We start from the raw sequence: 57671 nt of genomic DNA, 5'->3' as shown, positions 1-57671 counted from the left end.
GCACCACAAGTCTATCTCCTTTGTTCACCTTCATTCCCGGCATCACTGCTACTTCACGTACATATCCTCCTAGGGGAAAGGTAATTTCTGTTGTATTATTTGGGGGTACTGTTACCGTACCGTAGAGCTGTATGGTACTGCTCAATTCTCTCTCCTGTGGATATCCGGTTTTTATACCGGCATTTTCTATCTGTTCCGCACTTAGAGAGATCAAGGAGTCGTTTTCTTTTTCCTCTCCCACTGTGGTTGTTTTTACTTCTCCATTCCCGCAGGCTGTCAAAAAAACCAGAGCTATTCCTGCTGCTGTTCTGTATATTGTGTTCATTGCTATTGATTGTTTAGTTTGAGTAAAGTGATAACGGCACGGTTGTATTGATATGCCGTATCGAGGTATTCATTTCGTATTGTTATGGCTTGGTTGACCAATAACACCCATTTCAGATAGTCTATTTCCCCAGCCTGTAATCTTCTGTTGGCAGCCTCGAGTATATCAGTTGCATTGGCCAGTCCGTTTTCCTTGTAGTAGGTAAGGCTTTCTTCATATTTGCGAAGCTCCCGATAAGCGTTGTCCATCTCCACTTCCATCTCAATCTTCGCATCTTCTGCTCTGGCACTATAGGCTTCCCACTCTGCCTTTGCAGCCTTGGTCTTGGCTCGTTGACTTCCAAAAAATAGCGGAATACTGAGCCCTGCATTGATATAATCAAACCGATGACTTCTATCGTAAAACACTTCTTCTCCACCGGATTGGGTATACATTCCCATAATACTCAGGTTGTTGTACCCTATTGTAATATCAGGCAATAAGCGGGCTCGTTCAGTTTTCCACCTCCATCGCGCAGCCTTTGCTTCATTTACCGAAAGCTGCACCTCAGCAATACTGTCTGCCCCTGTCCGCTCTGGAACAAAATGACTTACGACTGCATCTTCTGTACGGGGAACGTATTTTATACTGTCTTGTATAAGTCCGTTGAACCTACTGATTACCCCTTCCATATCACGACGCACCATATTCAACTGATTGGTATAATATTGTCTGGACGATTCCGCTGCGCTCTTTTCCATGATATCGGTTTCACCGAGCTCAAACCTCAGCCGCGATTTCTCTTCCATTTCGCGATATATACTATCGGCATAGTGCAGGAGACCTTCTTTGCCTTTCAACCACTGCCAATTGTAATAGAGGGTACGCACTGCGGCTCTGATCTCTGCCTCGGCGAGTTTTGTACGTATCCCTGCCAACAGATATTCCTGTTTGTACACTTTTTTCTGACGTACATATACCGTGGGAAAAGCGAAGGTCTGACTGATGCCAAAACGGGTGTCTTTATAATCACTGTTAAACTGCCCGTAGTCCATATCTATCTCCGTTCGCGGAACGGTATATCCCGAACCGGTTTTAAATTCTGCCGCGTTTTCTTCGTGTCTTACAGCCAAAACTCCTCTGTTGTTAGACAAAGCGAGTTGCTCAGCTTCTTCAAGTGACAATATAGTTTGCTGAGAAAATATTTCTGTTACAGGAATCAATAAGAGAAGTAAAAGCAAAAGTAGTCTACTCGAATTCTTATTTATTTTCTTAATTCCTTTCACGTGATATGTCATAAGATATACTATTGGAAGCACAAACAACGTAAGCAAGGTCGCCGATACAAGTCCACCTATAACTACTGTTGCAAGAGGTCGTTGAACCTCAGCTCCCGCTCCATTACTCAAAGCCATTGGTAAAAATCCAAGCGAAGCTACTGCTGCCGTCATAAGCACTGGTCTCAGTCGGGTTTTCGTTCCCATACAGACGAGCTGTATCGGAGAAGTTATATCGCCTCGTTTACGAATACGATTAAATTCAGAAATCAGTACAATTCCGTTGAGTACCGCCACTCCAAACAGGGCGATAAATCCCACTCCGGCTGAAATACTAAAAGGCATATCGCGCAGAGCAAGGGCAAATACACCGCCTATGGCAGAAAGGGGAATGGCGGTAAAAATGATAATCCCTTCTTTTATGGCTCCGAAGGCAAAGTACAACAGTCCAAATATCATGAGGAGAGCAACGGGGACAGCGAGTCCCAGCCTACTTTTTGCTGCTTTCAGATTTTCAAAAGCTCCTCCATAGGTCACATAATATCCAGGATCGAGATTCATTTCGCTGTTAACCTTTTGTTGTAATTCATTGACCAAGCTTTCCACATCTCGTCCTCTTACGTTAAAACCGACGATTATCCTTCGTCTTGCGTTTTCCCTTTGTATCTGATTTGGTCCCTCTACTTCAGATACCAAAGCTACCTGATATAGTGGTATCGGCATTCCTGAAGCTGTAGGGATCAACAGATTTCTCACGTCTTCTATATCTCGTCGATTTTCATCTTTCAGTCGTACTACTAGGTCAAAACTCTTTTCTCCCTCGTAAATAGTTCCCGCAACAGCCCCTGCAAAAGCAGCATTCACGGTGCGGTTGATGTCCTGTACAAAAAGTCCGTATTTTGCCATTTCAGCCCAGTTGTAATCTATCACGATCTGAGGCATGCCTGTAACTTTTTCTACGTAGAGGTCTGCTGTTCCGTCTACAGTACGACTTATCTCTCCCAACTTCTCAGCATAAGCCGCAAGTTTGTCGAGATCTTCGCCGTATACTTTACACACTACATCTTGTTTAGCACCGGTCATCAATTCGTTAAAACGCATCTGTACCGGATACTGAAAACCGGTTGTTACTCCCGGAGCAATTTCCTGAGCTGTCGCAGCCATTTTTTCAGCTAGCTCTTCAAAAGAAGATGCGCTGGTCCATTCCGATTTATCTTTTAATACCACAATCATATCCCCTCCTTCTATAGGCATGGGATCGGTGGGTATCTCAGCTGTACCAATACGAGATACTACCTGTTCTACTTCCGGGTATTTTTGACGCAACTTCATCGATATTTTCTGTATGGTCTCTGTAGTCGTTGTGAGGTTAGTTCCCAACAATAATCGAGTTTCTACGGCAAAATCTCCCTCCTCCAGCTGAGGGATAAACTCTCCTCCCATTCTGCTGAACACAAAAAATGCCACTCCAAAAAGCAATAAAGCTACAAGGATAATTCCCCTTCTCACTTTCAGAGCTCTCAACAAGCACTTTTCGTAAAAAACTTCTATACGCCCCATCACCCTGTCGGAGAGGTTGAGGGTATTCTTTATCTTTCGGCTTATAAACAGCGAACTGACCATAGGCACATAGGTCAGGGATAGAATAAAGGCTCCGAGAATGGCAAAAGCTACGGTTTGCGCCATGGGTTTAAACATCTTTCCCTCTATGCCCTGAAGAGAGAGTATGGGCAGATAAACAATCAGAATAATAATTTGTCCGAATACGGCGGCATTCATCATTCTGGAAGCCGCGCCCGAAACTTCTTTGTCCATCTCTCTAGAAGAGATTGTGGTTTTGTATTTGGAAGAATTGTGCAGGTGATGCAGTATGGCTTCTACTATAATGACGGCCCCGTCTACAATCAGTCCGAAATCCAATGCCCCAAGACTCATGAGGTTACCGCTCACTCCAAAAATATTCATCATACTAATTGCAAAGAGCATGGAGAGCGGAATCACCGAAGCCACAATGAGTCCGGCTCTGAGATTACCGAGAAAAAGCACCAGAACCAATACCACTATAAGCGCCCCTTCGAGCAAATTTTTCTCTACTGTCCCAATGGCATTGTCTACCATTTTAGTGCGGTCGAGAAAGGGAACAATTTTCAATCCTTCGGGCAGCATCTCTTCTATGGTCTTTACCCTATCCTTCACTTGAGCGATGACTTCATTGGCATTCTCTCCCTTGAGCATCATAACGATCCCTCCTACAGTTTCACCAGCATCGTCGGTAGTAAGAGCCCCATATCTAATAGCCGACGACTGCCTTACCTCGGCCACCTGTTTTACCAGTACGGGAACACCTGTCGAGGTATTTTTAATTACAATATTACCGATGTCTTCCACGGAAGCTGCGAGTCCTTTACTTCTGATATACAATACAGAGGGTCCTTTTTCTATGTACGCTCCCCCCGTGTTCTCATTGCTCTTTTCGAGTGCAGAAAACAGCTCGCTCATCGCGAGATTATGAGCCTGTAGTCTTGAAGGGTCGACAGCTACCTCATATTGCTTTAGTTTACCTCCAAAAGTAGACACTTCGGCTACTCCCGGGGTTCCTTGTAACTGTCGTTTAACGGTCCAGTCTTGTATGGTTCGCAATTCGGTAAGTGAAAAAGAGTCTTCATAGCCAGGTTCAGGTTTTAGCACGTACTGGTAAATCTCTCCAAGTCCGGTAGTTACTGGTGTCATTTCCGGCGTACTGGCATTTTCTGCAATTTCAACATTCTGTAAGCGCTCCGCCACTTGCTGTCGTGCCCAGTATACGTCGGCTTCTTCTTCAAATACCACGGTGACTACAGATAAACCAAAACGAGAAATACTACGGCTTTCTTGAAGCCCGGGTATATTGCTCAAGGCCTGTTCTATAGGAAAAGTAATAAGGCGTTCCACATCTTCACCTCCAAGGGAGGGAGCTGTGGTAATTACCTGCACCTGATTGTTTGTAATATCGGGTACCGCATCTATGGGAAGGCGGGTCACCTGATATGTACCATAAGCAATCCAAAGTAGGATAAACAATCCTATGGCAAGTTTGTTTTTTACGGAAAACTGAATAATTCTGTCAAGCATAACAGCATAATTTTTCTAAAAATTTAAATATCGACTTGGTCAATAATCCGGCTAGGTTCCCTGGAGCTTGCAAAAACAGCTATACACTGTCTAATTACAGCTGGGATAACGCAGATATCGACATTCGCACAGTACTGAAAACCATGCGTATTGCCACAAAAAATCTAATAGAAAAGTTATACCATCGGAGGTCTGAAGAGCTCTCCCTGATTGGGATTGGAATACAGAACTGTCCTGAAATCGCTGTGCTCGAAGCATACATCCGGAACAAAACAGTTCATTGCAAATAAGTTAGTGGGAATAAATACGGTGTGTATAGCTCCGCAATCTACCTGCTTGAACGGCAGCTGCATATCGCGGTCGTCATCGTCGTCTTCGATGTCCTGCCCCCAGTAGTGCATATCTAGATATTCGGCAAAACTCAAAGGTGAACCCTGCTGATGTTCAGAATAGTGCTGAAATAGTACAGGAAGCTTAAACAATTGCTGAAAAAAACAATTGTTTATATTCAATACGAGGACGAGTATGTAAACGCTGAAATTAGACACCTCACAAAAGTAATTATTCAAGCGATATCAGCAAAATTTCGGATTTTGGTTTTTGATTAGGATTATACAAGACAAGGGAAAAAATGAGATTAAGGCATTCCAATTAAAATATGGTATGGAGCCAATACTCCATACCATATTTTAATACTATATCACAATCTGTTGTAAACTTATAGTGCTCCCCACTCTTTCAAACTATCCGTATTGAGTTTTATATAGTCGGGATTACCGGCTTTTTTTGCTGCTTCCAAAGAGGCTTTTGCCGCTTCTATTGCTCCCTTCTTATCTCCTACTTTTGCGTAGATAAGTGATTTTTGTCGCAACATCCAATAAGGGGCATCTTCTTGCATAGATACTGCCTTGTCTATCCACTCTTTTGCCTTGTTCATGTCTTTTCCGGCTTCCATATAATACACCGCTGCCGACATATAGTCGCGGGAAGAAGGGCCTTCTAACACACTCTCTATACTGGCCATAGTCTTCTCTTCGGTAGGCACTTCTACAGTTACACCTACATAGGTTTTCTCCCACATGATACCGAGTTCTGCCGAGTCGTTGGTAATATCGCTTAATAGAATAGTGAAAGAGGTAATATCGAAAGGAAGTGTAACCGGACTTACCGTAGTTTTTAAAGCAATCTTACTTTCGTCCCATTCCTGCGGGTTGCCCCAATTGTCACTATCGGAGTAGAAAATAACATCCCAAGAGGTTTTTCCCGGAATGGTGTACAGGGAATAGGTTCCTTTTTTGAGAGACTTTCCTCCTATAGTCACATCGTCGCTAAAACTAATTTTCGTGTTTACGTTCGCCCCGGTACGCCATACTTTTCCGTAAGGAACGAGATTGCCAAAAATAGTTCTCCCTCTCATAGCCGGACGGGAGTACGACACGCTGATATCGGTGAGGCCCACTTGTTGTTCTATAGTTGCCGAAGGACTGGCAGCCGGGGTTTGTACTTGTGCCCCTACAGTAAAACAAGCCATTGCAAATCCAAAAAGAGAAATAATCTGTTTTTTCATGAATGCATTTTTTTTAGAGTTAATAGATATTGTCAAAAAATCGAACTAAAGATAGCGAAGAATTACCATTCCCTAGCCCCGAACACCGGATTGAATCCCGAATTTATCACCTAGTTTATTCTGTAGGTTACTAAAACCTATAGCTGTATTTCCCCTATCTTTGTACAGTGATAAGGAGCGACTACTATGGACAAAGAAAATACCAAAAAGATCATACTGTTCGACGGGCTGTGTAATCTGTGCAACAATGCCGTCCGCTTTGTTATAAAAAGGGATAGAAAGGATGTTTTCCGTTTTGCTTCCCTACAAAGTGAGATCGGACAAAAAATGCTCTCCGATCGGGGGATAGATCCTCGTGATACAGATTCTATCGTACTGGTAGAGCCAGGCCAGGCTTATTACACTCGTTCGCAAGCTGCGATAGAAATCGCATCCAATTTGGGTGGATTGTGGCCTTCCATACGCGTATTCCAATACCTACTCCCCTCCGGACTACGGGATCGTTTATACAACTTTGTGGCCAAAAACAGATACAAATGGTACGGCAAAAAAGAACAGTGTATGATTCCCACACCAGAGCTCAAAGCAAAATTTATCGAATAGCCTGAGTGGCTCCAATTTGCCGTATATCCAACAGCTTATTTACTGTCAAACTCAAACCAAGACTTCACCAAATCTCCCGTGCCTGTAGTGTTATGAGACTTGTGAATAAATTCGTTTCTGGATTTGTCGTAGGCGTAATCTTCCGCCCATTCCCGATGGTGTTCTGCCAAGGCCTGAATACTCTCGCATACGTATCTTATCTCATCGCAACTCAGCGTCGGATGGATAGACATTCTGATCCAACCCGGCTTCCGGATAAGGTCGCCAAGACTGATTTCCTCCACCAATTTGTGAGAAGTCTCCTGGTCTACGTGCAGCAAGTAATGCCCATAAGTACCCGCACAACTACAGCCTCCCCTAGTTTGTATTCCGAAGCGATCGTTGAGGATTTTGACTCCGAGATTGTAATGCAAATCGTCTATAAAGAACGACAGTACCCCTAGTCTGTTCTTGTGTTGTGGTGCCAGTATCTTTACATTGGGAATATCGGAAAGAAAATTGAACACCTGTTCCATAATTTCGTGCTCTCGATCCAGTATATTTTTTACTCCCATCTGCTCCTTGAGCTTGATAGACAGTGCTGTTTTTATGGCCTGCAAAAAGCCCGGGGTTCCACCGTCTTCCCTTTCTTCTATATTGTCGATGTACTTGTGTTCGCCCCAGGGGTTGGTCCAACTCACCGTACCCCCGCCGGGAGAATCGGGAATCATATTTTTGTAAAGTTTTTTGTTGAACAGCAAAACACCAGAAGTTCCGGGGCCTCCGAGAAACTTATGAGGCGATAAGAAAACAGCATCGAGTGCAGCCTCTTCGTCTTCAGGATGCATATTGATATCTACATAAGGTGCAGAACATGCAAAATCTACAAAACACACTCCGCCGTGTCGGTGCATCACTTTGGCAATATCGTGGTAGGGAGTTTGTATACCCGTAACATTACTGCAAGCGGTAACCGAAGCTATTTTTAAAGGTCGATCGCGGTGTTTATCCAACAGCTCCAAAAAGTTTTCCATACAAAACAAGCCCTCATCGTCTGAGGGAATAACTTCTACAATGGCTATAGTTTCCAGCCAGGAGGTCTGATTGGAATGGTGTTCCATATGAGTAACAAAGACTACCGGACGCATATCGTCGGGAACTTCAGTATGCTTTCTGAGGTTTTCTGGAACCTTGAGTCCCAAAATACGTTGAAACTTGTTGATTACTCCTGTCATTCCACTACCGGAGGTAATCAATATATCGTCTTCTCTTCCGTTGAGGTGTTCTTTGATAATATTTCTAGCCTCGTGATAGGCCAGGGTCATCGCTGTTCCAGATACTGTGGTCTCGGTATGCGTATTGGCTACATAAGGTCCGAAATCTCGCAGTAGTTTTTCTTCTATAGGACGATACAAGCGTCCGCTTGCAGTCCAATCGGTATACACTATGCGCTTTGTTCCGTAAGGCGATTCGAACTCCTGATCTATACCAACAATATTGTCGCGAAAGGGTTTGAAATACGCTTCCAACTCTGTTCTGAATATCTTAGATCCTTCTGCTGTTGTTACCATAATAGCTGCTTTAACTAATACATTTTACTAAATAACCCAATAACTTATTAACCAATAACCTATTAACCTATTACCCCCTTTATCTCCTCCATAATCCTATCTGCGAGCCCATCGGCTTCTTGCTGACTTTTAGCTTCGGTATAGACACGGATTATAGGTTCGGTGTTCGATTTTCGAAGATGTACCCAATTTTCAGGAAAATCGATCTTTACTCCATCTACGGTAGAGATTTCTTCATCTTTATACCGCTCTTCCATAGTTTTCAATACAGCATCTACATCGATTTGAGGCGTAAGTGCTATTTTCTTTTTGCTCATAAAGTACGAAGGGTAGCCAGCCCTCAATTCGCTTACTTTTATTTTTTTCTCTGCCAATAGCGAAAGGAAAAGTGCCACACCAACCAGGGCGTCTCGCCCGTAGTGGAGTTCGGGATAAATAATCCCACCATTGCCTTCTCCTCCTATAACGGCATTGGTCTCTTTCATCAAACTCACCACATTGACCTCTCCTACTGCGCTGGCTTGATAACTTCCTCCGTGTTTTTGGGTAATATCTTTTAATGCTCTGGTAGACGACATGTTGGAAACTGTATTTCCGGGAGTCTTACTCAGTACGTAATCGGCACAGGCTACCAGAGTGTATTCTTCTCCAAACATTTCGCCGTCTTCGCTTATAAATGCTAAGCGATCAACGTCGGGATCTACCACGATACCGAGATCGGCTTTCTCCTCAACCACCAAGTCCGAAATATCGGTAAGGTGTTCTTTAAGAGGTTCCGGATTATGAGGAAAATGCCCGTTGGGTTCACAGTAAAGTTTTATCGCTTCTACCCCCAGTCTTTCCAGCAGACGAGGAATAGCAATTCCTCCGGTAGAATTTACTCCGTCTACCACTACCCTAAAACGAGCCTCCTTTATGGCTCGGGCATCGACTAAGGGCAATTTCAATACCTCATCGATATGGGTGTCTATATAAGCTTCGTTAAGGCTCAACTTTCCGAGTTGGTCTATATCGGCAAATACAAATTCGTCCCCTTCTGCCAATTCGAGTATTTTGTTCCCCTGAACTGCATCTATAAATTCTCCCTTGTGATTCAACAACTTTAATGCATTCCACTGTTTGGGATTGTGACTTGCAGTCAGTATAATTCCTCCATCGGCACCTTCGAGAGGTACCGCTACTTCTACCGTGGGAGTGGTAGACAAATCGAGTTTTACCACATCTATCCCCAAGCCGATAAGCGTGTGAATTACCAGCTCCTGTATCATTTCACCCGATATGCGAGCATCTCTGCCTATTACCATTCTGAGTTTTTCTTTTCCTGGGTTCTCTTCTTTTAGCCACATTCCATAGGCAGCGGCAAATTTTACCGCATCTATAGGGGTGAGATTGTCGCCGGGAACTCCACCTATAGTGCCTCGTATCCCGGATATGGATTTGATTAATGTCATTTTTAAGTTCTGTTTTTTATTGTTCTAACTACCTCAAGGTTGTATTGAAACGAAACAAATATACAATTATATGTGCAGGTGTCGGCACACTGCTATAATCCGTTTTTTATCTTTTTTTAGCTATCGGCTATTCCTTTGTGAAAAATATGTAGTCTTCACAAAGAGCAAAAGCTTTTTTCGTATATTCGGAAAATGAATTTTCTCGCACATATATATCTTTCCGGAGATGATGAACTAATTCGCATTGGCAATTTTATCGCCGACGGTATCAAGGGAAAAAAATACCGGGATTTTCCTGCGGGAGTACAAAAAGGCATACTCCTTCATCGCCAGATTGACACCTTCACCGATCAGCATCCCATAGTACGCCAAAGCACAAAACGACTGCACTCGGGATACAGTCACTACAGCGGGGTGATTGTAGACATGTTTTACGATCACTTTCTGTCGGTCAAATGGAAAAATTATTCCGATATTCCACTTGAAGATTATGTGAGAGATTTTTACAATTCGCTACAAGACCACTACGATATTCTTCCAGAACGCACTAAAAATATGATGCCAATGATGATACGGGAAAACTGGCTTTGCAGCTATGCTTCAACCGAAGGACTCGAATACATTCTGGAACAGATGAATCGCAGGACAAAAAACCGCTCACAGATGCAGTTCGCCATTCGCGACCTGAAAGAGTATTATGCATTGTTTGAAGAAGAGTTTACACGGTTTTTCAATGAGCTCATAAAATTCGCCAAAACTCAAATAGCCGAAATTGAACAACAGTTTTAGTAAGGCTTTTGAAGCTTGCACTATGCTTTAAGAACTTACTTCCCAAATACAGGTGTTCTTTTCAGAAGGTAATGCAAGGTGACGCGATATGCATCTACTTCAGGCCAAAACGAGTTGTGCTCCTGCCCGAAAAGATGCTGACCGTTGTGGTCATATATATTCATATTAACTGTTGTATCGTAATTTTTCGTTGAAACAGTAGTGTTGGTTGTAGTGTTCAGTATCTTCCCGATAACATTCTTTTTATCACTGTCTTTTACCACAGACTTACTAGCCCCAGAGCTAGAGATGTATTCACCCGTTTCGTTGGTAGTTATCATCCCCTGGATAACATATTCTACATTTAAAATATGGCATATTTCGCCCATGGTGTACCCTTGAATATTGCCGTTGTCAACGCCTGCCTTAGCCAAAAGAGCATTTGTTGTTTGCACGTCTTGTAGTTGTAATTTATCCGCTTTGCTACTGAGTATATTAAAACATTCTTGCTGGATTTTAAGAGACATCTCCCTTCCGCCTTCCTTTCCATCTGCGATGTATGCAAAGGGCAAAACGGCAAGCTTATTGTAAAAATCCGAAGTTTGATCGTTATCACCCCCATCTGCATTAAAATATTCTATACGACCACTGCCAAAGGTAATCTTTCGTATATCCGCTTTTTTAATAGTGTAAACTAACGATTCATTGGCGTAAGTAAACTTTATATCACTATCGGAAATTTCGGTTACGTTTCCCGTTCGCTGTTCTCCATTAATCATCAGAGCAGATCGTATTTACCCGATTCCTGAGCGTTGATTGCAAATCCGATAAAGAGTAAAAAACAAAAAGTAATAGTTCACATAAACACAATTGATTTAGGGCTAATTTCAAATTTTATTAGAATTAGACTGGTTGTAACAAGTTATTTTCCTAATTGCAATTTAAGAAAAATATTCGAATCGCATTTTTTAGTAAAAGATATACATCACGCGCACTGAACCATCTTAATTGATATAGACAAAACCATTCTCCACACGTTTATGTAACCAATATTCTGGTTTAAGTCAAAAAATAATGTTAAAATCGCACCCTCTTTTAAACCTGATAAACAACACGGAGTCTAAACAGAACCAACCGATACATTAATATGCTGTTAAACTATATTAATATTATGATAAGAAAATAGGAATCCTTTAAAAATACGACTAATATAGCCTATTACAATCACATAAATCACATCACCGTAATAATGCATCCGAAAATACTTTTACTGTCCCTCGTCTTTTTAGCATCTTATGCTTCCGCACAGTCTCAGAACATCGTGGAAATTAAGGGTAAAATTACAGACACCTCCGACAATACGGAGTTGGAGTCCGCAACAGTTTATCTACAGTCTGCGCAAGACTCTACAGTTATCGATTATACCACCAGTAACCGGGAGGGCAATTTTAATCTCGAAGTCAGGAAAACGGATCTTCCCACGGTTTTAAAGATTTCCTTTATAGGTTATCGCATGTATTCCAAACCATTCGACAAAATAGATGCTGCGGTAGACCTCGGTACAATAAAACTACGCCCAAATGCCGACCAATTAGACGAAGTGGTCGTACAAGGCGAAGCTCCACCCATCAGGATAAAACAAGACACTTTGGAGTTTAATGCCTCTTCTTTTAAGGTACGTCCCGACTCCAATGTCGAAACCCTTTTAAAGGAACTACCTGGTATAGAGATAGATATCGATGGTAAAATGACCGTAAACGGTAAAGAAGTAGATAAGGTATTGGTAAATGGAAAGGCCTTTTTTGGAGAAGATGGCAAGATAGCCACCAAAAACTTGCCTTCTGACATCATCGAAAAAGTACAGGTTTCAGATACCAAAACCAAAGAAGAAGAGCTTTCGGGTGAGATGGCCAGTTCGGAAAATAAAACGATAAACCTCACTGTAAAAGAAGGTAAAAACAAAGGATACTTCGGTCGTGCATCGGCAGGTTATGGTACCGACGACAGATACGAAGGAAATCTGTTCTTCAATTATTTCAACGACGATCAGCGTATCAGCGTTCTAGGAAGCTCCAATAATATAAACAGTATCGGTTTTTCGATGGACGAAATTTTTGACGCTATGGGAGGCGGACGAAATGTATGGTCAGGCGGCGGAAGAGGTGGGGGAATAAATATAGGTGGGGTTTCTTTCGGATCTACCGGATCGGGAATCACCACCTCGAATATGGCCGGAATTACCTTTGCAGACAATTTTTTTAAAGATAAACTAGAAGCCGACGGCAGTTATTTTTACAGCCAGACCAATCGCGAAAACGACAATCGCACAGAGCAGATCAACCTGACTCCCCAAGGCGAGTTTATCACTAATTCGGAAAGCCATACCGAAAACGAGTCGCGAAGTCACGCCTTCAACGCCAATTTCGAGTTTGATCTCGACTCTCTGACCACCATAGGTTTTATCCCCAATATCAATATGACCAAAACCTCTTCGAGCTCAAATCAAAACTCTGTTTCCATAGATGAGAACGGCGATTTACTCAACGAAAGCGAATCGGTGAATAACAGGAGTAATACCAACAATGACTTTGGTTCGAGACTCTTTATTATTAGACGATTCCGAAAAAAAGGACACTATCTCAATTTCCGGTTCAACAACAACAACTCCGAAAACGAATCTGAAGGTTTTGATCGGTCGTCTACGGTATTCTACCAAAATAGTGATCCTGACGATATCAGGAATCAGCGAACATTCAACAACAACAAAACCGATAGCTACTCACTGAGTTTGAGGTATACCTTCCCGCTGTTGGATTCGGTGAGAATATCGACGGGAATATCGTACAACACCAACAAGAATACTACAAAACGTGAAGCATTCAACTTTGTAGAAAGCACCGGAGACTTTAGTGATCTAAACGACGAACTCTCGCGCTATATCGAATCGAAGCAGAACGATTTCAACCCCTATATAAACTTTCAGTTGAGAAAACGCAACCTGAGAGGGCGATTGAATATGGGGATGAATTTCACAAAATACGACAATGCCGCTCTCTATATGGGAGATAAAACGGCATTAAAGGAAAACTATGTTTATCCGAGTATCCGCGGTAACCTCCGGTATACTGTGGACAAAGGCAAGACCTGGAGTATGAACTACAATTACAATGTAACCCCTCCCTCTGCCTCTCGATTGCTTCCGGTAGAAGATCTGTCCAATCCCTTGAGAACCATCATAGGTAATCCCGACCTAGATCCCACAAGGTCACACGCCATCAATTTCGGATTCAACAATTACGATTTCGCCAAAAGAAGAGGTATATTCACCTTCCTGAGATTTAATTATGACGAAAATAACATTGTATCGGTAACAGAATACGACGAAAACTACAAGAGTACAACAACCTATACCAATATAGACGGCACCTTTAATTCTAGTGCCGGGCTCTTTTGGAACAAATCGTACAAAAAAGGAATAAGTACATTTCAATACCGATTGGGGGTACGTGCAAACCTCAGCCTGAACAAGGGAATTACCAATAACGAGAGTTTTAAATCGAGAAACCTCTCTCTAAGTCCATCCACTTCCCTAGCATGGGAATACGGCGAATTACTGACGGTTGAGCCCTCTTATAATTTCAATTACAATCAATCTTCATACACCAATTACAGAATAGACAAAACCTCCAGTTTCCGTCACAATTTCAGAATACAGACCACTTCTTACTGGCCCAAAAATGTGGTTTTCGGAAATGATTTCGGATACACCTACAACTCCAATATAGCCGATGGATTCCGAAAATCGTTCTGGTTGTGGAACAGCAGTATTGGCTATAATTTTTACAAGGATAAAATGACGTTCAAAATAAAGGTATACGACCTGCTCGACCAGAACGTTGGCACCATGCGCAATATTTCCGAATCTTATATACAGGATGTGGAAAACACGGTATTAAAGCGCTACGTCATGTTTTCTCTGAGTGCTAAATTGGATAAATTCGGAGGGGCAAAACCCGAGCGCAATACCCGAAGATCCAGACATAGAATGCGCTTTCGCACAAGGGCATTCTAATAAATAGTTTTCAGACCGTTCTCTTCCAGAATATCGCTGTATTCTGGAAGAATACGGAGCAGAGCAATGTCGTCCATAGCATTGAGTCGGGCTATATCGGTGAAACCGTTTTTTAGCAATTGCTCCAGGTAAAACAAAGCCATACCGTATTCGCTTTTCTTGGTACTATACCTGATAACTTCAAGAGTGGCCTCTTCTGCCTTCGGATCTAACAATACCAAGAAAGCATTGGCAAACAACAGCTGATCGTCTTTGAGTTTTCTATCGCTTATCGTGGCCTTTACCGATGCTTGCAGCACCTTTCTTATCCTTTTCACCATTTTACTTTTGGGCATATTGTCGCCTTCCGCTCGTTGATCGAGTACTTTGAGCTCTTCCTCCCAAGACGGCAACTGACCGGTATCTCCTTTGAGCATATCGGCCGACAGAAAAGAGATATAGTCTTCCAAATACAAGGTCTCTTCTTCTTCTATTCCATAACTATCCCCTCGTTGTTTTCGAAAAAGAGGACTTTTACGCAGTGCTTTCTTCCTTTCCTTCCACACCTCCTCAAATCGATCTTCTGTGTAGTGGTCTTTCATATTACCGACTTCATCAAATGCATCTAGGGCTCTGCCCTGTCCTTCCAACCATCTGTTAAACGACATATCTGCAGCAAAGAGAGAGTCTTTAAGTGTAGTGGGCACCAATCCTTTGCCCATAGATTGCAAAGTCAACACCCTTAGTGCTCTGTCGGTATAAGGAACTGGAGGGTAATGAGAATCACCGTCGTAAGTCACCATTTGCGCTTCGAATTTCCGCGATTTGAGTACGTCTATCGAAGACTTCATTTGCCGGTAATACAGTGATTCATCTCCGCCCATACCCACAAATACAAAATTATTTTTCACGGGAATATAGGCCCCTTGTTCAGGTAGTGCACCACCTACAGCCAATACTCCATCTACATCAGTAGACAGTGCTGCCACTGCTGTGGCCAGTCTCCCTCCTTCTCCAAAGCCGGCGGTATATATTCGCTGTTTGTCTATTGCAAAATTCTGCAATACCAAGTCGAATAGTTTTTTAATCAGGTAAAAATTGGCTTCGTAAGATTCTTTAGAAAGCTGATCCGGAGCCACAACTATAACTTGTTTCGCTCCTGGTGCCTCAGTTAATGCCGCTATAGCCTTTGCACTTCCTCCTTCGGGATCAAAGACAAAAAACACCGGCCATTTCTCTGCAGTGTCATAACTACCTGGTAGATAAACAGAATAACTCAATAAATCGGTTCCCGGTATGGATATCGAATCGTTTATCACTCCTTTCTGCAAATGAGTATCTTGAGAAAAGGAACAAACTGGCGCAATAAACCACAGCACCGCAAATCCGTATTTAAGTAGGTATTTCAGCATATTAATTCTATTGAAAAACAGGTACAAGATACGGCAAAATACCAAGAAACACTAGATTATACCTCTTCTTTGACAAGCTGTAAAAATCCGGTGCTTACTGTAAGGTCACAGCAATGGCTCTCACTGTTTTCACTTACTTTTAGGCAGTGGAATATAGGTGTTATCTCCTCCTACTTTAGGAAAAAGATGAGACCTCCAATCTTCTTTAGCCTTTTCTATTTTTTGCTGATCAGAAGACACAAAATTCCAGTAAATATGTCGTTCTTCTTCCAATGGCTGCCCTCCAAAGAGTAATAGATGAGATCCTGCAGCCACTTGTAGAGCACATTGGTTGTCGAGTTTAGAGACCAGCATATTCCCCTTCCCTACTTCTTCTCCACAGGCATTGACCTTACCCTCTACCACACAAATGCCGATTTCCCCTTCGAGATTTCCGGCTATGTCTAAGGCGTAATCCGCATCCGTTTTTACCGATACCATAAAGAGTTCGGAATACGAAGGTACCGGCGATGTTTTACCAAACCCCTTTCCCGCCACCAGAGTGAAAGTAGCATCACCATCTGTCCACGAAGGGAGATCTTTTCGGTCAATATGATAAAACTCCGGATCCATATCTTCCAGTTCTCGTGGCAGTGCTATCCATATCTGATATCCGTGTAAAACGGATTCCTTTCCGTCTCTTAGAGATACCGGTGTGCGTTCGGTATGGGTCACCCCTTTTCCTGCTACCATCAAATTTACCGATCCCGGGGTAATATTTTGTTCTGTACCGATGCTATCCCGGTGTGCAATCTCTCCCTCGAGCAGATAAGTAAGTGTACACAAGCCTATATGTGGGTGCTGGTCGACATCCATATAGTGCTCAGGTCCTATTTTTTCAGGTCCCATATGATCTATGAAGATAAAAGGGCCTACCATGCGTTTTTTGCGAAAGGGTATTAACCTTCCCACCAGGAAATCGCCGATATCCCTGCTTCTCTCTGCTATAATCAAACTGGTATTAGACATTGTTTTATTTTTAATGCGGTTAGATAATACGTCTTTCCGGGTTATAAAACCCTATCTGCAAAAAAGAAGCTCTTATTTCAGGCCAATACGTCTTGTAATGCAGTATTCTTCTTAAACATGGCGTTGGCAAAAGGACAAAGAGGTACCACTTTTATACCGCTTTCCCTTACGTGATCTACTAGGGTGTGTAGCAATTTTTTACCTATGCCTTGTCCTTTGAGGGACTCGTCTACCCCAGTGTGTTCTATAATCATTTTTCCGCTGCCAGCCATAACGTAAGTCATCTCAGCCAGCCGCTTTCCGTCTTCTTCATAAGTAAAAGCTCCCTTGCTATCGTTGTGAATATGTTTTATTTCTCCCATTGTTGTGGTATTTGTGCATTTTAGAAACCGAGGTTTCTTTGCGATTAGAAATATTTAAGGTACAAAAAATATACAAGCTAGCCCGAACAAACATCCGGGCAGCTCTTTCTCAGAAAGTCATAGGCACCTCCATCAACAGAAAACGAGCATCGCTATCTGCTTTTAGATTAAAGGTGTCCAAATCAGAAATTCCTATGGCATCTCTGCTTTCTAGCACTTCTCCTTCAACATTTACACTGCCTTCCAATACAAACAGATAAACGCCATTGCCCTTTTTGTTAAGGTTATAAGAGGTAGTTGTCCCCTGATCAAAATCGCCGAGGAAGAACCAGGCGTCCTGATGTATCCAAGTTCCCTGCCCCTCTGCATCGGGTGACACCACCTGATAGAGCTCGTTTTTCCTGTGGTATTCCTGTATGGATATCTGGTCGTATCTCGGCTGTACATTTCGCTTATTGGGTATCACCCATATCTGTAAAAGATTGGTCTCCTGATCCGGAATCGGATTATACTCACTGTGAAACACTCCTGTACCGGCGCTCATCACCTGTATTTCACCACTTTTTATGCGTCCGATATTGTCCATACTATCCTTGTGCTCCAACTCTCCTCTCAGTGGTATGGTGATAATTTCCATATTGTCGTGAGGGTGCATACCAAACCCCATACCTCCACTTATGATATCGTCGTTGAGTACGCGGAGTACTCCAAAATTCATACGGTTAGGGTTGTAGTAATTGGCAAAACTGAAACTGTGATGTGCATTGAGCCAACCGTGGTCGGCATGACCTCTACTATCAGCTTTGTGAACGATTGTTTTCATACGAATAAATTTAGTTTAAAAATTTTACACCATTTGATTATAAGCAAAAGAAAAGTGAAGGTCGAGTCTTCAACTCCTAATTCCTTTACTTATCTCCGTACAAAATTCATCATAAAAACGAAGCGAGAACATGCGAGAATACGGGAAAGACTTATAAAAATACGACATCAGTGGTCACCTGAAGTCGGAAGGTGACTTTCCGGTGCATTTTTTAAAGAAATTGCTAAAATACGACTGCTCCTTAAACCCAAGTGCATAGGCGATTTCCTTTTGGGTGCTGTCAGAAAAATACAACATCCGCCGCGCACCAATTACAATGCGAGTGAGTAAGTATTCCTTTGCCGTTTTTCCTATCAGTCCTTTTACCGTTCGATTCAGGTGATCGGGGGTTACATTGAGGGCATTTGCGTATTGCGATACCCGGTGCCACTCTTTAAAATGCTCCTCTACCAGTTGCTTATAATTGCGCAAAAGGCTACTACCTCCTTGAAGTTTCTGTGGATTATCGCCGTGCAGGCTACATACATTATTACAGCTTATCAGAAATAACTTGAGTAGAGAGGCCAGCCCTTGCAGTTGGAATTTGACTGGTTTATCACTCCAATCCCTCATTTGCAAACAATAGCTTTCAAGTAGTTTTTCCTGATCCTTATTCAGCGGCAAAGGCGGAGATTCCCCGTAGTCGTTAAAGAGGTTTATATCTTCTATAAAACAAGATTCTATCTGATTTTCCTCCATAAACCGGGATGAAAAACTCAGCATATACCCTTCGGGTTTTTCTTCGTCTTTTATCTGATGTACCTGTCCCGGACTGATAAAATAGACCTGTCTGCCCGAGAGGGGATATCTGTTAAAGTCTATTACGTGCTCTCCTTTACCTTTGAGCAACAGCAAAACGACGTAGTAATCGTGACGGTGGGCAGTACTGTGCTTTTCATCCTGTTTCTCATATATCTCTCCTATATCCTGTACACAAAACCCCATCTCGCTATCGGCAGGATTTATATGGTGATATGTTTTTATAGAAGTCAAAGAATATGAAAAATACTCAGTTTTAATTTTTAAGCTGATGTGATTTACACGGTTTGAGGCATTCTAAAATTATCCCTTTTCCGGAATGTCTTTGAGGATGGCCTGGAGGAACTTCCAGAATTTCTCCACCGATCTAATACTGGCTCTTTCGTCTGGCGAATGAGCTCCTCTAATGGTAGGTCCGAAGCTTATCATATCCATCTCCGGATAATTCTGCCCCAAGATACCGCATTCCAGTCCGGCGTGACAGGCTTCCACTTTAGGTTTCTCTCCGAATAGTGTTTCGTATTTTTCCCGGACTACCTTGAGTATGGGCGAATTGATATCCGGACTCCAACCGGGATAGCTTCCAGAAAATTCTACCTCACATCCTGAGAGCTCAAAAGCCGCTCTGAGCGCATTGGCGAGATCCATTTTAGAACTTTCCACCGACGATCGGGTAAGGCAGGCTACCTTTAGCTCTCCTCTTCCTATTTCCACTCGAGCGATATTGTTGGAAGTTTCCGTAAGTCCCTCTATCTCCGGACTCATACGGTACACTCCGTTATGAGCGGTGTACAGCGAACGCAATATACCTTCCTGTACTCCAAGATCCATCAGCTTTTTCGGCATTTCGGCGGGTTTGGCTGTGATTTCCATAGAAGGTTCCAAAGCCTGGAATTCCTTTTCAATATCCGCTCTCATAGCCTCAAAATCAAGAGTAAAAGCATCGCTGTGGGTTTTATCTACCACTACAAGAGCCGTACTCTCTCTAGGGATGGCATTTCGAAGTCCTCCTCCATCGAGAGTTGCAATACGCAGTCCGTAATTTTCAAAACCTTCAAACAACAAGCGGTTCATTATCTTATTGGCATTGGCCAAGCCTTTGTGGATATCCATTCCGCTATGCCCTCCTTGTAAACCTTTTACCGAAATGCGGAAGGCTTTCACCCCATCAGGCACCGCTTCTTCCTTATAAGTTCTACGTGCGGTAACATCGATACCTCCGGCACATCCTATACCTATTTCGTCATCTTCTTCTGTGTCGAGATTCAAGAGTATTTCGCCTTTCAACTCCCCTGCTTTCAATCCCTGAGCACCTGTCATCCCGGTTTCCTCATCTACGGTAAATAGAGCTTCCAATTCAGGGTGAGGTATATCTGTACTTTGCAGTAATCCCATAATGGCTGCCACTCCCAATCCATTGTCTGCCCCAAGGGTGGTACCTCGGGCTCTAACCCAGTCGGCATCGACATACATCTGTATGCCTTGAGTATCGAAGTCGAAATCGGTATCGGCATTCTTCTGGTGTACCATATCGAGATGCGATTGCAGTACTACCATCTTTTTGTTTTCCATGCCCGGAGTAGCCGGTTTGCGGATAATCACATTTCCGGTTTCATCTCTATAAGTTTCCAGTCCCAAGCCTTTACCGAAATCCAACATAAAAGCAATTACTTTTTCCTCTTTCTTCGAAGCTCTTGGAACAGCGTTGAGTGCGTCAAAGTTGCCCCATACTTGCTTGGGTTCCAGGGCTTTTATTTCTGAATTCATAAATATCGTGCTTAATTGTCTTTTACAAAGCTAACACAATCTTTTTTCTTGTCATAGTTTTTTAAACTGAGTAAATAGCAACTTCACCTCCTTCACCTCTGAAAATTTAGTATATTTTTCTAATTTTAACCCATGTCGGAAAAAGCTAAAAACCTCTTGGCACTCTCTATCGTACCACAGGCATTACTGATTCGGATTTTGGCCGGGTTCCCGGATGTGGTCGAGAGCTATTACAGCAACGGAGTCTATCGCTTTATAGCATCCGCTTATCGCTATGCTTTCGGGTGGATACCCTTTTCCGTTGGAGATATTTTCTATGCATTGGCTGCGATAGCACTACTTCGGTTTCTATGGCTCAATACAAGATCTGTAAGACAGCGTCCATGGATGTTTTTTAGAGAAATACTCCTTACCCTATCTTTGGTACATCTGCTCTTTTACCTGTCTTGGGGACTCAATTACTACCGCTTACCCCTACACCGCAACCTTAAGATCGAAGCTGAATACACCACCGAAGAGCTGATTTCCTTTACCGAAAAACTCATAAAACGCACCAATACCCTACACAGCGCTCTTGCTACCAGCGATTCATCTGCGGTACAACTCCCCTATTCTCGCAAGGAGATCTACCAAAAATCGGCAGAAGGTTATGCCCAACTGTCCAAAGAAAATCCGCATCTCTCTTATAGCCCTACAAGCATTAAAAGTTCTCTTTTCTCCCTACCACTCAGCTATATGGGATACGGGGGGTACCTCAATCCGTTTACCAACGAAGCCCAGGTAAACAGTATGCAGGTCGATTATCGATATCCGATAGTCTCCTGTCACGAAGAAGCACACCAAATCGGATATTCGGCAGAGAACGAAGCCAATTTTATCGGTTATCTCGCTGCCACAGCTAATCCCGATCCTTATTTCCAATATTCGGGTTATGCTTATATGCTGCGCTATTGCTTAAATGAAGTATATCGCAGAGATCGGGAAAAATACACCTATCTCACAAACAGTTTGTACCAAGGAGTTTTCGAAAATTACAAGGAGACCTCTCTCTTCTGGAAAAAATATGAAAACCCATTGGAACCCATCTTTAAAAATGCATTCAACATTTACCTCAAAGCCAACAAACAAACTGATGGGATAAAGACTTATAGCTATGTGGTGGCTCTATTAGTTAATTATCACAAGAATAAACCTTTATAACTTGCAAAACTACCATTGGCACTTGTAATCTATTTGTATAATCATTACACATAAAATCATCTTTATTGGAAAAATTACACAGTTCATCTACACCTATTAAAACCCATCACCTTCATTTACAGGTATTTAATAATTAGGTGGTATTTGCGGCACAAAGTTTTCAGTATAAGTAACTGAAACAAAAGTTAAACATTTAAACCTTAGTAGTCATGAGAAAAGTATTGTTGGCTTCGGCCTTAATTTTAGGAGGATTTGCTGCACAGGCAATAACCACAGTAGAGAATGATAATACCGCGCTAGTTATTAGCCAGGAAGAGTTTACCGAGATTGCGGTCGACCAAGTTCCTGAAGCGATTACCACAGCACTTGAAAAAGATTTTAAAGGTGCCGTTATAAACAAGGCCTATGTAAATGAGGCCAAAGAATACAAGCTGGAAATTACCATGGGAGAACAAACCGGGGTACTCTACGCTAAAGAAAACGGAGAGTGGATTCAGAAATAAGGCATAGCCTCATAGATCCAAACAACTCGCAAAACCTCTGTGACAATTTTGTCGCAGGGGTTTTTGCTTTAGACATCTGTAACGGGATATTCACAAAGAATCTCCATTTATGCATTGTCCTATTATCGCCGGGAATAGAAGAAAAAAATCACATGATTTGTGTAACTTCGTAACCAAGGATTAATTTCAAAACGATGGATTGTACAGTATTTGAAAACAAGGTTTTCATTCCTCAAAAATCACCGTTAAAGGATATAGTACATTATTTTTGGCAAGTTCAAAGGAAAAACTGTGTTGTTTCAAATGAAACTATATTACCTAAGGGAATTACGGAAATAATATTTTCCTTTTCCGATGAACAAGCTTTATTTGAAAGTGAAGCAATTGATAAATACCAAATGCCGAAGTGTTTTATAAACGGTTATAACACTATTCCTTTTCACCTGCAATTACCTAAATATCAAAATCTTTTTGGTGTTCAGTTACTTCCATCGGCTATAAAAAAAATATTTGGTGTCAATACCGGAGAATTATTAAATAGATGTATAGACCTTACATTGATTGACAAACGCATGGAAACGATGTGGCATCAAATGTCCGAAAAGCGAACTTTTAACGAAAAGGTAAGGCTTTTTTCTACATTCGCTTTGAAAGAAGATAAAGATACTGATAGACGAGTACAGCTATTGGATACTTTTCTCAATGATACGATAAACAATCAGATACTATCTGCAACAGCGCTCTCTCAAATAGTCAATTATTCCATTCGCAATCTTTCTAGAAAAATTAAGAATTTGAGCGGTATGAATACAGAAGAATTCATCTGGCACAAAAAATATTTGCGGTCTTTGCACTACATTCATGACACCGACTTCTCGCTTACCGAAATCGCATATAAAAGTGGGTTTGCCGACCAGGCACACTTCACGAAATCATTTAAACATTTTACGCACCTCTTACCAAGTGATTACCGCAAACAAAAGAGTCAAATGACGGGACATATTTACAGGTAACATTGTCCGCTGAATACAATTTTGAACTGTGCGTATTGAGGTACTTTGCAGAAACAATTTAGCCATGAAGTTAAAGCAAATTTCCCTTTATGTTTGTATTGTACTTACAAGCGGTATCTTATTCACCAATCTTTACAACTCCTTGGTCGACGCAACCTCTTGGGGTGCAGACATTCCGGATTCTATTAGAACAGTAAGAGAATATTACAAATCGGTAAATCCGGGAAACTACTATCGAGGTGTAACACCTGTTGTTCAGTTGATTTGTTTACTCACTGTTTTATTATTTTGGAAGTCGTCAAAACAAATTCGATACTATTTACTAATTGCCTTAATTATTTATCTGATTGGCGATGTGCTTACTTTTACCTATTTCTATCCGAGAAACGAGTTTGTGTTTCAGACTGGCAATATTAAGGATATCAACGCCATGGAAAAGGCCATAACCGAATGGCAGAATATGAATTGGGTTCGTAGTGTATTAGTTGTTATAAGCATTGTGTTATATTGTATGGCCCTGCACAAAACGTATCGCTTACAGGGGTTAAAGTAAAGCGTGAATAAAATAGTTTTACAGTGAATAACGAAAATCGGTATCTTATATCACAACAATAGTGTTGTGAACCAAGAGACCATGATTTTTTCAGTACTATCCCCTGATTAAAATCCTGTTTAAAAAACGGCGACACTGCTCTGTTTACTCGATTAAATCTCATGTCATTTTAGTATATTTGAAAAAACTCTTGAAAACAGAAAGAACTGACTCTTATGCTTAGCGAAAAGGATGTTACGTATTTAAAACAGGTGATTGCCTTGGCACTTGAAGGTGTTGAGGAAGGAGCTGGGGGACCTTTTGGCTGTATCATCGTCAAAGACGGAAAAATAGTAGGCAAAGGGTATAATCGCGTCACCTCAGACAACGATCCTACCGCCCATGCCGAAGTAGTAGCCATACGAGATGCCTGCAAACAACTCGGAACTTACCAATTGGACGGATGCACGCTCTACACCTCCTGTGAGCCCTGCCCTATGTGCTTGGGTGCCATTTACTGGGCTCGTCCCGAACGAGTGCTGTATGCAGCTACAAGATTTGCCGCTGCAGATGCCGGATTTGACGACGACTTTATTTACAAAGAGATCAATCTAAAAGACAGTGAGCGAAAGATTCCCTTTATCCACTATGAAGACGAAGATGCCCAGGAAGCATTTGAATACTGGAAACGACTGGAAGACAGAAAACGGTATTAGGGATAGGGAGGGGAAATAAGACCTTTTTCCTCTCTCGCCTGTTGAATTAAGACTCCAAGTTTAAAAGCATCGTATTCCGTTTCAAATTCTTCGCGTTTTTCAGTGCCTCTTTTACCGATTTTTTCATCGATAAATTGATCGAGACTTTTTAGATTTTTATTTTTTGCTTTCATAGTATTCTCTCTTTATCTGTTCAGCAATTTCGTTTCCTATTTTACTGCAATTCCGAGGGTAGATAATTACGTACGTTTCTCAAATATAAACAATTAACCGCTTTCATCTTCTAAACAATACAAAATTCACAAATTACTGATATTCAATTCTCCAGAAAAAAAAATAATTCAGAGCTGTTCATCTTCGGTATTACACCTTATTTCTTACGGTTCAATCTGCAAACCTTTGCTGTATTGGTTATTCCTACAAAAAAACATCCCCGACGTATACTGCCGAGGATGCTCTGTGTTTGATAAAACCATTTTGAGTTCAATTCAAAAACGGCACTTATTTCTGGTTTACCATATCGATAACCTCACGGTTTATCTTCTGAATGCGTTTAAGATCCATTTTATCCTTTTTTCTGTCGTAGGTCATCAGTCCATTTACCTCTCCTTCCACATCTGTAGTCTGGGTATAAATTGCGGCAGAGAATCCTCGTACGATTAGTTTTTTAAGTTTTTCTGCATACTTTTCGTATTCATCGGTAACCTCTTTAGAGTTTTTAAACTGTATATATCCCCAATTGTTTTTGTTTTCCCACAGGTGATCTTTAAGTGGCAATCCTATACCTCCATATTCTCCGAGCACTGTAACGCGTTTGGCATCGTAAAGAAAAAGATCAGGGTCGGGATAATGGTGTAAGTCGAGGATGTGTCCGGTGTGAAAATGATTCCCTCCACTGGCCGAATTGACCAAGCGGCTGGGGTCGTAATCTACGGTCCACTCCGTGAGTTCTACAGTTTTGAATTGCCCCCAGGCCTCGTTAAACGGAACCCATACCACTATACTGGGGTAAGAGTACAGATAATCCATAATCCCTTTCCACTCTTTCCGGTAAATGGCTTCAGACTCCGAGCTGCGTTGCAGTTCTTTTCCGTCGAAATACTTTTGCATCTGCCATTCTTTCTGCTCGTCACCACTCGGCATATCCTGCCATACCAACATACCGATTTCATCGCAGTAGGTGTACCATCGCGCCGGCTCTACCTTTACGTGCTTACGAATGGTGTTGTATCCCATTTCTTTGGTGCGTACAATATCGTATTTCAGCGCTTCATCGGTAGGAGCCGTGTAAAGTCCGTCAGGCCACCACCCTTGATCTAGCGGACCAAAGTGGAAGTAATCTTTGTTGTTGAGCTGCATTCTCAGAACTCCGTTCTCATCCCTACGCGTAGATATTTTACGCATGGCAAAATAGCTTTTGAATTCATCGGTTACTTTTCCGCCACTTTTCAATTTGACCACGGTTCTGTAGAGAAAAGGAGATTCCGGCGACCACAGTTTAGGGGATTCGAGTTGTATATCAAACGCACTTCCGGCAGCGGCTTTTACTGTTTTTAGCTCTTTTGATCCGTCAAATACTGTAACTTCAATAAGGTCGCCATAAGCGGCATTGGCGATATCGGCTTTAAAATGCACCGAATTCTTATCTAAATCGGGTACCACCCTCAATGCTGTAATATGCTTTTTGTCTACTGGTTCCAGCCATACCGTTTGCCATATTCCGGTAACAGGGGTATACCAGATTCCCTTGGGTTCTTTAACCTGTTTTCCCCTCGGTTGAGGTCCCTCATCGGAAGGATCCCAAACTCTCACTTTGAGTTTCTGACTACCGCTGTCGTTTAGGAAGGGGGTGATATCGATGGAAAAAGGCTCGAATCCTCCTGTGTGTGTAGTTACCTTAATATCGTTGATCCACACATCGGCCTGCCAGTCTACTGCACCGAAATGCAATACGATATTTTTACCGGCCCATTCCTCGGGGACCGAAAAGTCTCTGTCGTACCAAAGTACATTTTCACTACCTACCTCTTTCATAACACCAGACAAACTGGATTCTGCCGCAAAAGGTACTAGTATTTCCCCTTGTGCAACATCGGGCTGTGCTTTTTCCCTTCCGGATATACTGTAGTTCCACAGTCCGTTCAAGTTTTTCCACTGACTGCGTTCCATTATGGGTCTGGGATATTCTGGCAATACATTGTCTGGGTTTACTTTTTCCGCCCAAGGCGTTTTGATCTTGTCGCCTTTCGGACTCCACTGTGCATGCGATACCTGAAGTGTCATAAGTACCGACATCAGAAACAGCTTTGTCAAACTTCCTTTTTTTAGCATGGTGTTTAAAAATTAGAATTAGTTATCGAAAACTAATATACTCCATCCTCCCTATTTCTATAAATACACTTTATTTCATTTTATGGTATAAATAGCTCATTTTATAACATTATGACTTATTCAAGACAATTTGTATACTTCTTGACACAAAAAAGCGAACCTATTAATATTTATGGGCTCATCGGAGCCATACTTGGCAATAAATACACAATCTTTTTCTATAGTCTCCGGCTTATGCTTACTTTTGCTACCGGAAAACAACTGCGGAACATATACGCAATTTAGCCGGTATCTCTAAATATGAACCATCAGTTACAGAAATTCCTGGAAAGTACCGATTTTATCCGGGCTGTAAAAGTAACACTGGCTGCGGCCACACCGGTGATACTGTTTTCGTATCTCGATATGTTTTCCACCGGCTTTACCGTTGCCTTGGGAGCCTTGTTTACATTTATCAGTGATATCCCCGGAAATCTTCGCCACCGTATCAACGGGATGTTGATCTCTAATTTTATCGCTGCGGGAAGTACGATAATTATCAGCATCGCCACGATAAGTGGGTGGATTTTTTATCCTCTTTTTCTTGGATTGATTTTCTTTTTATCACTAATAGCCGTATACGGGCATCGAGCTACATTGGTTTCCTTTTCAGGTCTAATTGCCATGTCGTTAGCGCTAGGCCATAACTATACGGGACAAGTCTTATTAGAGCACGTTCTACTCATGTTGTGTGGAGGTTTTTTCTACCTCGGGGTATCTATGGTGTTTTACTTCATACGACCATTTCGCTACGGTGAACTGCAGATGGCCGAATGCATTATGCTCACTTCCCGTTATCTCAAACTCAGAGGACGCTTGTGGGACGAGAAAACCGATATAAAAAAGATTACCCGAGAATTGTTGGATTTACAGATAGAACTCAACGAAATTCACGAAAAACTTCGGGAAACACTTATTCGAAACAGAACAAGAGGAGGTTCTTCAAACCGGAATAGACGTCTGCTTATCGCTCATATCGAATTGGTAGAGATACTCGAATTGGCTATGGCTACTTCTTTCGACTACGAAAAGCTCTATCAGGCGTTTCACCACTATCCCTACGTACTCAACGCATATCGAAACCTTGTATACAACCTGTCGAGTTTGTTGTCTCAACTGGGACAAAGTGTGGAAAAAAACAAAAAGTATACCGCTGCAGACATCGCTCCGTATAAAGATCTGCAGAAGTTCAAGAAAAGTATAGATCGCTTCCGCCAAGAAATCGAAGTAACCGACGAGGAAGATACGGAAGAAGTACTCGCCTTAGTCAATATGTTCAACTACGTGGAAAAACAGGTAGAAAAAATCAAAGTGGTTGAGCGCTCTTTTACCAATTTAACCCCCTCTAGACAAGAATTAAAGCGAAAAGATCCGGAATTGGAAAAACTGCTTACCCCTCAGCACTATTCCCTGATTACCATCACTCAAAACCTTAGTTTTTCCTCCACTATTTTTCGGCACGCACTCAGGCTTACTATTACCATATTTGTAGGTTTCATCATAGGCAATCTGTTAACCATTCAGAACACCTATTGGATACTGCTCACCATAGTGGTGATTATGCGGCCGGGATACGGACTTACCAAGAAACGCTCTTTTAACCGTACCTTAGGCACTCTCATGGGAGGGGTAATTGCATTTGGTATAATTTCGGTAATCCACAATGTCACTGTACTCGGCATATTGGCTATGAGCTGTATGGTACTCGGGTTTTCTTTTTCACAGCGCAATTACTCTATTGCCGCCACCTTTGTCACACTTTATGTCATTTTCGTATACGGTATGCTCACCCCAAATGTACACGATGTCATACTATATCGCATAACAGATACTCTTATCGGTACTACACTGGCATTTACGGCCAATCATTTTTTATGGCCCAGTTGGGAATTCAGAAATCTTCCTGGTTTTCTTGAAAATTCTATCAAGGCTACTCGAGATTATATCAGAGAAATTTCTAACTATTACAATCTTAAAGGAGAGGTACCACTATCATACCGGCTCGCCCGAAAACACGCTTTTATCGAGATTGGAAACCTTATGGCTTCTTTTCAGAGAATGACACAAGAACCCAAGTCGCAACAAAAGCAATTAGGCGAATTGTACGAACTTGTAGTACTCAACCACACCCTGCTCTCTTCTGCAGCTTCGCTAGGCGCATTTATACAATCGCGCCAAACTACCAAGGCTTCTGAGACTTTCAACGCCATAGCCGAAGCCATTATCCAAAATCTCGACAATGCAATTAGACAGTTGTCGGAATCTCCCAAACAAGGGGAAGAAGACATAGAAACTGAAAATCAACTCAACCTTCGTTTTACGGAATTGAAAGAGATTAGGGAGCGAGAACTAAAGGCCTTGGGTAATGCAAAAGGCGAAGATTTCAAATTCAGAATGGAGGAAGCTCAACTCGTTATCGAACATCTTATAGGCCTTACCAATCTCTCTGAAAACATAAACAAAGCCGTGGGAAAAATTGAGAAAAAAGAAAAAACTGCGGGTATACTTAGATTTTAACGATAGAATATAATCGATAGAACCTGCCAAAAACATATCTTCCACAGAAAAACACTTGTTTTTTGTGAAACAAATGCAAAATATCCCTGTTTTTAGGGATTTTTAGTTTTTAAAAAAGCCGTTATATTTGAAAATACTTTAAAAAGAAAGCGGACAATGATTATTCCTACTCATCCGCTTTCTGGATCAGTAAGTTTGGGGTAATGAAATAGCCATAGGAACGACATTCTTTTTGTTCCATGGCTATTTCTATTTTATGTCCGTTTACACCGACAATATTGTAATCAACTCTTCCAGACTCACTGCTTTTTGTTCGCCAGTCTCCATATTTTTAAGGGTGTAGTTTCCCTCTCTTATTTCATTATCTCCGACGAGTACGGTATAGGGAATACCCCGTTTATCGGCGTATTGCATCTGTTTTTTCATTTTGGCATTGTCGGGATAAAGCTCAGCCCTTATCCCCTGTTTTCGCAGTGCTGCCAAGGCTTTCAATCCGTAGCGAACTTCCTCTGTTCCAAAATTGATAAACAGTGCTCTCGAAGTCGGATTTACGGTTTCCGGAAAAAGTGAAAGCTCTTCCATAACGAGATATATGCGATCCAGTCCGAAAGAAATCCCTACACCACTTATACCTTTCAAGCCGAAGATCCCTGTGAGATCGTCATACCGGCCTCCACCCCCAATAGATCCCATAGCTACTCCCCGAGGAGCTGAGACTTCAAAAATAGCTCCCGTATAGTAATTGAGACCGCGAGCCAAGGTTACATCTAAGTCCAGTATCGCTGTTTGCAAACCTAATTCAGCAATGGCATCACAGATAAAACGCAGCTCCTCTACTCCCTTTTTCCCCATTTCTGAGTTTTGCAAAAGTGTAGATAGTTGCTCCAACTTATCAGTGGTAGTTCCTTCGAGATTGAATAAGGGCTGTACTCTGTCTATCGCATCTTCGGGAATTCCCTTTTCCCTCATCTCTTTTTTCACTCCCTCTTCTCCTATCTTGTCGAGCTTGTCTAAGGCAACGGTAAAATCGACCAGTTTATCTCCGGCACCGATTACTTCGGCTATTCCGGAAAGTATTTTTCTATTGTTTAGCTTTACGGTTACTCCCTCCAGTCCCAAAGTGGTAAATACCGCATCGTAGAGTTGTACAAATTCCACTTCCTGCCACAGCGACTGCGATCCGACCACATCGGCATCGCATTGATAAAACTCGCGGAATCTCCCTTTCTGCGGTCGGTCGGCTCTCCATACGGGTTGTATTTGATATCGTTTAAAAGGAAAGTCTATATCGTTTTGATGCTGTACTACATAGCGTGCAAAAGGCACGGTAAGATCGTATCTCAACGCCTTTTCAGAAATACTGGGAGTGATGCGCAAACTATCTCTTTCTGCGTACAACTTATCGTCTACCTTATTGAGGTAATCTCCTGAATTCAGAATCTTAAAAATCAATCGGTCTCCTTCTTCGCCATATTTTCCCATAAGCGTGGAAAAATTCTCGAAACTAGGAGTCTCTATCGGTTGAAAACCGAAGCGTTCAAATTGATTTCGAATGGTAGTGACTATATAATTCCTCCGAGCAACCTCTGCCGGTGAAAAATCGCGTGTTCCCTTGGGAATACTTGGTTTCTGTGCCATGTAACAGCTCTTGTGATTGGTTTTTCTAAATCTATACAAATAGTCCGGGGGGTGAAATAAACCCGAGATACCCGAAGACAAATATCATAATTTTTAATCATTTCAGAGCGGGACGCCCCTATTAAGTTCACCGTCCCAACCTCAACTACAACTCTCCTGCAGCCAGTATATCGTCAAACCAGCGGTACAGTTCACCCTTGGTGATTACTGCCCCTTTCTCTATCAGTTCAAACTTATCCCGATTTTTGTCGTCAGAATAAGCTTTGGCTGCCGTCATAATCTCCACCATATCGGTCATAAAGTGCTTTTTAAACCAGCTAAAACCCTCCTTTGTAGCAAGGTCTATATCGGGGTTGAGCACGCGTATACCTATCAGTTTCATCTCTTTATCCGTCAGATAAAAAAGATGCATTTGTCGCTGAGATATATTTTCTAGGTACTCTACTTTTTGCAATACCCCTTCCCAGATAAGGTCACTAAAAACGTCTATTTCCTGTTCGGCTGTTTCCGGCTGTTCTGCCTTTATCTTACTCCACTCCTCCGCGGTAATAGACTGGGTAGCGAGAAAGTTGATGAATTCCGGATGCAGTTCTTCCAACTGCTCTTTGGTAAGTCGTCTGTACTTCATAGCTCAGTTTATCAGTTTGTAGTTTATAGACTCTCGATTTGTACTATTGCAGATTGCCAGGCTGTAATTTCACCTCTGATGGTATAGCACAAAAAAGAAAATCGCCTAAAAATGATCTTTTAGGCGACTTCCGGTATTATGACTACGATGTAGTTTACTTTGCTTCGGCAACTACTTCAAAAGGAAAGTCTACAATAACTTCCCGGTGAAGCCTAATCACAGCATTGTATTTTCCGATGCGTTTTACGCTTCCACCATTGATGCTGATGTATTTGCGTTCGATGCTTTGTCCTTCTTTTTCAAGAGCTTCTGCGAGGTCGATATTGCTTACAGAACCAAAGAGTTTATCTCCAGCACCTGTTTTTGCAACGATTTTGATCTCCAGTTTAGCGAGTTCGTCAGCTACCTTTTTAGCATCATCGACTATTTTCTGCTCTTTAAATGCTCTTTGTTTAAGGTTTTCCGCCAGCACTTTTTTGGCCGAAGGAGTAGCCAATACGGCAAATCCTTGCGGAATAAGATAATTGCGACCGTAACCGTTTTTAACCGTTACCACATCATCTTTAAACCCTAAATTATCTACGTCTTTCTTCAGTATTAATTCCATTGTCTGCCCTTTTTTATTTTAACAAATCAGCTACATAAGGCATCAAAGCCAGGTGACGCGCCCTTTTCACGGCAACAGACACTTTTCTCTGGTACTTCAACGATGTTCCGGTAAGTCTGCGAGGCAGGATTTTCCCTTGCTCATTCACAAATTTCAATAGAAAATCCGGATCCTTGTAATCGATATACTTGATTCCTGATTTTTTGAAGCGGCAGTATTTCTTGGCTTTAGCAGTCTCTATATTAAGAGGAGTAAGATATCTGATCTCTCCGTCTTTTTTTCCTTTGGCTTGTTGTTCGATAGATGACATAATTTCTAAGCTTTTTGGTTCAACTTATTCCTTCGTTTTTCAGCCCAGGCTACAGCGTGCTTATCCAATTTAACGGTAAGGAAACGCATTACCCGCTCATCTCTCCGGAATTCCACTTCGTAAGGATTGATCGCCTCTCCGTTCACTTTAAACTCGAACAGGTGATAAAATCCGCTTTTTTTGTTCTGAATTGGGTAAGCCAGTTTTTTAAGCCCCCAATCTTCTTTAGATACAAACTCTGCCCCTCTGGAAAGCAAGAAATCCTCGAACTTCTTTACTGTTTCCTTTACCTGAGTGTCAGATAAAACGGGATTGAGAATGAAAACAGTTTCGTAATGATTCATAATTATTTATTTTAAGGCTGCAAAAATACTCTTTTAAAAGATACATACCAAATTTAAAGTATTGATTTTTTGCATTCTCAAAATACTAAAACAACGACACTACAACAATAGATTGACCAAGTTTACTAAATACCGATTATTTCTGTATATTTAAACTTCAATCGACAGTTGCCACCACAGCTGTACAAAAATGAGAGTTAATTGCCAAAACCTAAACCATGACCACAAAATTACTAAAACACCTCCTTATCTTCTGTGTATTATTAATTGCTCAGATTTCAACTGCCCAGCAACCTGCTTTTATAAGTGACAGTCTGGACACCTATATTGAAAGAGAGATGAAAGACTGGCGAATTCCCGCGCTTGCCGTAGCCATTGTAAAAGACGGGAAGATCGTTCACCTTAAAGGCTATGGAACAAAAAGTGTAGATTCTGATGATGCAGTCGATGAAAATACGCTGTTTATGATTGGTAGCAATAGCAAATTGTTTACGGCAACTGCGCTCGCCATACTGGAACAAGACAAAAAACTATCCTTAGACGACAAGGCAAAAAAATGGCTGCCCTACTTCAATTTAAAAGACAACTCAACCGGAAGCGCAGTAACAATAAAGGACTTGCTCTCTCATCGCATAGGTTTTGAATCTTACAAGGGTGATTTCACCTATTGGTGCTCCAATCTCACACGCGAAGAGATCGTAAGAAAAATGGCTATTGCCGATTTAGCCTACGATTTTCGAACTACCTGGGGGTACTGCAATGCGGCATTTGTTGCCTCGGGGGAGGTTGTAGAAGCTGTTTCGGGTGAAAAATGGGAAACTTTTGTAAAGAAAAATATTCTTAGCCCACTAAGGATGAACAGCACCTTAATGCTTGCCCGGGAAATATCGGACGCCAAAAACATCGCTTTTCCTCATACCGATATCGACGGAAAAATGACAAAAATAGACTTTCCGATGATCGACAATATGGCTCCCGCCGGTTCTATGAGCTCAAATGTAAAAGATATGGCCAACTGGCTTATAGCACAACTGCAAAGCGGAAAATTTGAGGGTAAACAGCTAATTAGCAAAGATGCTATTTTGGCCACGCGACAGCTGCAAACCGTAAAGCAATTTGACCAAGAGAAGGAAAAATACACGCATTTCTATATGTACGGACTCGGACTGACCGTGCAGGACAGAGACAATAGAATAGAATTCGGACATACGGGTGGCGTAGACGGATTTACTTCATCGGTATCTTTTATCCCCGAAGAACAATTGGGGGTTGTGGTGCTGACCAATACGAATTCAAACTCGCTGTTTCGCATTTTAAACCGACAAATTGTCGATGCCTATCTGGGTATTCCTTACGAAAACTACAGTACAAAAGCACTTAAAACATCTCGTGAAAATGCAGCCAAAAAGAAGGCAAGAATAGATTCGCTTCGCGCTGTTGTCGCTCAAAGGAACAAAATGGATTTACCCCTTGAAAAATTCACTGGTGATTACACCCACGAACTCTACGGCGATATTTTCATAGAGGCTAAAAAAGGAGACCTGATTATTCACTTCTCCAACCACCCCAACCTAACCGCAAAACTGCAGCACCTGAAAGACAATACATTTTTGTGCGACTACTCCATCCCAACCTACGGTTCAGCCCTAGAATTTCCGTTTGTGATTAAAGATGGAAAAGTGACCGGATTTACCCTGTCGGCAGATCACTTTGTAGAAATAAGTACTTACGACTTCACAAAAAAATAACAACCAAAACAACTTTGACAAATCATCAGACTATGAGGACTTGGATTATTATTTTCATTTTCGGTATCTTCGTTCCGCATACTCATCGTCACCTGATAATATTGCGTGCTGCCATCTCTGATAAGTTCACATCATTCAAAGTTTTTAATTGTTCTATTGGTGTATATCTATTTATCATTACAATTTCACAATTTCCGAAAAATTTAAAAACGAAAATATTTATTTCCACCGGCAAAACTTTAGTTTAAGCAAACTTTACCTAAAATCACTTATCGCTATTACATTCTCATTTCGCACTTAAATCAAGTAAAATAATTAATACAAAAAAAACCGCTGTAAACATAACATCTACAGCGGTTTATCACTTATTATTGATCGTTCTAAACGATACTTACTTCACTTCTTCGAAGTCTACATCCTGTACGTCGTCGCCTTCTTGTTTGCCATTGGCCGCTGCATCGGCGGTTTCGGCTTGGGCACTGCCGTTTTGCTGTGCTTCGGCCTGAGCCTTATACATCTCTTCACTGGCAGTTTTCCAGGCTTCGTTGATCTTGGCAAGGGCGGGTTCTATGACCGCTATATCCTTGCTTTCATAGGCTTTTTTGAGCTCTTCCAAGGCTTCTTCAATTGGTTTTTTCTTGTCGTCAGACAGCTTGTCGCCAAATTCCTTGAGCTGTTTTTCTGTCTGGAAGATCATACCGTCGGCCTCGTTGAGCTTATCAGCTGTTTCCTTGGCTTTCTTATCCGCTTCGGCATTAGCTTCTGCCTCTCTTTTCATCTTTTCGATTTCCTCTTCGGTAAGTCCGGAAGAAGCTTCTATACGGATATCCTGAGATTTTCCGGTAGCCTTATCTGTAGCTGATACTTTGATAATACCGTTGGCATCGATATCGAAAGTAACTTCTATCTGTGGCACTCCACGAGGAGCTGGCGGGATGCCGTCGAGGTGGAAACGCCCTATGGTTTTGTTGTCGTTGGCCATTGGTCGCTCTCCTTGAAGTACGTGGATCTCTACTGAAGGCTGATTGTCTACTGCCGTAGAGAACACCTGCGACTTTTTGGTTGGGATAGTGGTATTGGCATCTATCAGCTTAGTCATCACACTTCCCATAGTCTCAATACCGAGAGACAGCGGAGTAACATCGAGCAACAATACGTCTTTTACATCTCCGGTAAGTACACCTCCTTGAATTGCAGCTCCAATAGCGACAACCTCATCAGCATTTACTCCTTTGGAAGGCTTCTTCCCGAAAAACTTCTCTACTTCTTCCTGAATTTTAGGAATACGGGTAGATCCTCCTACCAGAATGACTTCATCGATGTCAGATTTGGAGATACCTGCGTCTTTGAGTGCTTTTTCGCAAGGTAGCATAGATCTTTTGACCAATTCGTCTGCCAATTGCTCAAACTTAGCTCTTGTAAGTGTTTTTACAAGGTGCTTAGGTCCAGAAGCTGTAGCAGTAACATAAGGCAGGTTTATCTCGGTTTGAGAAGAGGAAGAAAGCTCTATTTTAGCTTTTTCTGCTGCCTCTTTCAAACGCTGTAACGCCATAGGGTCTTTGCGAAGGTCTACTTGCTCTTCGTTGTTGAACTCATCGGCCAACCAGTTGATGATTACTTCATCAAAATCATCTCCCCCGAGGTGAGTATCTCCGTTGGTAGAAAGCACTTCAAATACACCATCACCCAATTCGAGTATGGAGATATCAAAAGTACCTCCTCCGAGGTCGTATACAGCGATCTTCTGGTCTTTGTTGGACTTGTCAAGTCCGTAAGCCAATGCTGCTGCCGTAGGTTCGTTGATGATTCGCTGTACTTTAAGTCCGGCGATTTCACCGGCTTCTTTGGTAGCCTGTCGCTGTGCATCGTTGAAGTATGCAGGAACTGTAACCACAGCTTCCGACACTTCTTGTCCGAGGTAATCCTCGGCGGTCTTTTTCATTTTTTGGAGAATCATAGCCGACAATTCCTGAGCGGTATACAGACGTCCGTCTATATCCACACGAGGGGTGTCGTTATCTCCTTTTACTACCTTATAAGGTACCCTGCCTACTTCTTCTTCAGACTCCGAAAACTTATTCCCCATAAAACGTTTGATAGAATAAATAGTTTTATGAGGATTGGTCACTGCCTGTCTTTTTGCCGGGTCTCCCACCTTTATCTCTCCTCCTTCTACAAACGCGATTACGGAAGGAGTTGTTCTCTTTCCTTCGGCATTAGGTATTACTACCGGTTCGTTGCCCTCCATTACGGAAACGCAGGAGTTGGTAGTACCTAAATCGATTCCAATAATTTTACTCATAACAGTGTGTTCTTATTTTAATTTTTTTTAGATTTTATATTGTTGTTATATCAGTTAGTCAATGACTATGCCAAAAAAAGACCTGCGAGATTTTACTGCCATATTTCAAAACATTACTGTCATTTTGACCGTATCTAAGGTGCAGACAGCTTGTCTGCCTCAAATTGATTGAGGGGAAATGCAAAGGTTGAAACTATTCGATTATATTTGCTATGAATACGATGCGTATATCTGACAATGCTGTTGTCTGAATTCAGTTTATAACACAACCGGTTCTTATATCCGGAGACCAATTAAAGCGACCGTTATTATGGAGTGTATTAGTGTTTTCGATATGTTAAAAATAGGGGTCGGACCTTCCAGTTCGCACACCCTTGGTCCTTGGAGGGCAGCTGAACAATGGATAGACGAGTTAAAATCGCAACAGTTATTTGAAAAAGTAGAGCGCGTAAAAATTGACCTGTACGGCTCATTGTCGCTTACCGGGAAAGGCCATGCCACCGATTTTGCTTTGGTGTTGGGCCTTTCGGGAAAGGATCCTGAACGCATGCCCGTAGAGGATATTTCAAAAATCATAAACGAAGTCAAAACCAGTAAAACACTGCTCTTAGACAATACAAAACGAATTGCTTTCGACTTTCAGTCAGACATCGTTTTTCAAAGAGAATTTCTTCCTTTCCACGCCAATGGTATGCGTTTTACAGCCACTACCGACGACGGGAAGACATACAGTGAGGCCTATTACTCTATAGGAGGTGGATTTGTAGTTAAAGAGGAAGGTCACTCGGGCGAGGAAAACGAAAAAGTGTTTAAACAGTTTCCCTTTCCGGTAGAAAATGCCGCCCAGCTAGAGAAATACTGCAAAAAGGAAAACAGGAGTATATGGGATATTGTATATGAAAATGAGCAAACCCTCAGAACTTCGGAGGATATAGACAAGGAGCTCAAAAGAATATGGAACACTATGCTGGAGTGTATGTACACAGGCTGTCATACCGAGGGTACACTTCCCGGAGGTCTACAGGTTAAGCGACGCGCATACGATCTGCATCAGAAATTAATAGGAGATCTCCCCTATCAAACCCCTGAAGAATGGCTGCAAGTCATAAGAAAAACCAAAGTAAAATTCAGACAGATCTTTAAATGGGTCAGTTGTTTTGCACTCAGCGTAAACGAGGTAAACGCCTCTTTGGGCAGAGTGGTTACCGCACCTACAAACGGCAGTGCCGGAGTAGTACCTGCAGTATTGATGTACTACATGGTTATCGAAAACCACAAAGCCGGATTTGAACAGATAAAACGCTTCCTACTTGTAGCCGGAGTTATAGGTAGTATTTTTAAGAGAAATGCCACCATATCGGCGGCAATGGGAGGCTGCCAGGCAGAAATCGGAGTATCTTCGGCTATGGCTGCAGCGGGACTGACATCCCTTGCCGGAGGTTCTACCGAGCAGATACTCATGGCTGCAGAAATAGCTATGGAGCACCACTTAGGACTTACCTGTGACCCCATAGGCGGACTCGTTCAGGTGCCTTGTATTGAACGCAATGCTATGGGGGCTATCAAGGCTATCAGCGCTGCAGAACTCGCAATGGATAGCGATCCTCTCGATGCTAAGGTTCCGCTGGACAAGGTGATACAAACCATGTGGGAAACTGCCAGAGATATGAGCTCTAAATACAAAGAGACTTCGGAGGGCGGACTCGCAGTTGGGGTCTTTTTATCCGATTGTTGATATTTGGTACGTTTACCAGCTACCTCCGGCTCCACCCCCACCACTGCTACCTCCGCCAAAACTTCCACCGGAAGAAGAGGACGAACTCCAACCCGAACCTCCGCCGGAAGACGACGAACTCTTCCTCAAACGGGGGAGTATTTTTATTCCCAAGTTTACTGTGTGATTACAGTACACACATTTTCGAATGCGCTTCCCACTTCCCGCTCTCTTGTGCGTTGCCGAAGTAATGGTCTTTACGGTTTCCTGCCCCAGTGTTCTGAACCCGCAAGACGGACAGTCGTCGTATTTTCGGAAACGAGATCCGGGCCAGCTCACCGTCTCGATCTCACCGGTATCCTTGTGTTTCCATATTTCATAACTTTGCGATAATGCCCACTCTTCCTTAAGCTGTCCGTCACTGAGCAAATCGGTAGATTTCTTTAATTTGTCGCGATCCAGTCTCACCCACATTCCACTATTGTCAGGAGGTATAAACCGTTCTCCTGTCTTTTTTCTCCTCTTTTGGAATCTGAGTAATATCAAAAAAGTCAGGGGTGATAACAGCATGGGCAACAACATCTTTCGGTGGTATTCTTCCAAGGCCTCCAATCTGTTTTTTTCGTCCCAGAAGGACTTAGAAATCACCTCCTTACCTCTGAGGTATTTAAAAAACAAAATCAGGCTGCCAAAAACAACGGCATACCACGGAATCCAGACCGGACGAAATAGTTCGACCGGATTAATTCCTCCAAATGCCAATCCGAAAATAGCGATAAAAGCAAGAAAAAAGAAACCGGCAAATCCGCCGCCAATGGTATTCATAAATTCTCTCACACCTTTTCCAAGCCATGTACCCCGTTTTACTGACTTTGCCACAATACGGTCTGTATATTTCATCAGGAGTATGACAAGCGCAGTAATAATGGCCACATACACCAACTTTATTCCGTATCGATCCAGGAATGAAGGCCCACTTAAATCGGCTATTATTTCATCTGCCCTTTCAGGCGACATAGCAATGTTTTGGATAATCTTCACACTGTTTAGCACTCCTTCCCCGTAATTTCCCGATTTAAAAGAAGGAATCATATAACGCTCACCTATTCGTTTGAGCAGCGCATCAGGAAATATAGCTTCCATACCTTTGCCACTAATAAATCGATATTTTCTCCTATCGACAGCTACTAACAGCAACAGCCCATTATCCTTGTCTTTCTTGCCTATTTTCCAGTGTTCAAATAGCTCAAAAGCAAACTGAAAATCGTCCTGTCCTTCAAAATCATCGATAACCACTATTGCTACTTCTGCAGTAGTTTCCCGCTCTATAGTAACAGCAATAGCGTTTATGGAATCTACGACAACGACACTCAGTATCTCATCTGGGTTGCTCACAAAATAATCCTGTCCCCTTCCCTTAGGATTTGGAACCTCCTCTACAGAGTACTGCCCGTATACCGGTATCAAAAAAAACACGGTCAGGCAAACCGCTGCCATATATTTCATCGTACTGATCAACAGGTTTATAAATTCGTTGAGATATGAGGGTATTTTTAAAACCAAGCTGTGGTATTATTTTCTGTAAAGTAAAGATTGTTTCGAATAAAGACCTAATCTTTAATGGCAAAACATCAAAAAATACCGAGTTTTCGGGAGAGGTTTGAGGATATGCATTCTGGGAAATCCTCAAGTCTATGCTGGTGGGGTACGTACAATTTAGTACTTTTACAACATCTTAATCGGAAGTCCCTAATACTAACACAAACGAAATTACCATGTCGGTTGCAAAAAAAGAATACAAGAGAGTGACTGTAAAGTCGCTATCCGAAATGAAAGAAAACGGTGAGAAAATAAGTATGCTCACCGCTTACGATTATTCCATGGCCAATATAGTAGACGGTGCAGGGATAGATGTTATACTAGTGGGAGATTCTGCCAGCAATGTTATGGCCGGGCACGAAACCACCCTTCCCATAACTCTCGACCAGATGATTTACCACGCTTCTTCTGTCATTAGGGCTGTAAAACGAGCGCTGGTTGTAGTAGACCTTCCCTTCGGAAGCTATCAGTCGGATCCTAAAGAAGCGCTTCGCTCTGCCATACGGATTATGAAAGAGAGCGGTGCTCACGGCGTAAAAATTGAAGGGGGAAAAGAAATCAAGGAATCTGTAAAAAAGATACTTCACGCAGGAATACCGGTGATGGGACATCTCGGACTCACACCGCAATCTATCTACAAATTCGGGTCTTATACCGTAAGAGCCAAAGAAGAAGAGGAGGCCGAAAAACTTGTCGAAGATGCTATTCTGCTAGAAAAAATGGGATGTTTTGCCATTGTACTTGAAAAAATTCCGGCTGATTTGGCTCGAAAAGTAGCCGAAAGTGTCTCTATACCTGTTATTGGTATCGGTGCCGGAAACGGTGTAGATGGACAGGTTTTGGTACTCCACGATCTACTGGGCATGACCTACGAATTTAATCCGCGTTTTCTCCGTCGTTATATGAACCTTTACGAGGATATGACCAAAGCCATTTCTCAGTATGTCGACGATGTAAAGAGCAGGGATTTTCCGAGTGACGACGAACAGTATTAAGGAAGTTTGCAATCGGTTGAACGACAAACTGAGATTATGAGTATACGCTCAGACAGGAACAATCTTATCGTTCTCTACGAAGACAACCACATCATCGCCGTCAACAAAAGGCCCGGTGATATTGTTCAAGGAGATAAAACGGGAGACCAACCACTCAGTGAAGTGGTCAAAGAATACATCAAGTACAAATACGACAAACCCGGCAATGTATACCTGGGAGTGGTACATCGTTTAGACCGTCCTACAAGTGGTATTGTCATCTTTGCAAAGACCTCGAAGGCTCTCCCTCGCTTAAACAAACTCTTCGCTGAAAAAGAAGCTCAAAAAACGTATTGGACTATTGTTGAGCAGTGTCCTTCTCCGCCAGAAGGCAGACTGGAACACTGGTTGAAGCGCAACCAAATTCAAAATCGTTCTTACGCACACCTAAAACAGGTAGAAGGTGCAAAAAAAGCGTCGTTGAGCTATCGACTTGTCAAAAAACTAGATCGTTATTTTCTGTTGGAGATAGACCTACACACTGGGAGACATCATCAGATTCGCGCTCAACTATCCGCTATAGGATCACCTATAAAAGGAGATCTCAAATACGGCTACAGCCGTAGCAACCGAGATGGTAGCATACACCTGCACGCACGTTCACTCCGCTTTACCCATCCGGTAAAAAAGGAAAAGATGGTGTTAATTGCTCCTCCACCGGAAAAAGACGCCCTGTGGAAAGCATGTCGACAAAAAAAGCCTGCGAATAATGGCAGGCTTTCTTAAATTTGCTTTCTATAATGCAACTATTCGGCTCTACTTTTAATGACCAATCGGAATCCCTCACCGTGAATGTTTAGGATTTCAACCTCTTCATCTCTCTTGAGGTACTTCCTCAGTTTAGCGATATACACATCCATACTTCTGGAAGTAAAATAGTTGTCGTCTCTCCAAATCTTAGTCAGTGCCAGTTCTCTCGGCATCAAGTCGTTTTCGTGTAGTGCCAACAAGCGCAACAATTCGTTTTCCTTGGGCGACAATTTAATGGGTTCTTCTTTTTCAAAAGTGAGAAACCGCAGCTTGGAATTCAGATGAAATTTTCCAATCTGAAATTCAAACTGATTGTTGTCGGGACTACTGTTTACCTTGCGTTGAAGAATAGCTTTTATCTTAAAGAGCAATACCTCAGAATCAAAAGGTTTGTTCAGATAGTCGTCTGCTCCTGCCTTATATCCTTTGAGTACATCTTCCTTCATGGTTTTTGCAGTGAGGAAAATAATCGGCACATGCTTGTTTTTTTCTCTTATCTCCTTAGCTAAGGTAAACCCGTCTTTGTAAGGCATCATGACATCGAGAATGCACAGATCAAAATTTTCCTTTCGAAACTTTTCAAACCCCTCCATTCCGTTTTTTGCTAAAACCACATCAAAATTGTTTAGCGCTAAATAATCTTTCAAAACAATCCCAAAGTTAGGATCGTCTTCAACCAGCAAGATCTTCTTATTTACTGCTTCCATAATCCATAATTATATTAAAGGTAACTTTATAAAAAAGGTACTTCCTTTATCTTTTTCACTTTCTACATACACCTCTCCTTGGTGATCTTCTACAATATTCTTTACATAGGCTAATCCCAAACCGTGCCCTTTCACATTGTGTATGTTCCCGGTATGCTCCCGGTAAAATTTTTCAAATATCCTCTTGAGTACAGCCTTGCTCATCCCCATCCCCTGATCCTGTACCTTAATCACTATATTGTTTTTTACGGTTTCTGTCCTTATATCGATTTGAGGCGCATCGGGAGAGTATTTTATAGCGTTGTCCATTATGTTGACCAACACATTGGTAAAGTGGAATTCGTTGGCCAACACTTCACTTCTACCGGCTTTAAATTCCGTGTTAATACTTCCTCCACGATTTTCCACCATTAGGGATATATGTGCTATGGCTTCTTCTATTATATCGTGTATATCTACATTTTCCTTGCCAATCTCTAACTGGTTTTTCTCCAATTTTGATATGCGCAATACATTTTCTACCTGAGCGTGCATTCTCTTATTTTCATCCCTTATCATCTGCAGATACTGACTCACCCTATCGCTACTTTCGAGAACCTTAGGGTTTTGAATGGCGTCCAAGGCGAGATTGATAGTGGCGATCGGAGTCTTAAACTCATGCGTCATATTGTTGATAAAATCAGTTTTAATTTCGGATATCTGCTTTTGACGGAGCAGTTGATGAATGGCTCCCGAATAGGCTATAATTATAATCAGCGTAAAAACAATAGACAACACAGCCATTCCCATAATACTCGATACGACGAATTTCTTTTTTTGGGGGAATGTCACCAACAGCTCGAAATCCGTTTTTCCTTCTTCATCCAAAAAAATGGGCACCCTGTACTTTGTGCTCTTACTCAAGGAAAATCCTCTCGATCTCACCTTGGTAGCTAATCCATTGCCATATACCCCGTATTCAAAATCGAGATCAATTTCTGCCGCAGAGAGCTCCCGCTGTAAAAGCAGTTGAATTTCCTGATCGGATACTCTTTCGCTAATAGGTTTTCGCTTGGCATAAAACTGAAAATAGGTTTCAAACTGCGCTTTATCTATAGCCGACATCCCACCGATTTTTTCTATCCTTTCCGCAGGGGTATATGACTTTTTACCATCTATCTCTATCTCTTTCTCTACGATGATGGTTCGCTTACTATTAAAGTTTTTAATGGGGATAGAATCTGAATCGCTATCAAAGAACGTAGAAGATATTCCGTAATCCTCTTCTAAAACACCGTGAGAATAAATAAAGGTCTCATTATTTTCCTCATTGCGGACTGTAAACAAAATCTGCCGGAGTTCTGCTTCCTTAAACTCTCCTATGCTATCTACGAGTTGCAGGTATCTGTTGGAATAATCTTCTATCTCTCTTTTTTCGATTTTCTCTGCAACCGACTTCAGTATCTGCATAACGCTTGTAGAAAACTGCTCCTCTTTATCATCTACCGCAGTTTTTATCCAATATCCCTGCACAAAAATGATTCCGATCAAGGACAAGCTCATCAAGGCTACCAGCAGAACGAATAATTTCTTGCTCATCAAAGCAAAATTAAAAGTTAAATATACAGTTTACCTGGTCTTTAACCAAACCTTAACAAAAATAAATAATATTTAACGTTATACTTTAAGATTTGACAAAACCTTATGCAATACTCCGACCTCTCTCTCGGTTTGTTCGAGATCCGTATTGACAATCACATAGTCTGAAAGTACTTCTTTCCTCGCCTCACTCCACTGATTGTCGATTCGTTGGAGTACCTTTTCCCTACTCACCCCATCGCGTTGCATCACTCGTTTTACTCTGGTTTCTTCAGGGGCTGTTACCAGTATCACCGCATCGCATTCTCTGTCGCCACCGCTTTCAAAGAGCACGGCAGCTTCTTTCACGACATAGTGGGTGTGTTGCTGTGTACACCATTGCTTAAAATGCACACCTACTGCCGGATGAATAATACCGTTCAAGCCATCTAGTAATTCCTTATCGGTAAAAACCTTACTCGCAATATAGGCATTGTCTGGTCCATTCTCTGTATAAGCACTCTCTCCCAACAACGCCACTATGGCCGATTTGATCGCCGGATCTGTTCGCATTAATTTTGCCGCTTCGATATCGGCTATATACACCGGTACTCCAAGCTTTGAAAACATACGAGCTACCGTAGATTTCCCACTGCCTATTCCTCCTGTCAATCCTATAACAATCATTTTTATGTATTATTTCAACAAGGTTCAAACAACATTATTCTTGTTCTGTATTTCCCGAAGTATTGTCTTGTTTTAAAATATCCACCTCCCATTGCGACAGATTGACACTCTTTACAGCATTGGGCATTTGCAGTACGTCTAAAGTGAGGTAACGAGTACTGTCGGACAGTATATTGTTGTAATCTCCGGCAATGACAAAATCGGAGGGACTTATTTTTGAAAGCTCTTCGAGAGGTCCCTCACAGCGAATTTCAATTTCAGAAGGAAAGGTCCTGACCTCTACATCTTCCGGTAGGTTAGTTACTGTAATAGGAACGACTATCCTACGTTCAGAAAAACGAGCCACTCCGGCACTGAGTTGTACATTTTTATGTTCAAAGCGCAAATGCCTAAATTCTACGGGAATATCTATGGGAATTTTTCGTTTGATATCAGAATCTATGTGCTTTAGCACCAGCTCAGAAGTATAAAGTGTATCTATCTTGTCGACCTCTATATCAGGGCCGTATACTTTTATGCGCTTAGGAGACAACACTAGACTGTCGTGTATCTTATAATCGCGTGCAAACGACAAATGTGCTTTGAGTACTACCGGTATATCTTTGGTAATATTACTCGCAAGGTCTAAAAACAGTGTGTCTCTCTCCATTTGCAAGATGTTTATTTCAGAAGGAAGACTTGTTCGCAATTGCCTTTGAACATCCGTATCGAGCAGATAATATCGTGTCCCATTTTGCTTAACCCCAGTGAGATCCAAATTCAGGCTTTGACTAAAATACTTAAGCCCTAATAAGCGAAACCCTTTTGCGCTGAGGTCGACCTCAATGGTTTTCTGAGGTTTTATAAGAAGTTTGTCTTTAGGAATCCCTGAATAATGCACTCTAAAAGTGACCGAGGTGGTATACTTGTTAGGCAATTTGATAAGAAACCACAAGGCAGAGGAAAGAAAGAAAAACAGCATAAACAACGAAGCCTTTCCACTCCTTCTTATCTTCGATCTATTTGGCTTGTCTCGTTCTTTCATCAATTATTGAAAAAATAGTTTGGGAAACACTTTTTCTGGTACTCTCTTTAATATTTTGATATAAAAGGTACTTTTTATAAATCCGTAACCGTATCCGAAAAATTGTACGAGCACGGCAAAAACCGACATTAAAGCGATCTTTATTCTACCACTGCTGTACCAAGCATCAAAAAGTATTACCCCAAAAAATATGAGATACAATTTAAGGTAAAACGGATGTCCCAAAAAACATACCGACAAGCTAAACAGCAATCCGATTACAAAAAGCGACGGAAGCCAATACACCGGTTTTTCCGTTTGAGGGTGCCAACGGTTGAGAATGGGCCTAGTCATCCCAAATTTGTATACCTGAGTGTAAAACTTTTTCCAGGATATACGCCTTTTGTGATACACGTAAGCCGCTTCAAAAAAACGTGTGTTATAACCAGCTTCCCAAAGGCGGATGGTGAGATCAGGATCCTCTCCAGGATGTATTTTACCAAAGCCTCCAGTGTGCAGAAAAGCCTCTTTAGAAATTCCCATATTAAAACTTCTGGGTTGAAATTTTCCGACAGCTTTCTTTTTTCCTCTTATACCTCCAGTGGTAAGTGTAGAAGTCATAGCGTAGTTGATGGCTTTTTGCAAGGACGAAAAAGAAGGATGAGCGGTATCTGGTCCTCCAAAACAATGTACAAAATCGCCCTCTAATTCACGCTCTACCTCTCCAAGGTAGTTAGGAGGGAGAATACAATCGGAATCCAGAATGAGAAAGTAGTTTCCCTTGGCTTTTCGCATGCCGTAGTTTCGGGAATCCCCGGGACCGGTATTATCCTTGTAAAAGTAAGAAATATTCATCTTGTCGGAATACCGCTTCACCACCTCATCCGATCTTATTGTAGAGCCGTCTTCTACTACTACGACCTCAAAAGATCTTTCATACTTTAAGCAACTTATGCTATCCAGCAGCTCCGTCAATTCCTCCGGCCTGTTATACACCGGAACTACAAAAGAAAATTCCAATTCCATAAAGCAAATATATAACAAAAGACCAATGGAAAAGTACGGAAACTGTACAAGCTGTGTTATTGTGAAGTATTATGATTACTCCTCTTCGTCTTTAACGACTATCATGGTGGCCTTTCCACCAGTATTCAGCAGCCATTCTTGGGCTGCAAGCAGCTCTCCTTCATCTCCAAAAACCCGAAGTTCGGCGGTATTAGGACCAGAGCTTCCCTGATTTAAAGCCTGAAATTCTATGGTATTGAAGCCGGTTTGCAGTGGTATTTTAAAAACCTTAAAAGCGGATTCCAATATCACATCATACACCACTATACTGTCGTTGAGATAGATACGCACCCGATCGCCATCCACATACTCGTGATCTCTACAGGCAATACCTATCATTTTAGAGTTCGTCTTAAAATCTCCGAGATAACCAGTAGTGGTATAATTGCCTTTGCGATCTTCACCTTCTACATCTTTAAATTGTCGGTTTAGGTTTGAATTATATCGCTCTCCCGGATTGAGAAATTGTTCTTTTTGCATAAAATTGCTCTGATCCTCAGAGAGATCGAGAGAATAGTTTGTGTTTTTCCGGTAGGGATTTAGCATAGGAGATTCCATAATGTCGGGCACATTGAGAATAGCCCCTCCTTCTCCGTTAGAATTGCTTTTGGGAAGTGGTGTTCGCTCCGCCGGAACGGGAATACTTTTTATGGGAATATCACCTTGAGCGGATAGACGCCCCACAACCACTAACAAAACAAGTATAAAAAATAGTTTTTTCATAGGTTGAATACGACAAAATTCATGCCCTAACAACATTTTATAGGCAATTGACATCCAAAAATAGATAAAGCCACACACAATATGTACTTATAAGATGTTAAATTCCCTATAGGTTGCGTAAAACGGGGTGTTTATAAGATAGTTAACAACTATAAGTTGTATTTCGCCAGAGCATCTATATAAGAAGTACCTTTAGTAAAACTGCTATTATGGACACCAGATCAAAAGGCTTACTTCACATCCGTCCCGAAATCCCAAACGCACTTGTTTACGACACCATGAGTAGCGACGAACACTTTCAAAACGCTACACTTCGGCCTGTAATTAAATTGCAAAGGGAACTCTTAGTAGAGGCTTTCAGAAATTATGCTAACAAACACAAAGGCGTATTCTACACCCTGAATACCGAAAAGAAACAACACTATATCGAAAACGCTATTCAAAAAGACATCAAATTTAGGAATTCGCTAAAGGGCATGATTATAGGTCAGTTTACCGTGGAGGAATACAGGGAATACATACAGAATTCGTCTGCCCTGAACAAGAGGATGATGAACACCGTTATCGAGACGATTAAAGATTGCCTACAACTGCTGGAAGTAGAGGTGGAATACAGTATATAGTCGTTAGCTTACAACCATTTTTTCCTTCTAAAGTAGATCAACATCCCAATAAAAATCAGCAGCATTAGTCCGAGTAAGACAAAGTAATTGTACTTTCCGTGCAGTTCGGGCATATGGTCAAAATTCATTCCGTATACTCCGACGATAAACGTAAGGGGAATAAAAATGGTGGCTATTACGGTGAGTACTCTCATCACATTGTTCATCCTATTGCTTATAGTACTCATATACATCTCCATCAAACTCATGGTCATTTCCCTATACATCTCTATATATTCTACCACCTGTATGGCGTGATCGTAGAGATCGCGATAGAAGTTCTTGACTTGTGATCCGATGAGCACTGAATTCGTTTTTTCTATGCGGCTGACAATCTCTCTCACCGGGAATACGGAGCGCTTCATACGCAGTATTTCTTTTTTCAGCACCAGAATATCCTTACTCAAATCTTGTTTGGCACTATCTTCAAATAATTGATCTTCAATATCTTCTAATTTATCCCCCAGTGTTTCTGCAACCAGAAAATAATGATCTACTACGGCGTCGAGCAAGACAAACAACAGATAATCCGATTTTTCACTTCTCACTCGCCCTCTGTTTTCTGTAATCCGCTTACGCAAATCGCCAAAAACATCGTGTTGTGGCTCTTCTTGAAAGGTGATTACATAGCCTTGTCCCATCACAAGACTGAGGTGCTCTATAATCAGTTTTTCATCTTGATAGTACAACATTTTGAACACCACAAAGAGGTAATCTTCAAACTCGTCGACCTTGGGGCGTTGATAGATATCCACTATACCCTCGAGCACCAGCGGATGCCAGTTGAGTTGCCTACCCAAAGTTTCTATGGCCTTTACGTTCTGCAATCCGCTGACATTCACCCAGCTTGTTCCAGGGCCTTTACAGAAAGACAACACCTCATCTACCCGATCAAATAGCTTATGCGTGCAGCGATCTCTATCGTAATCGATAAGTTCTATTCGGGTCTCTTCTTGCGGGCGCACTCCGGTATAGGTCATCGTTCCGGGTACCGAACCTATATTCCGTCTTCTCTTCCTCTCCGGGCGGGTCTTTTTCTTCATACCTCTAAAGATACTTAGAAACAGTCTTATTTCCTATGCCTACCTTCGAGAATTTTTACTACATCACTCAATGTGTACCCCTTTGCTTGCAACAGTATGAGATAGTGAAAAAGCAGGTCGGCACTCTCGTTGAGAAACAGATTTTCATCCTCATCTTTGGCTTCTATAACCACTTCAACCGCCTCTTCTCCTACTTTCTGAGCAATCTTGTTGATTCCTTTGTCAAAAAGAGAAGCTACATAACTCTCCTTTCCTCCCTCTTCTTTTCTCTGCGCTATCACCGCTTCCAAATCTGACAAAAAGCCGTAATGCGGACGGTTTTCTTCGCTCCAACAAGTATCGGTACCTGTGTGACAAGTGGGACCTTTCGGACGTGCCTTGACCAATAAAGTATCTCTATCGCAATCTACTTTAATATCGACAAGGGACAGTGTATTACCACTCTCCTCCCCCTTGGTCCACAAACGCTGTTTACTGCGACTAAAGAAGGTCACCAAGCCACTTTCCACAGTCTTTTTATAGGCAGCCTCATTCATATACCCCAGCATCAGTACAGCCCTGGTTTCGGCATCCTGTACTACAGCCGGAACAAGACCGTCATTTTTTTCAAAATCTATATTCATAATAATCTTATTTTTTTACAATTACATTTTGCAATTTGTCATTCCGGAGACAGTGAACCCGCCTGTCCGGCGAGCATGCCCTACTGTCAATCTCTCTCCAGAATCAAAGGAGCTGTTAAAGCACAAGGCTTTATTTCTACATTTGTTCTGTTCCTACAAACGTAGGATGGCACTGAAAACCTTCGCTTTACAATCGCACTGCAATATCCTGTGTCTTTAAAAAATGTTTCAATTCAACAAGCCTTATCTCCTTAAAGTGAAACACGCTGGCTGCGAGGGCTGCGTCGGCTTTACCTTTTAGGAAGGCATCGGCAAAATGCTGCATTTCTCCGGCACCTCCCGAAGCGATTACGGGGATATTGACCAATTCCGAGATACGAGCGAGAGCCTCATTGGCAAAACCGTTCTTTGTCCCGTCGTGATCCATAGAAGTAAAGAGTATCTCACCGGCACCGCGTTGTTCTGCTTCCTTTACCCATTCGTATAAAGGGATTTCTGTGGGTTCTTTACCTCCTACGAGGTGAACCAGCCATTGCCCCTCTAGCTGTCGCGCATCTACGGCTACAACTACACACTGACTCCCGAAACGCTTAGAAAGCTCGTCGATCAGTTCCGGGCGTTTTACCGCTGATGAATTTATCGAAACCTTGTCGGCACCGTTTTGCAATAGTATTTCCACATCCTCTACAGAGGCAATTCCCCCTCCTACCGTAAAGGGTATATCCACTTTTTCTGCCACCTTCCTCACCAGATCAGATAGGGTTTTTCGCTTTTCCTCAGTAGCTGAAATATCGAGAAAAACCAATTCGTCTGCTCCCTCTGCCGCATAAATAGCGGCGAGCTCTACAGGGTCGCCTGCATCTCTGAGATTGAGAAAATTAACTCCTTTTACCGTTCTCCCGTTCTTGATATCCAAACAGGGTATAATTCTTTTGGTCAGCATATATTTTCAGCTTTAATACGATTGTTGTCCTTTACATCAGGCTACTATGTAATTTTCCAATTCTTTCAAACTTATCTTGCCTTCGTATATAGCTTTGCCGATAATAGTCCCCTCACATCCCAAGTCTGCGAGTTTGGGCAGTTCATCAAAGGCCGATATTCCACCGGAAGCGATGAGTTTTATGTTGTTGTTATGTGCTAATATTTCAGTGTACAAATCAAAGGCAGGTCCTTTTAACATACCGTCTTTACTGATATCGGTACATATCACATATTCTATTCCCTCTTTGTTATAACCATCGACAAACGGCAACAGGTCTATTCCTGAACTTTCGAGCCAGCCGCTGATGGCGATTTTATTTCCATCCGTACCGGGTTGTACGTCGGCACCGAGTATAATTCTTTCAGCTCCATAACGCTCAATCCACCCCAAAAAGGTCTCCCTGTCTTTTACGGCTATGCTCCCACCGGTAACCTGTGTGGCACCGCTTTCAAAAGCTATTTTAAGATCTTCGTCCGATTTGAGTCCTCCTCCGAAATCTATCTTAAGCCCAGTATTCGAAGCTATTTGCTCCAGTATCTCGTGATTTACAATATGACTGCTTTTGGCTCCGTCCAGATCTACCAGATGCAAGTATTCTATGCCGTGAGCCTCAAAGGCTTTGGCCACCTCCAAAGGGTTCTCATTATACACTTTACTGGTGCTGTAATCGCCTTTTGAAAGCCGCACACATTTGCCTTCTATAATATCTATGGCTGGTATTATTCTCATGTGATATAACTATAACTTTAAGAAACTCTTTCCAAAAAATTGTTTAAAACGCTTGCTCCGGCTGTACTGCTTTTTTCAGGGTGGAACTGAACTCCATAAAAATTGTCTTTTTTCAGAGCCGAAGCATATCCAGTTCCATAAGAGGTATGGGCAATGGCTTCCGAACAATCGGGCACATAATAGCTGTGTACGAGGTACATAAACTCTCCTTCTTTAATTCCGTCAAAGAGATCCGATTTCAGATCAGAAATCCGATTCCACCCTATTTGCGGCACTTTTACGATATCGGGAAACCGGAGTACATCGGTATCGAATATACCCAATCCCTGAGTATTTCCCTCCTCAGAATACCTACACATAAGCTGCATACCGAGACATATACCTAATACCGGTTGCTTCAATTCCGGGATCAATTTGTCGAGTCCGGTAGCTCTGAGCTTACTCATAGCACTTCCCGCAGCTCCCACACCGGGAAAAATAACCTTATCGGCACTTTTTATGATTTGTGCATCATCTGATAGCAAAGCCTGATGGCCCAATCGCTCTACGGCAAATTTCACACTCTGTATGTTTCCCGCTCCGTAATCAATGATAACGATGTTTTTCATAGTACCGGATCAGATCATTCCCTTGGTGGTAGGGAGTACCATTTTTTCTACATCTCTTTTCACTGCCATCTTGATCGCCTTGGCAAAAGCTTTAAAAATGGCCTCAATCTTGTGGTGTTCATTCTGTCCCTCAGCCTTGATATTCAGATTGGCTCCCGCTCCATCGGTAAAAGACTTAAAGAAGTGATAAAACATCTCGGTCGGCATCTTACCTATCATTTCGCGTTTAAACTCCGTTTCCCACACCAGCCAGTTTCTCCCTCCGAAATCGATAGCTACCTGTGCGAGACAATCGTCCATTGGCAGACAGAATCCGTAACGTTCTATTCCCAATTTATCTCCCAATGCCTTTCGGAATACCTCACCAAGAGCAATAGCCGTGTCTTCGATAGTGTGGTGTTCATCTACTTCCAGATCGCCATCAACACGGATAACGATATCCATCTGCCCGTGTCTTGCCAGTTGATCGAGCATATGATCGAAAAAGGCAATACCCGTACTGATATCGCTCTTGCCCTTACCATCCAGATTGATATCTATACTTATATCGGTCTCATTGGTTTTTCTCGCAATCGAAGCCGTACGTCTCTGTAATTTTAAAAATTCGTATATCTCTTTCCAATTGCTGGTTTCCAAAGCGATACAAGCCTGTAACTCTTCAGTTTCGGTCGTAACTTCCCCTGTTCCGAGTTGGGTGTCATTGTTGATAAACACGGCCTTGGCCCCGAGGTTTTTGGCCAGTTCCACATCGGTGAGCCTATCACCAATAACCAACGAATTCTCCAAGTCGTATTCCTCTGAAAAATACCCGCTGAGTAAGCCGGTTTTGGGCTTTCTGTTAGGCGAGTTCTCTTCGGGAAAACTGTGGTCTATAAAAATTTGGTCAAAGACAATCCCTTCATTTTCCAAACTTTTCAGAATCAGATTATGTACCGGCCAGAAGGTATCTTCCGGAAAAGCATCTGTTCCCAATCCGTCCTGATTGGTCACCATCACCAATTCGTAATCCAATTCGCGAGCAATGCGTCCCATCCAGGTAAACATCCCGGGGTAGAATTCCAGTTTTTCAAAGGCGTCAATCTGTTCGTCTTCCGGCTCTTTGATCAACGTACCATCACGATCTATAAACAATACTTTTTTCACAAAAACACATTTTAAAATTAATTAAAGAACTGGTTTATTTGCACCCCTGCAGACTCAAAGCATCCTTCTCAATTCTTTGATCAGCTTCTGATTCTCTTCAGGAGTACCCACTGTAAAGCGCAGGCAATTTTCGCAAAGAGGCTGCGTAGTCCGATTTCGCACCACTATACCTTTGTCTAGTAACTGACGGTATCTGAGATTGGCATCGTCAACTTTCGCCAGTATAAAATTGGCATCGGAAGGGAATACTTCTGACACAAAACCAACTTCAAGTAATGCTTTAAATAAAATCTCTTTTTCTAATTTAATATCAGCCACTTCCTTATTTACACCATCTAAATCACTCAATCGATTCAACGCTCGCCTCTGGGTCAGCTCGTTGACGTTGTAGGGTGGTTTTATACTGTTGAGTACGGCGATGACTTCGGGCGATGCAAAGCAGATACCCAATCGTATTCCTGCCAATCCGTAGGCCTTAGACAAAGTTTGAGTCACCACCAAATTGGGATATTCCTTTAGCCTTTGCAACCAGCTTTCCTGAGATGAAAAATCGATATAGGCCTCGTCGATTACTAACAGTCCGCCAAAGCCCTCCAACAATGCTGTGACACTTTCATCTGAAAAGGAATTTCCCGTAGGGTTGTTGGGAGAGCACAGAAACAACAGCTTGGTGTTCTTGTCTACCACTTCCAGTATATCCTTTACTTTGGGCTGGTAATCTGACGACAACAGCACCTCCTTATTTTCTACATTGTTAATCTCTGCCAACACCTTGTACATCCCATAGGTTGGAGGCAGGCTAATCACGTTGTCCTGTGCCGGTTCGCAGAAGGCCCTAAACAAAAGGTCGAGCACCTCATCGCTACCGTTGCCGAGAAGAATATTTTCTACCGACACTCCTCGTTGAGCTGCCAATACCTCCTTTAGTTTTCGCTGCTGCGGGTCTGGATAGCGATTTACATCACTTTCAAAGGGATTCTCATTAGCGTCGATAAACACCATTTCGGCCTCAAAATCTTCAAACTCGTCCCTTGCAGAAGAGTACGGCTTTAATCGGGCGACATTAGGTCTTATCAGCTCATTGATATCAAAACTTATATCTTTCATCACTTCCCTTCTTTTATACGATTCAACCTCAGGCTAACTGCATTTTTATGCGCCTGTAGTCCTTCAGCTTCAGCCATCAATTCTATGGCTTTACCTATATTCCCTATTCCTTTTTCCGTAATTTTTTGAAAGGTGATGGCTTTGGTAAAACTGTCTAAATTTACACCGCTGTAATTACGGGCATATCCGTTGGTCGGAAGAGTGTGGTTGGTTCCCGAAGCGTAGTCGCCTGCACTTTCGGGGGTATAATTACCTATAAACACCGAGCCGGCATTGACAACAGCATTCACATAAAACTCTTCCTCATCACTACAGATAATAAGGTGTTCCGGACCGTAGCTGTTTACCAAATCGAGGGCTGTTTCTTTATCCTTTACATAAATCAACTTCGAATTCCCTATAGCTGCTGCGGCTATTTCTTTGCGAGGCAGGACTTTTATTTGTTCTTCCAGCTCCTCTTCTACCCTCTCTATCAAATCTTTTGAGGTAGACACTAAAAGCACCTGACTGTCTTTGCCGTGTTCGGCTTGTGAAAGCAAGTCGGATGCCACAAAACCGGTATCGGCACTATCGTCGGCCAAAACGAGAAGTTCTGAAGGTCCTGCTGGCATATCGATAGCTACACCATATCGCGTAGCCAGTTGTTTGGCGACGGTGACATACTGATTACCCGGACCAAATATTTTGTACACCTGCGGAATACTTTCGGTGCCGAAGGTCATTCCAGCTATGGCCTGTATCCCTCCTACCTTGAGGATGCGATCTACTCCACACAACTTGGCTGTGTAGAGAATGGCCGGGTGTATATTTCCCTGTTTGTCGGGGGGAGAGCACAACACAATCTCTCCACAACCGGCAATAGCGGCCGGAACGGCAAGCATAAGCACTGTGGAAAACAGCGGAGCTGTACCTCCGGGAATATACAGTCCGATTTTGTCGATAGGTTTCTTTTCCTGCCAACATTGCACCCCTTGTACTGTAGAAACCGTAACTCGTTCTGTTTTTTGAGCGGTGTGAAATTTTTCTATATTGCTCTTTGCCAGTGCTATGGCTTCCTTCAATTCATCGGAAACCATACCAGAGGCCGCTTCTATTTCGACAGCAGTCACTGCTACATTCTTTGGAGATACCCCGTCAAACAAGGAGGTGTATTTTGCAACCGCCCGGTCTCCTTTGTCTCTTACCTCTCTAAAAATCTCCTTCACCATAGCCTCTATATCGCCTATGGTTTGAGTTGGCCTTTGCAGTAATTCCGGCCATGTACTGCGTTGGGGATTGTATATCTTATTCATCTTGACTACTGTTTGTTAAAGTACCATTTTTTCAATAGGACACACCAAAATACCCTCGGCCCCTACCGCTTTAAGTTCGTCGATAACTTCCCAGAATTTATTCTTGTCGATTACCGAATGTACACTGCTCCATCCCTCCTCGGCAAGGGGCATAACGGTCGGACTTTTCAATACCGGAAGTATGCTACCTACTTCTTCTATCTTATCATTTGGGACATTCATCAGTATATATTTCGAATTTCTGGCTTTAAGCACCGCCTGAATGCGAAACAATAATCTGTTGAGCAAAACATTACTCTCGTCTGTAATGGCTGGAGATACCGCTAGTACGGCCTCACTTTTCAGTATAACTTCTACCTCTTTTAGGTTGTTTTTAAAGAGCGTACTACCACTCGACACTATATCGACTATAGCATCGGCCAGACCGATATTGGGTGCTATCTCTACCGAACCCGATATTTGATGTAATTCGACCTTGATTCCCTTTTCGTCGAGAAAGCTGTTTACCGTATTCGGATAAGAAGTGGCAATTTTCAGTCCGTCCAAATCCTTAACCGATTGATAAGAAAAGGTTTTCGGTACAGCTACCGATACCCTACACTTCGAAAACCCGAGCTTCTCTACCACTTGGATATCACCACCTTTCTCGACAAGGAGATTTTCTCCAATAATAGCTACATCAACTACCCCATCAATAAGGTACTGAGGAATATCTGAATTTCTAAGAAAAAGCACCTCCATCGGAAAATCGGAGGCTTCTGCCTTGAGTTGGTCTATGCCGTTATTCACCGAAATTCCGCAATCTTTGAGGATTTGCAGGGAATCTTCATTGAGACGACCACTTTTCTGGATAGCAATTTTTAGTTTGTTCATTGTTTTGGTTTTGTCCCCTTAAGGATAATTAGCTGATACGGTTTTTACATAAAAAAAGCCCGTCTGAATCACTCAAACGGGCTCTATATGGATTTTGATGTATTACAAACATACCATGCTCACCTCGCCTGAGTGCAAGTGTAAAAATGGTGATGATGCAATACTGATATATTCATTTCTCTTTTGTAATGCCGCAAATTTAAATGAAAAATCCATTATAAAAACAAGAAAAAGGCTTTTTTTTTTATAACAATACCTCATCATATTGTAACTACAGTAAAAAGAGAAGTGACTTTTCACTCCCTCCACTTTGCCTGATCTTTATTAAATTCATATTTTTAACAAATTTTTTGAGTTATGTATATAAATTCTATATTTTTATTCCTTAAAAATCAAAGGAAATGACACAATTTAAAGGACAAAATATCATAGACTTTTTGAAAGTTTTCCCGGATGATGCTTCCTGCAAGCGCTATTTGGCCGAGTT

The 57671-nt window shown here is 42.1% G+C and carries 51 protein-coding genes (1 of these 51 running past the window's edge); 14 read left to right on the top strand and 37 right to left on the bottom strand.

The annotated features are described in order from the left end of the window. From ACYZZR_RS07535 to ACYZZR_RS07520, 4 genes are all read right to left on the bottom strand, one after another. Positions 1–325, bottom strand: partial view of an efflux RND transporter periplasmic adaptor subunit gene (locus ACYZZR_RS07535; protein WP_461533386.1) — the 5' end (the start) only. It extends 815 nt beyond the left edge of the window; 325 of the gene's 1140 nt are visible here — the first part of the coding sequence; its start codon is at positions 323–325; the stop codon falls past the left edge of the window. Positions 326–327: 2 nt separating this feature from the next. After that, the gene (locus ACYZZR_RS07530; RefSeq protein ID WP_461533385.1) at positions 328–4692 is read right to left on the bottom strand and encodes a CusA/CzcA family heavy metal efflux RND transporter; all 4365 of its coding nucleotides are present in this window, start codon (positions 4690–4692) and stop codon (positions 328–330) included. A 176-nt stretch (positions 4693–4868) separates the two neighbouring features. Further along, positions 4869–5261, bottom strand: a complete 393-nt coding sequence (locus tag ACYZZR_RS07525) for a hypothetical protein (RefSeq protein WP_461533384.1) — start codon at positions 5259–5261, stop codon at positions 4869–4871. 149 nt (positions 5262–5410) lie between these two features. Further along, the gene (locus ACYZZR_RS07520) at positions 5411–6259 is read right to left on the bottom strand and encodes a DUF2911 domain-containing protein (protein WP_461533383.1); all 849 of its coding nucleotides are present in this window, start codon (positions 6257–6259) and stop codon (positions 5411–5413) included. A gap of 186 nt (positions 6260–6445) precedes the next feature. Between ACYZZR_RS07520 and ACYZZR_RS07515 the strand changes: the two genes are divergently transcribed. Beyond that, positions 6446–6862, top strand: coding sequence for a thiol-disulfide oxidoreductase DCC family protein (locus ACYZZR_RS07515; RefSeq protein ID WP_461533382.1), 417 nt, complete (start codon positions 6446–6448; stop codon positions 6860–6862). A 35-nt stretch (positions 6863–6897) separates the two neighbouring features. Here the strand turns inward: ACYZZR_RS07515 and ACYZZR_RS07510 are convergent, their stop codons facing one another. Together ACYZZR_RS07510 and glmM are read right to left on the bottom strand one after the other, a co-directional pair. Beyond that, positions 6898–8412, bottom strand: coding sequence for an aminotransferase class V-fold PLP-dependent enzyme (locus ACYZZR_RS07510; RefSeq protein ID WP_461533381.1), 1515 nt, complete (start codon positions 8410–8412; stop codon positions 6898–6900). A gap of 62 nt (positions 8413–8474) precedes the next feature. Then, positions 8475–9863, bottom strand: a complete 1389-nt coding sequence (glmM, locus tag ACYZZR_RS07505; protein WP_461533380.1) for a phosphoglucosamine mutase — start codon at positions 9861–9863, stop codon at positions 8475–8477. 192 nt (positions 9864–10055) lie between these two features. Here glmM and ACYZZR_RS07500 point away from each other — a divergent pair, with 192 nt between their 5' ends. Beyond that, positions 10056–10652 carry an acyl carrier protein phosphodiesterase gene (locus tag ACYZZR_RS07500; protein ID WP_461533379.1) on the top strand — a complete coding sequence of 199 codons (597 nt, stop codon included), beginning with the start codon at positions 10056–10058 and terminating at the stop codon, positions 10650–10652. A gap of 35 nt (positions 10653–10687) precedes the next feature. Here the strand turns inward: ACYZZR_RS07500 and ACYZZR_RS07495 are convergent, their stop codons facing one another. Then, entirely contained in the window at positions 10688–11410 is a 723-nt protein-coding gene (locus tag ACYZZR_RS07495) for a hypothetical protein (RefSeq protein WP_461533378.1), read from the bottom strand. 470 nt (positions 11411–11880) lie between these two features. Between ACYZZR_RS07495 and ACYZZR_RS07490 the strand changes: the two genes are divergently transcribed. Beyond that, positions 11881–14703: an outer membrane beta-barrel protein gene (locus ACYZZR_RS07490; RefSeq protein ID WP_461533377.1), complete on the top strand. Its 2823-nt coding sequence runs from the start codon at positions 11881–11883 to the stop codon at positions 14701–14703. Here ACYZZR_RS07490 and ACYZZR_RS07485 read toward each other — a convergent pair. The 6 genes from ACYZZR_RS07485 to ACYZZR_RS07460 all read right to left on the bottom strand — a co-directional run bounded on the left by ACYZZR_RS07485 (position 14700) and on the right by ACYZZR_RS07460 (position 20852). After that, complete coding sequence (locus tag ACYZZR_RS07485; protein ID WP_461533376.1) at positions 14700–16094, bottom strand: hypothetical protein; 1395 nt, start codon at positions 16092–16094, stop codon at positions 14700–14702. The genes ACYZZR_RS07490 and ACYZZR_RS07485 overlap by 4 nt on opposite strands. A gap of 129 nt (positions 16095–16223) precedes the next feature. Next, entirely contained in the window at positions 16224–17102 is an 879-nt protein-coding gene (locus tag ACYZZR_RS07480; RefSeq protein ID WP_461533375.1) for a pirin family protein, read from the bottom strand. A gap of 77 nt (positions 17103–17179) precedes the next feature. Continuing rightward, entirely contained in the window at positions 17180–17464 is a 285-nt protein-coding gene (locus tag ACYZZR_RS07475; protein ID WP_461533374.1) for a GNAT family N-acetyltransferase, read from the bottom strand. A 109-nt stretch (positions 17465–17573) separates the two neighbouring features. Then, positions 17574–18287: a pirin family protein gene (locus tag ACYZZR_RS07470; protein ID WP_461533373.1), complete on the bottom strand. Its 714-nt coding sequence runs from the start codon at positions 18285–18287 to the stop codon at positions 17574–17576. Positions 18288–18461: 174 nt separating this feature from the next. Continuing rightward, positions 18462–19271: an AraC family transcriptional regulator gene (locus ACYZZR_RS07465; protein WP_461533372.1), complete on the bottom strand. Its 810-nt coding sequence runs from the start codon at positions 19269–19271 to the stop codon at positions 18462–18464. Positions 19272–19388: 117 nt separating this feature from the next. Then, positions 19389–20852 carry an aminoacyl-histidine dipeptidase gene (locus ACYZZR_RS07460; RefSeq protein ID WP_461533371.1) on the bottom strand — a complete coding sequence of 488 codons (1464 nt, stop codon included), beginning with the start codon at positions 20850–20852 and terminating at the stop codon, positions 19389–19391. A gap of 132 nt (positions 20853–20984) precedes the next feature. Here ACYZZR_RS07460 and ACYZZR_RS07455 point away from each other — a divergent pair, with 132 nt between their 5' ends. The 5 genes from ACYZZR_RS07455 to ACYZZR_RS07435 all read left to right on the top strand — a co-directional run bounded on the left by ACYZZR_RS07455 (position 20985) and on the right by ACYZZR_RS07435 (position 24816). After that, entirely contained in the window at positions 20985–22052 is a 1068-nt protein-coding gene (locus ACYZZR_RS07455; RefSeq protein ID WP_461533370.1) for a DUF3810 domain-containing protein, read from the top strand. Positions 22053–22261: 209 nt separating this feature from the next. Next, positions 22262–22555, top strand: coding sequence for a hypothetical protein (locus ACYZZR_RS07450; protein ID WP_461533369.1), 294 nt, complete (start codon positions 22262–22264; stop codon positions 22553–22555). A gap of 194 nt (positions 22556–22749) precedes the next feature. Beyond that, positions 22750–23568: a helix-turn-helix domain-containing protein gene (locus ACYZZR_RS07445; protein WP_461533368.1), complete on the top strand. Its 819-nt coding sequence runs from the start codon at positions 22750–22752 to the stop codon at positions 23566–23568. A gap of 64 nt (positions 23569–23632) precedes the next feature. Beyond that, entirely contained in the window at positions 23633–24121 is a 489-nt protein-coding gene (locus ACYZZR_RS07440) for an anthrone oxygenase family protein (RefSeq protein ID WP_461533367.1), read from the top strand. A 215-nt stretch (positions 24122–24336) separates the two neighbouring features. Then, positions 24337–24816 (top strand): nucleoside deaminase, encoded by a 480-nt coding sequence (locus ACYZZR_RS07435; RefSeq protein WP_461533366.1) that lies wholly within the window; start codon positions 24337–24339, stop codon positions 24814–24816. On the opposite strand, the gene ACYZZR_RS07430 is transcribed toward ACYZZR_RS07435, so the two are convergent. After that, complete coding sequence (locus tag ACYZZR_RS07430; RefSeq protein WP_461533365.1) at positions 24813–24989, bottom strand: hypothetical protein; 177 nt, start codon at positions 24987–24989, stop codon at positions 24813–24815. The genes ACYZZR_RS07435 and ACYZZR_RS07430 overlap by 4 nt on opposite strands. A 328-nt stretch (positions 24990–25317) precedes the next feature. After that, positions 25318–27129, bottom strand: coding sequence for a glycoside hydrolase family 2 protein (locus ACYZZR_RS07425; RefSeq protein WP_461533364.1), 1812 nt, complete (start codon positions 27127–27129; stop codon positions 25318–25320). Between the two features lie 318 nt (positions 27130–27447). On the opposite strand from ACYZZR_RS07425, the gene ACYZZR_RS07420 reads away from it, so the two are divergent. Further along, a complete protein-coding gene (locus ACYZZR_RS07420) occupies positions 27448–29703 on the top strand; it encodes an FUSC family protein (RefSeq protein WP_461533363.1) in 2256 nt (751 codons plus the stop codon). A 264-nt stretch (positions 29704–29967) separates the two neighbouring features. On the opposite strand, the gene hisS is transcribed toward ACYZZR_RS07420, so the two are convergent. The 5 genes from hisS to rpsF all read right to left on the bottom strand — a co-directional run bounded on the left by hisS (position 29968) and on the right by rpsF (position 33230). Continuing rightward, positions 29968–31341 (bottom strand): histidine--tRNA ligase, encoded by a 1374-nt coding sequence (gene hisS / locus ACYZZR_RS07415; protein ID WP_461533362.1) that lies wholly within the window; start codon positions 31339–31341, stop codon positions 29968–29970. Positions 31342–31486: 145 nt separating this feature from the next. Next, positions 31487–31969, bottom strand: a complete 483-nt coding sequence (locus ACYZZR_RS07410) for a DUF6495 family protein (protein WP_461533361.1) — start codon at positions 31967–31969, stop codon at positions 31487–31489. Between the two features lie 154 nt (positions 31970–32123). Further along, a complete protein-coding gene (rplI, locus tag ACYZZR_RS07405) occupies positions 32124–32576 on the bottom strand; it encodes a 50S ribosomal protein L9 (protein WP_461533360.1) in 453 nt (150 codons plus the stop codon). Positions 32577–32589: 13 nt separating this feature from the next. After that, the gene (rpsR, locus tag ACYZZR_RS07400; RefSeq protein ID WP_461533402.1) at positions 32590–32889 is read right to left on the bottom strand and encodes a 30S ribosomal protein S18; all 300 of its coding nucleotides are present in this window, start codon (positions 32887–32889) and stop codon (positions 32590–32592) included. Positions 32890–32891: 2 nt separating this feature from the next. Further along, entirely contained in the window at positions 32892–33230 is a 339-nt protein-coding gene (gene rpsF, locus ACYZZR_RS07395) for a 30S ribosomal protein S6 (RefSeq protein ID WP_461533359.1), read from the bottom strand. A 218-nt stretch (positions 33231–33448) separates the two neighbouring features. On the opposite strand from rpsF, the gene ACYZZR_RS07390 reads away from it, so the two are divergent. Continuing rightward, positions 33449–34978 (top strand): serine hydrolase, encoded by a 1530-nt coding sequence (locus tag ACYZZR_RS07390; protein WP_461533358.1) that lies wholly within the window; start codon positions 33449–33451, stop codon positions 34976–34978. Positions 34979–35369: 391 nt separating this feature from the next. Here ACYZZR_RS07390 and dnaK read toward each other — a convergent pair whose 3' ends face one another. Further along, positions 35370–37280 (bottom strand): molecular chaperone DnaK, encoded by a 1911-nt coding sequence (dnaK, locus tag ACYZZR_RS07385; protein WP_461533357.1) that lies wholly within the window; start codon positions 37278–37280, stop codon positions 35370–35372. A gap of 310 nt (positions 37281–37590) precedes the next feature. On the opposite strand from dnaK, the gene ACYZZR_RS07380 reads away from it, so the two are divergent. After that, complete coding sequence (locus tag ACYZZR_RS07380) at positions 37591–39015, top strand: L-serine ammonia-lyase (protein ID WP_461533356.1); 1425 nt, start codon at positions 37591–37593, stop codon at positions 39013–39015. A gap of 12 nt (positions 39016–39027) precedes the next feature. On the opposite strand, the gene ACYZZR_RS07375 is transcribed toward ACYZZR_RS07380, so the two are convergent. Further along, positions 39028–40500: a TPM domain-containing protein gene (locus ACYZZR_RS07375; RefSeq protein ID WP_461533355.1), complete on the bottom strand. Its 1473-nt coding sequence runs from the start codon at positions 40498–40500 to the stop codon at positions 39028–39030. Between the two features lie 269 nt (positions 40501–40769). Between ACYZZR_RS07375 and panB the strand changes: the two genes are divergently transcribed. Both panB and ACYZZR_RS07365 read left to right on the top strand, forming a co-directional pair. Continuing rightward, positions 40770–41588: a 3-methyl-2-oxobutanoate hydroxymethyltransferase gene (gene panB / locus ACYZZR_RS07370; protein WP_461533354.1), complete on the top strand. Its 819-nt coding sequence runs from the start codon at positions 40770–40772 to the stop codon at positions 41586–41588. A 36-nt stretch (positions 41589–41624) separates the two neighbouring features. Then, entirely contained in the window at positions 41625–42353 is a 729-nt protein-coding gene (locus ACYZZR_RS07365) for an RluA family pseudouridine synthase (protein WP_461533353.1), read from the top strand. A 20-nt stretch (positions 42354–42373) separates the two neighbouring features. Here ACYZZR_RS07365 and ACYZZR_RS07360 read toward each other — a convergent pair whose 3' ends face one another. The 6 genes from ACYZZR_RS07360 to ACYZZR_RS07335 all read right to left on the bottom strand — a co-directional run bounded on the left by ACYZZR_RS07360 (position 42374) and on the right by ACYZZR_RS07335 (position 48119). Then, positions 42374–43084 carry a response regulator transcription factor gene (locus ACYZZR_RS07360; protein ID WP_461533352.1) on the bottom strand — a complete coding sequence of 237 codons (711 nt, stop codon included), beginning with the start codon at positions 43082–43084 and terminating at the stop codon, positions 42374–42376. A 9-nt stretch (positions 43085–43093) separates the two neighbouring features. Next, on the bottom strand, positions 43094–44662 hold the full coding sequence (locus tag ACYZZR_RS07355) for a sensor histidine kinase (RefSeq protein ID WP_461533351.1): 1569 nt from the start codon (positions 44660–44662) through the stop codon (positions 43094–43096). A gap of 78 nt (positions 44663–44740) precedes the next feature. Beyond that, positions 44741–45328, bottom strand: coding sequence for a dephospho-CoA kinase (coaE, locus tag ACYZZR_RS07350; protein WP_461533350.1), 588 nt, complete (start codon positions 45326–45328; stop codon positions 44741–44743). Positions 45329–45362: 34 nt separating this feature from the next. Beyond that, positions 45363–46352: a YbbR-like domain-containing protein gene (locus ACYZZR_RS07345; protein WP_461533349.1), complete on the bottom strand. Its 990-nt coding sequence runs from the start codon at positions 46350–46352 to the stop codon at positions 45363–45365. 3 nt (positions 46353–46355) lie between these two features. Further along, entirely contained in the window at positions 46356–47357 is a 1002-nt protein-coding gene (locus ACYZZR_RS07340; protein ID WP_461533348.1) for a glycosyltransferase family 2 protein, read from the bottom strand. Between the two features lie 75 nt (positions 47358–47432). Next, positions 47433–48119, bottom strand: a complete 687-nt coding sequence (locus ACYZZR_RS07335; protein ID WP_461533347.1) for a hypothetical protein — start codon at positions 48117–48119, stop codon at positions 47433–47435. Between the two features lie 209 nt (positions 48120–48328). Between ACYZZR_RS07335 and ACYZZR_RS07330 the strand changes: the two genes are divergently transcribed. Then, positions 48329–48742 carry a glyoxalase gene (locus ACYZZR_RS07330; protein ID WP_461533346.1) on the top strand — a complete coding sequence of 138 codons (414 nt, stop codon included), beginning with the start codon at positions 48329–48331 and terminating at the stop codon, positions 48740–48742. Between the two features lie 8 nt (positions 48743–48750). Here the strand turns inward: ACYZZR_RS07330 and corA are convergent, their stop codons facing one another. The 9 genes from corA to hisG form a co-directional block, all read right to left on the bottom strand. After that, entirely contained in the window at positions 48751–49824 is a 1074-nt protein-coding gene (corA, locus tag ACYZZR_RS07325; RefSeq protein ID WP_461533345.1) for a magnesium/cobalt transporter CorA, read from the bottom strand. A gap of 26 nt (positions 49825–49850) precedes the next feature. Beyond that, positions 49851–50447, bottom strand: a complete 597-nt coding sequence (gene hisIE, locus ACYZZR_RS07320; RefSeq protein ID WP_461533344.1) for a bifunctional phosphoribosyl-AMP cyclohydrolase/phosphoribosyl-ATP diphosphatase HisIE — start codon at positions 50445–50447, stop codon at positions 49851–49853. Positions 50448–50634: 187 nt separating this feature from the next. Further along, positions 50635–51390: an imidazole glycerol phosphate synthase subunit HisF gene (hisF, locus tag ACYZZR_RS07315; protein ID WP_461533343.1), complete on the bottom strand. Its 756-nt coding sequence runs from the start codon at positions 51388–51390 to the stop codon at positions 50635–50637. Positions 51391–51426: 36 nt separating this feature from the next. Continuing rightward, positions 51427–52161, bottom strand: a complete 735-nt coding sequence (gene hisA, locus ACYZZR_RS07310; protein ID WP_461533342.1) for a 1-(5-phosphoribosyl)-5-[(5-phosphoribosylamino)methylideneamino]imidazole-4-carboxamide isomerase — start codon at positions 52159–52161, stop codon at positions 51427–51429. 17 nt (positions 52162–52178) lie between these two features. Continuing rightward, entirely contained in the window at positions 52179–52769 is a 591-nt protein-coding gene (hisH, locus tag ACYZZR_RS07305) for an imidazole glycerol phosphate synthase subunit HisH (protein ID WP_461533341.1), read from the bottom strand. Positions 52770–52778: 9 nt separating this feature from the next. Beyond that, complete coding sequence (gene hisB / locus ACYZZR_RS07300) at positions 52779–53912, bottom strand: bifunctional histidinol-phosphatase/imidazoleglycerol-phosphate dehydratase HisB (protein WP_461533340.1); 1134 nt, start codon at positions 53910–53912, stop codon at positions 52779–52781. A 54-nt stretch (positions 53913–53966) separates the two neighbouring features. Continuing rightward, positions 53967–55019: a histidinol-phosphate transaminase gene (hisC, locus tag ACYZZR_RS07295; protein ID WP_461533339.1), complete on the bottom strand. Its 1053-nt coding sequence runs from the start codon at positions 55017–55019 to the stop codon at positions 53967–53969. Next, complete coding sequence (gene hisD / locus ACYZZR_RS07290; protein WP_461533338.1) at positions 55019–56311, bottom strand: histidinol dehydrogenase; 1293 nt, start codon at positions 56309–56311, stop codon at positions 55019–55021. Before hisD ends, hisC begins: the two co-directional genes overlap by 1 nt. Positions 56312–56326: 15 nt before the next feature. Next, positions 56327–57184 (bottom strand): ATP phosphoribosyltransferase, encoded by an 858-nt coding sequence (gene hisG, locus ACYZZR_RS07285; protein ID WP_461533337.1) that lies wholly within the window; start codon positions 57182–57184, stop codon positions 56327–56329. Positions 57185–57671: the final 487 nt, after the last annotated feature.

Source organism: Sinomicrobium sp. (genome assembly GCA_029266035.1).
GTDB lineage: Bacteria > Bacteroidota > Bacteroidia > Flavobacteriales > Flavobacteriaceae > Sinomicrobium.
Note: the sequence above shows the minus strand (reverse complement) of the source record. Positions and strands in the feature narration are given on the sequence as shown.

Excerpts from the sequence above, each read along its gene's own strand:
- ACYZZR_RS07530 (WP_461533385.1), bottom strand. The coding sequence starts at position 4,692 with ATGCTTGACAGAATTATTCAGTTTTCCGTAAAAAACAAACTTGCCATA.
- ACYZZR_RS07520 (WP_461533383.1), bottom strand. The coding sequence starts at position 6,259 with ATGAAAAAACAGATTATTTCTCTTTTTGGATTTGCAATGGCTTGTTTT.
- ACYZZR_RS07515 (WP_461533382.1), top strand. The coding sequence starts at position 6,446 with ATGGACAAAGAAAATACCAAAAAGATCATACTGTTCGACGGGCTGTGT.
- ACYZZR_RS07510 (WP_461533381.1), bottom strand. The coding sequence starts at position 8,412 with ATGGTAACAACAGCAGAAGGATCTAAGATATTCAGAACAGAGTTGGAA.
- glmM (WP_461533380.1), bottom strand. The coding sequence starts at position 9,863 with ATGACATTAATCAAATCCATATCCGGGATACGAGGCACTATAGGTGGA.
- ACYZZR_RS07500 (WP_461533379.1), top strand. The coding sequence starts at position 10,056 with ATGAATTTTCTCGCACATATATATCTTTCCGGAGATGATGAACTAATT.
- ACYZZR_RS07495 (WP_461533378.1), bottom strand. The coding sequence starts at position 11,410 with ATGATTAATGGAGAACAGCGAACGGGAAACGTAACCGAAATTTCCGAT.
- ACYZZR_RS07490 (WP_461533377.1), top strand. The coding sequence starts at position 11,881 with ATGCATCCGAAAATACTTTTACTGTCCCTCGTCTTTTTAGCATCTTAT.
- ACYZZR_RS07485 (WP_461533376.1), bottom strand. The coding sequence starts at position 16,094 with ATGCTGAAATACCTACTTAAATACGGATTTGCGGTGCTGTGGTTTATT.
- ACYZZR_RS07480 (WP_461533375.1), bottom strand. The coding sequence starts at position 17,102 with ATGTCTAATACCAGTTTGATTATAGCAGAGAGAAGCAGGGATATCGGC.
- ACYZZR_RS07475 (WP_461533374.1), bottom strand. The coding sequence starts at position 17,464 with ATGGGAGAAATAAAACATATTCACAACGATAGCAAGGGAGCTTTTACT.
- ACYZZR_RS07470 (WP_461533373.1), bottom strand. The coding sequence starts at position 18,287 with ATGAAAACAATCGTTCACAAAGCTGATAGTAGAGGTCATGCCGACCAC.
- ACYZZR_RS07465 (WP_461533372.1), bottom strand. The coding sequence starts at position 19,271 with ATGGGGTTTTGTGTACAGGATATAGGAGAGATATATGAGAAACAGGAT.
- ACYZZR_RS07460 (WP_461533371.1), bottom strand. The coding sequence starts at position 20,852 with ATGAATTCAGAAATAAAAGCCCTGGAACCCAAGCAAGTATGGGGCAAC.
- ACYZZR_RS07455 (WP_461533370.1), top strand. The coding sequence starts at position 20,985 with ATGTCGGAAAAAGCTAAAAACCTCTTGGCACTCTCTATCGTACCACAG.
- ACYZZR_RS07450 (WP_461533369.1), top strand. The coding sequence starts at position 22,262 with ATGAGAAAAGTATTGTTGGCTTCGGCCTTAATTTTAGGAGGATTTGCT.
- ACYZZR_RS07445 (WP_461533368.1), top strand. The coding sequence starts at position 22,750 with ATGGATTGTACAGTATTTGAAAACAAGGTTTTCATTCCTCAAAAATCA.
- ACYZZR_RS07440 (WP_461533367.1), top strand. The coding sequence starts at position 23,633 with ATGAAGTTAAAGCAAATTTCCCTTTATGTTTGTATTGTACTTACAAGC.
- ACYZZR_RS07435 (WP_461533366.1), top strand. The coding sequence starts at position 24,337 with ATGCTTAGCGAAAAGGATGTTACGTATTTAAAACAGGTGATTGCCTTG.
- ACYZZR_RS07430 (WP_461533365.1), bottom strand. The coding sequence starts at position 24,989 with ATGAAAGCAAAAAATAAAAATCTAAAAAGTCTCGATCAATTTATCGAT.
- ACYZZR_RS07420 (WP_461533363.1), top strand. The coding sequence starts at position 27,448 with ATGAACCATCAGTTACAGAAATTCCTGGAAAGTACCGATTTTATCCGG.
- hisS (WP_461533362.1), bottom strand. The coding sequence starts at position 31,341 with ATGGCACAGAAACCAAGTATTCCCAAGGGAACACGCGATTTTTCACCG.
- ACYZZR_RS07410 (WP_461533361.1), bottom strand. The coding sequence starts at position 31,969 with ATGAAGTACAGACGACTTACCAAAGAGCAGTTGGAAGAACTGCATCCG.
- rplI (WP_461533360.1), bottom strand. The coding sequence starts at position 32,576 with ATGGAATTAATACTGAAGAAAGACGTAGATAATTTAGGGTTTAAAGAT.
- rpsF (WP_461533359.1), bottom strand. The coding sequence starts at position 33,230 with ATGAATCATTACGAAACTGTTTTCATTCTCAATCCCGTTTTATCTGAC.
- ACYZZR_RS07390 (WP_461533358.1), top strand. The coding sequence starts at position 33,449 with ATGACCACAAAATTACTAAAACACCTCCTTATCTTCTGTGTATTATTA.
- dnaK (WP_461533357.1), bottom strand. The coding sequence starts at position 37,280 with ATGAGTAAAATTATTGGAATCGATTTAGGTACTACCAACTCCTGCGTT.
- ACYZZR_RS07380 (WP_461533356.1), top strand. The coding sequence starts at position 37,591 with ATGGAGTGTATTAGTGTTTTCGATATGTTAAAAATAGGGGTCGGACCT.
- ACYZZR_RS07375 (WP_461533355.1), bottom strand. The coding sequence starts at position 40,500 with ATGAAATATATGGCAGCGGTTTGCCTGACCGTGTTTTTTTTGATACCG.
- panB (WP_461533354.1), top strand. The coding sequence starts at position 40,770 with ATGTCGGTTGCAAAAAAAGAATACAAGAGAGTGACTGTAAAGTCGCTA.
- ACYZZR_RS07365 (WP_461533353.1), top strand. The coding sequence starts at position 41,625 with ATGAGTATACGCTCAGACAGGAACAATCTTATCGTTCTCTACGAAGAC.
- ACYZZR_RS07360 (WP_461533352.1), bottom strand. The coding sequence starts at position 43,084 with ATGGAAGCAGTAAATAAGAAGATCTTGCTGGTTGAAGACGATCCTAAC.
- ACYZZR_RS07355 (WP_461533351.1), bottom strand. The coding sequence starts at position 44,662 with ATGAGCAAGAAATTATTCGTTCTGCTGGTAGCCTTGATGAGCTTGTCC.
- coaE (WP_461533350.1), bottom strand. The coding sequence starts at position 45,328 with ATGATTGTTATAGGATTGACAGGAGGAATAGGCAGTGGGAAATCTACG.
- ACYZZR_RS07345 (WP_461533349.1), bottom strand. The coding sequence starts at position 46,352 with ATGAAAGAACGAGACAAGCCAAATAGATCGAAGATAAGAAGGAGTGGA.
- ACYZZR_RS07340 (WP_461533348.1), bottom strand. The coding sequence starts at position 47,357 with ATGGAATTGGAATTTTCTTTTGTAGTTCCGGTGTATAACAGGCCGGAG.
- ACYZZR_RS07335 (WP_461533347.1), bottom strand. The coding sequence starts at position 48,119 with ATGAAAAAACTATTTTTTATACTTGTTTTGTTAGTGGTTGTGGGGCGT.
- ACYZZR_RS07330 (WP_461533346.1), top strand. The coding sequence starts at position 48,329 with ATGGACACCAGATCAAAAGGCTTACTTCACATCCGTCCCGAAATCCCA.
- corA (WP_461533345.1), bottom strand. The coding sequence starts at position 49,824 with ATGAAGAAAAAGACCCGCCCGGAGAGGAAGAGAAGACGGAATATAGGT.
- hisIE (WP_461533344.1), bottom strand. The coding sequence starts at position 50,447 with ATGAATATAGATTTTGAAAAAAATGACGGTCTTGTTCCGGCTGTAGTA.
- hisF (WP_461533343.1), bottom strand. The coding sequence starts at position 51,390 with ATGCTGACCAAAAGAATTATACCCTGTTTGGATATCAAGAACGGGAGA.
- hisA (WP_461533342.1), bottom strand. The coding sequence starts at position 52,161 with ATGAGAATAATACCAGCCATAGATATTATAGAAGGCAAATGTGTGCGG.
- hisH (WP_461533341.1), bottom strand. The coding sequence starts at position 52,769 with ATGAAAAACATCGTTATCATTGATTACGGAGCGGGAAACATACAGAGT.
- hisC (WP_461533339.1), bottom strand. The coding sequence starts at position 55,019 with ATGAAAGATATAAGTTTTGATATCAATGAGCTGATAAGACCTAATGTC.
- hisD (WP_461533338.1), bottom strand. The coding sequence starts at position 56,311 with ATGAATAAGATATACAATCCCCAACGCAGTACATGGCCGGAATTACTG.
- hisG (WP_461533337.1), bottom strand. The coding sequence starts at position 57,184 with ATGAACAAACTAAAAATTGCTATCCAGAAAAGTGGTCGTCTCAATGAA.